The following is a 57,671-nucleotide window of genomic DNA, read 5'->3' on the forward strand; positions in this document are numbered from 1 at the left end:
GATGAACAGCTCGCTCACGTTTTGATGGACCGCGGTATCTTGTATGCACCAGACTATATCGTCAACGGTGGTGGATTGATCCAAGTCGCTGACGAACTGTACGGAGCAAATCATGAACGGGTTCTCCTGAAGACGCGTCACATCTATGACGCCGTGCTCGAAGTCTTCAAGGAGTCGCAAGCAGAAAACATCACGACGGTCGAAGCCGCGAACCGGATGTGTGAAAAACGGATGCAGATCCGGGCAAAACATAACAACATCTTCACGAATACGACAAAACCTAAATGGGATATCCGTAACCACTGAAGGAGGGACTGACATGGAGCAACATTTTCCGATTCAACGCATCATCGATGAAGAAGGTCGTATCATCGATGCCTCAAAAGAACACGATCTGACGAAAGAGCTTGCCCTCACCCTGTATGAACAGATGCACCGGATCCGGACGTTCGACCGGAAGGCGATCAACTTACAACGTCAAGGGCGCCTCGGCACTTATGCACCATTCGAAGGACAAGAGGCGGCGCAAGTCGGTAGTGCACTGGCGTTGTCCGAGCAGGACTGGTTATTCCCGACATACCGGGATCACGGTGCGACGTTAACGTTCGGTGCTGACATGGTGCGGACCCTCCTCTACTGGAACGGTCGTGTTGAAGGTTGCGTGCCGTCTGAGAAACACATCTTCCCTCCTGCCGTACCGATTGCGACACAAATCCCGCATGCCGTCGGTGCCGCGTGGGCGGAAAAACGAAAAGGTACGACGAACGTTGCGGTCGCCTACTTTGGTGACGGAGCGACGTCTGAAGGCGACTTCCACGAAGGAATGAACTTCGCGAGTGTCTTCCAAGCACCAGTCATTCTGTTCAACCAAAACAATCAATTCGCGATCTCTGTTCCGATCGAAAAACAGATGCATTCTGAAACGATCGCACAAAAAGCGATTGCCTACGGGATGCCAAGCGTCCGAATCGATGGGAACGATGCATTTGCCGTCTATTTCACGATGCAAGCAGCCGTTGCGCGTGCCCGTTCTGGCGGTGGACCAACATTGATTGAAGCCGTCACATGGCGATTTGGTGCGCATACGACAGCAGACGATCCAACGAAATACCGAGATCAAGCCCGCTCGCGTGACCGGGTCGATCCGCTCGATCGACTTGAACAGTTCTTAAAACACCAAGGCTACTTTGACGAAACCTGGATGCAACAGCTACAGGAACGGCACCAGGCAGAAGTCGAAGCGGCAGTAACTGCGATGGAGCAATTCAAGGCACCAGACGTCAATGACTTGTTCGACCATACGTACGCGACCTTACCGGTTGATGTCCAGCAACAAAAAGAAGCGTATCTGCTAGCAAGGGGGAAATGAGATGGCAACACCAATCAATCGTCAAACAGAGATGACACTCGTTCAAGCTGTCACGGATGCCCTGCGGACAAAATTGTCGGAGGATGAGACGACACTCGTCCTTGGAGAAGATGTCGGAAAAAACGGTGGTGTCTTCCGAGCGACGGACGGCTTACAGGAAGAGTTCGGGGAAGACCGGATCGTCGATACACCGCTCAGTGAAGCCGGCATCGTCGGTACGTCGATCGGTCTTGCCATCAATGGCTTTAAACCGATCGTCGAGATTCAATTTCTCGGATTCATCTACCCTGCCTATGAACAAATCATGACGCACGTCTCCCGGATCCGGATGCGGACGATGGGACGGTACAGTGTGCCGATGGTCATTCGTGCGCCTTATGGTGCCGGCATCCGGGCACCGGAAATCCATTCCGACAGCACGGAAGCACTCTTTACATCGATGCCTGGTCTCAAGGTCGTCTGTCCGGCGACGCCATACGATGCAAAAGGATTATTGATTGCTGCGATTGAAGATCCAGATCCCGTGTTATTCCTTGAGTCGATGCGCAGTTACCGCTCATTTAAGGAAGTCGTACCGAGCGAATCGTATACCGTTGAAATCGGAAAAGCGCGCTGCGTCAGCGAAGGGACGGACGTGACGTTGATCGCCTGGGGAGCAATGGTTCAAGTAGCCCAAAAGGCAGCAACGGCTGCACAGGAACGCGGGATTTCTTGCGAAGTCCTCGACTTACGGACGCTTTATCCGCTTGACCGGGAAGCGATTGCTGCTTCCGTTCAAAAGACGGGTCGTGCCGTCATCGTTCATGAAGCCGCAGCAATGGGTGGTCTCGGTAATGATCTCGTGACATTAATTAACGATACGGCGTTTCTTTATTTACGGGCACCGATTGCCCGCGTGACCGGTTTTGATGTTCCGGTTCCGCTGTTCGCCCTCGAAGACCATTACATTCCGACGCCAGAACGTGTCCTTGCGACGATTCAGCGTACGGTCGAGTTTTAAGGAGCTGAATGCCATGATCGAAGTTAAATTACATGATGTCGGTGAAGGAATGACAGAAGGTGAAATCGCCCATTACCTCGTTCAAGTCGGAGACCATGTCACGACGGATCAACCGGTCGTCGAAGTCGCGACCGATAAGATGGTCGCTGAACTACCGGCTCCCGTTTCCGGGATCGTCAAGGAAATCATCATTCCGGTCGGTCAGACGGTGCAAGTCGGTACGACGTTATTGCACATCGAAGCAAGTAACGCTTCCGACATGCCGGTCGCGGTAACACCTGAAGCGTCGCCCGCTCCTGAACCAGCATCGGTTGCTGTCACTGCCCCACCTGTTCAAGTTTCTCCAGCAAAACGGGTCCTCGCGACACCATATACACGAAAAATCGCTCGTGATCACGGGATTGATATCGAAGCTGTCACGGCTTCCGATCCATCGGGTCGCGTCTCAGAGGACGATGTGCTTCGCTTCGTCCAGGCTGCTACTGCTCCACAAGAATCAGCTACGCCGATCATTGAAGAGGTCACGTACCAAGAGACATCACCGGAAACGATTCCGTTTCGCGGCATTCGCAAGCAAATCGCGAAAAAGATGACCCAGTCACTTTACACGATTCCTCATGTCACTCATTTCGAGGAAGTCGACATGACGCGTTTGCTCGCACTACGTGCCGAATGGAAAGCAGCTGGACGAAACATCAACGTCAACGCCTTCTTCATCAAAGCGTTGATTGTTGCCTTAAAAGAGTATCCTGTCTTTCATGCCAAACTCGATGAAGCAAATGCCTGTATTCGATTAGAGCAGGATTTCCATTTTGGCATGGCAACGGAAACACCGGACGGGTTGATGGTTCCGGTCATCCGTCATGCCGATCAGCTTTCACTGACGGAACTGCATGAACAATTGGTCGCGCTGCAACAACGTGCTCAAAACGGTGCCTTGCGCGCAGCGGACTTAAAACCAAGCACTTTTACGATGAGTAATGTCGGTCCACTCGGTAGTACGGGAGCAACACCGATCATCAACTATCCGGAGACAGCACTGATTGCCTTCCATAAGACGAAAAAACGAGCCTGTGTCGATGAGAATGATCAAATCGTCGTTCGCTCGATGATGAATTTGTCGATGTCGTTCGATCATCGTGTCGCAGACGGGGCAACGGCTGTTGCCTTTACGAACCGATTCGTGTCACTGATTGAACATCCGACCACCCTACTTTTGGAGTTGATCTAACATGGTTGTTGGCGAACTTACACAAGAACGGGATCTCCTGATCATCGGTGGAGGTCCCGCAGGTTACACGGCAGCGATTCGCGCCGCACAAGGCGGTCGAAACGTTACATTGATTGAACAAGCTGAACTCGGTGGACTTTGTCTGAACCGAGGCTGTATCCCGTCCAAGGTCTATGCGCATGCGGCAGAAGAGATGTTACGCTTGCCGCATCTTGAAGACCTTGGATTCAACACTTCTGCTGTCCATAACTTCAGCAAACTGAATGCTTACCGGAATCGTGTCGTGCAGCAATTACGTCAAGGAGTGGTCGCTCTCTGTCAGGCGAATCAGATTGAGCATATCTCTGGTGCAGCCTCCTTCCTGTCAGAAGACCGGATCGGCGTCGAGTCGGGACATCAGTTCGATACGTACCGGTTCCAGGACGTCATCATTGCGACCGGCAGTCACAGCATCCAGCACGAGGAATCGTGCCGCTTGAATGCCGAACAGCTTTATCAACTCGAGCAACTACCAGAGAGCTTATTGATCATTGGATCTGACACGCTAGCACTCGAAGCGGCCGCCTGTTTCCATGCACTCGGGACAGAGGTGACGTTGTTCGCGGATCAATTGTCACTCGAACCAAGCCTTGAAAAGGAACTGAAGCGGACATTCAAAAAACAAAAAATCCGTCTCGTGTCGGATGTCGTGACACGTATCGAGGCTTCATCGGACGCGACCGTCACCGTCATGAAAAACGGAGAAGAAGTCGCCTATCAGGGTGCCTATCTGTTCCAGTCCCTTTCCCGGATCCCGAACAGTTTGACACTCGGTCTCGAACGGATTGGTGTGACGCTTGCAGAAGACGGGACGATTCCAGTTGACGCAACTGGACGAACGAATCAACCGCATATTTACGCAATCGGTGATGTCACACCGGGTCCACAGCTCGCCATCCGTGCGATTCATGAAGCGAAGCGAACGGCAGCTCACTTGTCTGGTCAAGACGTCGATCCAACGACACCGTATTATCCGACGGTTCTGCGGACCTTCCCACCGATTGCTTCGGTCGGGATGACGGAACAAGAAGCGGTCGAAGCCGGACATGCTGTTCAAAGCGGACAGTTCCCGCTGAATGCAAACGGAGCGACGACGATCGAAGGTGGGAGTGGATTCGTCAAGGTCATCGCTGACGAGCAAACATCACTGATCCTTGGTATTCACATGATCGGGGACGATGCCCATCGTCTCGTCGGACAATTCACCCAAGCGCTGGAACTGACAGCAAAACGGGAGGATCTCCTCTTCCCTGTCATGGCCCATCCGAGTCGAAGCGAAGCCTTGACGGAATCGATGGAAGCCTTATTTGGTCAATCGATCCATCTTCCACCACGTCAACAAGTCGGTTCGCGCGCGTAATCGAAAAGAGGTGCCTCTGCGTCAGAAGCACCTCTTTCTGATTCATCACTTCATTTCGTGTAGAAAGGAAAACATGTCATGGAACTGTACTTCACTCGTTTGCACTGGAATACGCATACGTTTCCGGTCGCCGCTACAGCAGATGGTCTCTGTTATGTCGGCGCTTGGGATGAACCGGAGGAGTTATTCGACGACTGGTCACGGAAACACTTCCCCCGAGCCGATCGGATTGCTTCTGATACCGCGCTTGCTCCGTATACGGAGCAGCTACTGGCTTATCTAAATCAGCAGTCGACGACACTGTCCTTTCCAATCGCACCAGTCGGTACCCCGTTTCAACTTGAAGTCTGGAATGCTTTACGCGCGGTACCGTACGGTCAAACCGCCACCTACTCCGATATCGCGGAACGTCTCTTCCGGCCGAACGCGACGCGCGCGATTGGCACGGCAATCGGGAAAAATCGATTACTGCTTGCGATCCCGTGTCACCGGATCATTGGCAAAAAAGGCGATCTGCTCGGGTATCATGGCGGTCTGAATATGAAGCGGACACTACTCGCGCTCGAGCAACGCCTCTGATTCTCGTCCCTCTTCGCTGAACGATAGAGCGAACAGAATCCCGAACGGATCGCGGACTTGCGCATACCAACCTCCAAAGTCTGCTACCGCAAGGGGTGTAACGATTTGACCGTCTGTCGTTAATCGCAGATACACTTGTTCGAGCTCTTCAAGCGACGTAAAAGTCAACAATAGATGGAGCGAAGAAGAGGTATTCGGTGCGGCACTCTCGTCCCAGAGCATCAATTCAAACGCACCATTGGATAAATGTGCGTGGTAGACGGTATCCCCTGCTTCATCCATTATGATACGACGACGTGTCATCCCAAATACGTTTTCGTAGTACACGATCGCCTGCTTGGCTTGTCCCGCAAAAACGAGACAAGGAGTAGCGGCATACTGCATGGAAAGCCCTCCTTTCATTATGGTTTAGTATCACCTTTCGCACTTTTCTGCTCGATTTCCTTCTATACACAAAAAGCCCCACTTTCCTGTCCAACCGGACATGGAAAGTGGGGCTTCTTCTTCGAATCCATTAAGACACTACACCAAAGCGATAAGCTGTTTTCCAGTGATAGGTCTCACCGGGTGACAACAAGATTGATGGAAAATCAGATTCATGGACTGCATTCGGATGGACTTGTGCTTCAAGGCATAAACCAAGTGATGGTCGAGCCGGAACACCATGAATCGTATAATCGGTCAGCAGTTGCGTTCCCGTATAGAGCACGACCGCCGGCTGATTCGTTGTCACGTCGACGAAACGACCGGACACCGGATCTTCAAGTCGAAGTGCGTCATCCCGCAACACGAAGGGATGATCATAGCCGTTTCCAACAGCAATCGTCTCAGGATGCTCCAGCGCAATCCCGTCACGAATCGACTGACCGTTCCGGAAATCGAACGGGGTTCCGGAGACGTCCCGTTGTTCCCCTGTCGGTAAGCCATCTGGCTGGACCGGTAGGTAGCAGTCGCTTGGTAACGTCAAGACATGATCTAACACATCCCGCTTCGCATTCCCAGATAAGTTGAAGTACGTATGATTCGTCAGATTGAGTGGTGTCGTCTGATCCGTCACGGCCGTCATCTCAAGCGTCAGTGTTGTTCCCTCTAATCGATAATATACGTCGAGTGTGACCGTTCCCGGATAACCTTCTTCTCCATCCGGACTGTTCAAGCGCAAATGAAACAACGTATCCGTTGCTTCGATGACATCAAACCATGCTTGATCGAATCCGTGAATCCCACCATGCAGATGATTCGCACCGTCGTTTGCGACAAGCGGATAGACCTGTCCCGCTACTTCGAAGCGTGCCTGTCCGATTCGACCAGCGACGCGTCCGACGATTGCCCCGAAGTAAGGCGAGTGCTGTTGATACTCTTCTACCGTCTCGAGACCGAGGACGACACTTTCCAAATGACCATCCCGATCGGTCGTCCGGATATCTTGGATGATGCCGCCGTAGTTCCAGAGTGTCACTTCGATGCCTTCCTGACGTAACGTATGTCGGATCAACTCTTTCTCAAGTAGTTGTGTCATCGTTGTTCCTCCACCGGTTGGCGCGTCACGAGTTGAACGAATCGCCCAAACGCCGCCTGACCTTCTTCCGTCTGTTTAAAGACACCACAATCTTCGAGACCACGTACGAATTTCGCAGCGACCGCTTGCTCGACGTACATCGTGACATCTTGACCGTCATACGCTTGTTTTAGTTCTTGCGCCCAGTCAGCATGAGCGACAGCTACTTCGTCGACTTCATCTGTAATGAACTGTTCGACCTGTTGCAACTCTTGAAGCAGGCGTGCCGGTAAGACTGCCAGTCCCATCACTTCGATCAAACCGATATTTTCTCGCTTGATGTGGTGAATATCGGCATGCGTATGGAAAATACCGTCCGGATGTTCTGCTGACGTCCGGTTGTTCCGTAAGACGAGATCGAGCTCGAATTGTCCATCACGTTGACGGGCGATCGGCGTCACTGTATTGTGTCGCGTCTCACCAGTATGTGAACGGATCTCTTGACTCTCATCCGTATACGTCAACCACGTCTCATAGACGGTCGTCGCAGCATCGAGTAGTGCCGACGCATCCTCACTCTTCAGACGCAACACACTCAGTGGCCAGTGTAAGGTTTCGCCAGTGACTGTCGGTTGATCTGAGAACGTAAAGGATGTTAAAGCGTTTGCCCGGTCCATCGCAAACGTATAGCGACCGCCCTGATAATGATCATGCGTCAGAATCGATCCGCCGACGATCGGCAGGTCCGCATTCGAACCAGCAAAGTAATGCGGGAACTGCTCGACGAAGGCGAGCAGACGTGCAAACGCATCCCGATTGATGACCATATCACGATGTTCCTGTGACAGGATGATGCTATGTTCGTTGTAATAGACGTACGGTGAGTATTGTAATGCCCACGGTTCTTCCAGCAGTGTCAGTGGAACGATTCGGTGGTTCGCACGGGCTGGGTGATTCGCACGCCCCGCGTAACCGACGTTTTCGACGCACAACAGACAGGTTGGATAGTTCGATGTCGTCGGTGCCTCCGTCCGAGCTGCTGCGATTTCACGTGGATCTTTTTCCGGCTTCGATAGGTTGATCGTGACATCGATCGTCCCGTAAGCCGTATCCGCTTGATAACGTTTATTCTTAGCGATCCGTTTCGTTTGGATGTAATTACTCGCTTGACTGAGCTGATAAAAGTAATCCGTCGCCGCTACCGGTGATTCAGCGTACAGACGACGGAACGTCGCTGTCACGTCAGACGGACGGACGACGAAGATATCCATCACATCTGCTGCGAACTGCTCTTTGTCTTCAAGACGCGCCGGCAACTGTCCACTTACGATCAACAATTCAATCATGTCATCCAAAATATCGGGAATTGGACGAGATGGTACGTCTGCCTGTTCTTCAAAATCGGCTTGACCGACCCGCGCTAGAATCCGGTTCCGGGCGTAGATCGCATCTTCCGGTTCAATCAAGCGTTCCTGGATTGCTTGCGCTACTAACTGTTGGATGAGTTCATTCATCGCCGTCACTCTCCTCATTCTGTCTCTCTTTAACGAACGCTCGTCCGGTACCCTTCTGGATTGTGCGCATGCCAATTCCAAGCATCACGGATGATTGTTTCGATGTCGGTGCGTTGTGGTGTCCAGCCGAGAACTTCCTTTGCTTTGACGGATCCGGCGATCAAGATACTCGGATCCCCTGCACGACGTTCAATGATGCGTTCCGGAATCGGATGTCCCGTTACGCGGCGGGCTGCTTCGATGATTTCTCTCACGGAAAACCCTTGGCTCGAACCGAGATTAAAGACTGTGCTGTCGTTGCCGTCCGCTAAATAATTGAGTGCGCGTACATGGGCATCGATCAAGTCTTCAACATGGATGTAATCACGAATGCACGTGCCATCCGGCGTTGGATAATCATCGCCATAGATCGAAATTTCTGCCCGTTGTCGGTTGGCGACTTCAAGGACGAGCGGAATCAAATGTGTTTCTGGTGTATGGTCTTCTCCGATCTCACCTGTTGCTCGTGCACCGGCGACATTGAAGTAACGTAACGCGACGTAACGTAAACCATACGCTTGTTCAGACCATCGCATCATCTTCTCCATCATCAACTTCGTCTCGCCATATGCATTCGTCGGACGCGTTTCCGCTGTCTCGAGAATCGGCATCTGTTCCTGTTCACCGTATGTCGCTGCCGTCGAAGAGAAGACGATCTGTTTGATGTCGTGCGCGATCATCGCTTCAAGCAACACTTGTGTCCCGTAAACGTTGTTATCAAAGTAACGTAATGGTTCCGTCATCGACTCGCCGACGAGTGAAAAAGCAGCGAAATGAACGACTTGTTCAATCGTCTCTTCCGTAAAGACGCGATCGAGAAAAGCACGATCGCGTATGTCTCCTTCATATAGACGCGCTTGCGGATGAACCGCTTCACGGTGTCCGGATTGCAGATGGTCGATGACGACGACATCCTTTCCGGCATCAATCAATTGATAGACGGCATGGGAGCCGATATAACCAGCTCCACCTACGACTAACGTTGCCATTTAGATGACCTCCCGTTCGATTTCACGTGCTCCGTCACCGACCGTCGCCGTATAGAACGTCGCCGGGTATCCGATCCGTGCTTCATAATGTTCGCCGACAGCTTGTTTGAAGGCGTCGACTGCCTCGTCTTCAACGATCGCAATCGCACAGCCACCAAAACCAGCACCTGTCATCCGTGCGCCGAGCACGCCCGGTTGTTCCCAAGCCGCTTCGACGAGTGTATCGAGTTCAATCCCTGTCACTTCATAATCTTCCCGTAACGAGACGTGTGACGCGTTCATCAACTGACCGAACGTCGTCAGTTCTCCCGCTTTAAGTGCTGCTAGTGCCTGAAGCGTTCGTTCATTCTCTGAAATCGCATGGCGTGCGCGACGCATCAAACGTTCGTCTTCCCATGCGACTTTTGCAAATTCTGAAGTCGTCCATTGTCCGAGTGCTTCCCGTGGCGTGAATTGATTGAGATAAGCGAGTGCTGCCTCACATTCCGCCCGGCGTTCATTGTATTTCGAATCCGCCAGTTCACGGCGTTTGTTCGTATTCATGATGATGATCGTATACCCCGTCAAATCGAGTGGGGCATACGTATAATCGAGCGTCTCACAATCGAGCAACAATCCCGCTCCCGCTTTTCCCATGCCGATCGCAAACTGATCCATGATACCACTGTTGACGCCAATATAACGGTTTTCGACTTGTTGACCGAACCGGACGAGATCAAGACGTGGAATCTCTAATCCGTATAATCGATCGAGCAAGACACCGATGACGAGTTCAAGCGAAGCCGATGATGAAAGACCAGCTCCATTCGGGATGTCACCTTGAATCAGGATGTCACATCCTGAGTCGATTCGATACCCTGCTTCCTGTAAGACTGTAATCATACCCTTCGCATAGTTCGCCCAACTGTGCGTCGCGTCATATGTGAGTTCGTCGAGCGCGACTTCGATGATGCCGTCTTGCTCGAAATTCAGTGAGTAAAAGCGGAAACGTTGATCGTCTCGTTTTCGTGCGATCGCATGCGTACCGAACGTCAACGCACATGGAAAGACGTGACCGCCATTGTAATCCGTATGTTCGCCGATTAAGTTGATCCGTCCTGGTGCAAAGAAGCGATGCGTCGACGGTGAGCCAAACCGCTGTTCAAATTGTTCTTCTAACGTCTGGTCTGTCATACGATCGTCTCCTTTGATTCGAGTAGTGAGAGCGCACGGTGGACTGGCTGAATCCGCAAGCAGCGGGCTTCATAGTCCGTCGTGTATGAGAATGTCAAGCCTTGTTGCATCAAATAAGCGCCGCTTAACGTCCGGTCCTCGACTTGATAACGCATTGCTGGGTCGAGTCCTTTTAGCTTGAAGTGATACTGATGTGTTCCGTATTGTCGAAGTGGCGCGATCGCAAGTAGGATCGTTTCTTCTTCTGATGTATACTGCATGACGCTTGGCGTCTGTTGTGTAAAAGCAGATAAGCGATACTGGATACCGTGTTGAATCGTCGGACGAATCGCTTGATATGTCTCGATCCAACCTTTTGCTTCCGCAAGTTCATTCGTTGACCATTCGCTTAAGTTACCACCAATGCCGAGTGTGCCTTGCATCGAGGAGACGAAGCGTGTTGCAAGCGGTACGTTGCGTCCATTTAACCAGTTCGGTCCGTCCGTCACCCAGCAACTCATCATTTTCGCATTATAGGCATACGAGAAGTCATGCTGAATTTGTAAGCGATCGAGTGGATCGGTGTTATCACTCGTCCAGACTTGTTCCGTCCGTGAGAGGATTCCAAGGTCGATCCGTCCGCCACCACCGGCACAGGCTTCGAAGTCGACCGTCGGATGCAAGCGACGTAATTCGTCAAAGATCCGGTACAATGCATCGACGTGACGTTTCCATAGTTCTTGCTGTCGATCCGTCTGGTCTTTTGGAACGCCTGGTTCCGAGAAGGCACGGTTCATATCCCATTTGATGTAATCGATCGCATGACGCGTCAGCAAATCATCCATCATCTCGAGAATGAATTGCTCGACTTCTGGTAATCCAAGGTTTAAGACGTATTGATTCCGAGATGTCGTCCGGACTGCATCGCGCGCATGGTAAATCCAGTCTGGATGCGACCGGTATAGATCAGAATCCGGATTGACCATCTCCGGTTCGACCCAAAGACCGAATTGTAACCCTTGTTGTTTCACATATGAGATCAAAGGCTCTAGACCGTTCGGGAATTTTTCCCGATTAACGTGCCAGTCCCCGAGTCCCGCTTGATCGGAATGGCGTTCACCGAACCAACCGTCATCGACGACGAACAGCTCACAACCGATTCCTGCTGCCAGATCAACGAGTTCACGTTGACCAGATTCCGTGACATCGAAATACGTCGCTTCCCATGAGTTATAAAGAACAGGACGATCGGTCGCACGTGGCATGATGACGTCACGCTGGAACGCGTGCGCATGGGCGCTCATATCCGCGAAACCGTCCGCATAGCCGATGTAGAACGTTGGTGTCGTCAACTGTTGTTGATGTGATAGTTTCCAACTGAAGTCAAACGGATTCATGCCGCCTGATAGTTGGACAAAACCGAACGCATCTTGTTCGACGTGAATCGCCCAGTTGCCGGAATAAGCAAAATGTCCGTAGACGACTTCACCGCTGTCTTCTGTCGCGTCCTGCTCGAGTGCGAACCAAGGATTCGCTTGGTGACTTGTCACTCCACGTCGACTTTCAATCGTCTGGCGCCCTGGTGTCACCGGTGTGATCTGTTTCTTGAACTCCCCTGTCCACATCCCAGCGAAGTGATGCAGTTTTAAATTCGGTTGATGCCATCGTCCCATCGCAAAGGACTGGGCTGCTGTCAAACGAACAGGTAATCGGCCTGTGTTTTCGACGACAATCGAACGACCGATGATGTCGTAATCGGCGAACACTTCGTACTGAACTCCGACTCGCATCTCCTGCAAGGGATCAAACAGCCAGAGCGTCAATTTCGTTTCTGTCTGCTCGGAGCGTTCAAACTGGAACTGGTGAATCCGCTGTCCGTCTTCTCGTTCCGATTTCAAAGTTGGCTCCGTGTACAACATCTCGCCAAATGGTACGAAATCGTACGTCGCGACGCCATCTGGTGATTCAAATGAACTGTGTGCGACGATCGGACTCGGTAAAGCTTCATAATCATCCCGGTATGGTAACTTGGAACCGAAATAGGTGTGAATCAGCTTACCGTTCGCACCGATCGTGACGACGTGAGCGACCCGTTTCCCTTCGATGACGAAACGACGTCCTGCTACTTCAAAGATTGCCATGGTTCTCTTCCTCCTTACGTCGTCAGAATCAGTGTCTCAAGTGGTGCGAGCTGGACCGTTCCACGATATGTCTCATCTTTTGTCAATGCTTTGTATGTTCCGTCTAACGTGACGTCCCGCGTTTCTTTCGTGTCATGGTTCATCAAGAAGAGGAAATCACGTTTTTCGCCGTGACGACGCACGATTTCGACTTGATCCGGCGCCTCGATCATCTCGATGCCGGCCTCAGTGAACGCTTGACGGTAAATCGTATCAATCATCGCGTCATCAATCGATGAGCCGATGTAGGTAATCATTCCTTTATAGGCATTGCGCGTCACAGCCGCTACACCCTCGTAGAACGTATCTTTATAGACAGCGAGCGTCTCTGCTGTCGTTGGTGTAATGAGATCACACCAGAGGCGGGCTGTTGAAGATTGTCCTGCCATCTCGCCGATGCCTGCCACCTGATGTTGCTGAACGGATTGGAGTGACTCGTATTCGTCGATCTCGATGCCCGCATACGGCGCGAACTTACCTGGTAACGTCGTCGGTACGACATGGTTCCGTGCATCCTTGACGCCTGTTCGGTACGTGAAGATGACGTGACCGCCTTGTTCCATGTACGCGATCAAGGCATCATCGAACGTTGGATTCGTTAAGAAATAGAGCGGAACGATGATCAGTTTATAACGAGAGAGATCATCACCCGGGAAGACGATGTCGGTTGCGACTTGTTGACGAACCGCTCCACCATAGAAGCGAACGAACTCCGTCCGGAAATCAAACGCATCACTGTGTGGCTGGTGTGTCCACGCCCAGACGTTTTCTTGATCAAAATAGACACCGACTTTCGCGTCGTAACGGCTCGCGTTGATCTCATCACCATACGTATTCAGTTCCGTCATGATCTGTTTGACTTCTTCGAATTTCCGTTTCGGTTTGCCATCATGATCGATGATGCCGTGACAGAACTCCTCTGTTCCGAAATGAGCAGCCCGGAAGCGGAAGTAGACGATTGCTTCTGCTCCCCGCGCGACCGCTTGGTACGTCCAGAGGCGAATGTGTCCTGGTCGTGGCAAGTAACCGATTTTGCTCCAGCCTTGTGCGCCACTCAACTGTTCCATGACCCAGAACCCTTTTCCTTGCTTCGAAGAGCGGCACAGATCGTGATCACTCGCCATCTTCTCGAACCGGTTCGGCTCCGGTAGTCCACCCCAGACCGGGTAGTTATCGAACGCCACGTAATCGAGGTCTTGCGCCATTTGTTGTTGATTGACCGCCATGTCACTGTAGACCAGATTGTGCGTGATGAAGACGTCCTCTGGAATGTAGCGACGTAAGACATCAACTTGTAATTTGTTATAGTACGTATAGCCGTCGGCACAGAAGCGATCGAAGTCGACGAGCAAGGATGGGTTGTGTTCCTGATAGACTTTACGCGGTACCGGGATTTGCTCCCACGCCGTGTACGTCTGACTCCAGAAGACGGTTCCCCACGCTTCGTTCAAGGCATCGAGCGTTCCGTAACGATTTTCTAACCAACGCTGAAAAGCAGCGCGGTCGACATCGCCGTAAGAACGATCCGACTTCTCATGCCCGTATTCATTATCCGTTTGCCACCCGACGACACGAGGATGTTGACCGTATCGTTTCGCCATCTCTTCCGTGATCTTGACGGATAGACGCTGGTACGTTTCGCTGTGGACCGTATAATGGCGACGGGCACCAAAGCTGATCGTCACACCGTTCTCATCGACCGGTAAGATTTCTGGATACTTCGTACATAACCAAGCCGGTGGTGTCGCAGTTGGTGTCCCGAGTACGATATCGAATCCTTCCGCACTCAAGCGTTCGATGACATCATCCCAAAAGCTGAAGTCATAGACGCCTTCTTCCGGCTCCATCATCGACCAAGCGAATTCCGCGAGACGAACGACGTTGACGCCAAGTTCCTTCATCAGTCGGAAGTCTTCCTCCCATAGTGCTCGTGGTGTTTGTTCTGGATAATAATCGACTCCTAAATACATTGTGCTCCCCCTTACGCAAAAACAATTATTTTACTGCACCCGCCGTCATTCCTTTTTGGAAGAAACGTTGGAAGAAGATATAGAAGATCATCGTCGGTAAACTGATTAAAACAAGTGACGCATAGATTTTTCCTGGGTCCCCACCGAGCGCATCCTTGAAGAAACTTGGTGCCATCGTCACTGTCTGATAGGCAGGATCCGTCATGAACGTAAGAACCATCAAGTATTCGTTCCATGAGTTAAGGAACGCATAGATTAAAGCTGTTGCGAGCGCTGGTTTTGCAAGTGGTAGCATGACTTTGAAGAACACTTCAAGAATCGTCGCCCCATCGATATACGCCGCTTCCATCAGTTCGTTTGGTAGTTCATCAAAGTATCCTTTGATGAGCATTAGACCGAATGGTAAGAAGAACGCAACTTCCGCTCCGATCAGTCCCCAGTGGTTGTTCAGTCCGTCAAACGAACGGAGCGTGAAGAACAATGGAACGATCATTGAAGCGACGGGTAACATCAGACCCGCTAAGACCATGTTGAACAACAGGCGTTTTCCAGCAAACTCAAGTTTCGAGAAGGCAAACGCCGCGAATGCCAGAATCGTGATCGAGATGATGATCATGAAGAAGGCAACGAAGAAACTGTTGAAGACGAACGTTGGGAAGTTCGGGTTTTGTAATGTCGCGATATAGTTGTCGAATCCATTGATTCGGAGACTCTCTTTGAACATGACGAAAATCGGGAATAACCAGACGATTGATGCCAGCACCAATACAAGGTTGATCATCCAGCGGCTTTTTTTAGATTCTACATCCATGGGTCGTTCCTCCTTAGTTATCCATTTTCTTTTGTACGCGCAATTGGAAGTACGTGATGAGCAAGGCAATCGTCAACAGGATGATGGCAACAGCACTCGAGTAACCGACTTCCTGTTGCAACATCGATTTCCGGAATAGATAAGTCGAAATGAACTCCGTCGACGATCCCGGTCCGCCGGCTGTCGTGATCCAGACTAAGTCAAACGTCTTCAGACCACCGATGACACCGAGGATCGAAAGTGTGAACGTCGTTCCTTTCAAGTTCGGGAAGACGATGCTCCACAGTGTCCGGAAGAATCCAGCTCCATCGATTTTTGCTGCTTCGAAGATTTCCTTCTCAATCGTCAACATCGCCATGTAGTACATGACCATTGAAGAACCTGTCCACTGGAAGATGTTGATCGCAATGACGGAATAAAGCGCGATATCCGGGTCACCGAGCCAGTTCTGTTCGAGGCTACCGAGACCAATTGCACGGAGGAACTCATTGATGTAACCAAACTGGAAATCATAGATTTGTGAGAATGCCGCACCGAGTACGACAGGGCTCAAGACGACCGGGAAGAAGAAGACCGACTTCATCGCCGTCCGCAATGGTCCCGGTGTATGCAGGAAGTACGCCAAGACAAGACCGATACCGGCTTGGATCGTGACTGTTAAAATCGTGAAGATGAACGTATTCTTCAGCGAGAGATAGAAGTCTGGATCTTGGAACATCTCAGCATAGTTGTCGAGTCCGACGAACGCTTTGTCAAACGAGATTCCGTCCCACGAGAAGAACGAGTTATAGGCGTTATAGAAGATCCCATAATAGATGAAGCTGACGACGAACAAGACGATCGGGGCAACGAAAGCCCATCCGACCATATTCCGCTTCATGTTCTTTTTCTTCTTTGGCGCAGGCGTACGTGTCGCTACCGGCTGGAGCGGTTCTGCTTTTGGTTTAATCGGCAATTCCTGTCGCTCTGTCTGCATATCGATTCCCCACTTTCCTCAAGTCCAAAAATCAGGAAGTGGCACGCAGGCGTACCACTTCACTGTCGAGTCTTATTTCGCTGATTGATCCGCTGCGTCTTGAACGCGTTGTAATGCTTCTTTCGGATCTTGTCCTGTCGCGATGTTTTGAAGTTCCTTACCGAGGATATCGTTTAATTTCGTATCCCGGATACCACGGCTAGCAACCGCTTTTGCTAATGTGTCGTTCAACATCTTGTACGACTCTTTTTCACCTTCCGATGTGAAGGCAGCATCTGAATCGACTTTGACGTCCTTGATGCCAGGTGCCATCTCGAACTCACCCATGTAGACTTCTTGTCCTTTTCCTTGACTCATGAAGGCGATGAACTCCGCTGCACCTTCTTGTTGTTTTGACTCTTTGTTGACACCAAGTGCCATGTCGATCGATGCGATGACGGGTTGCTCTGTTCCGCCTGCTAAGTTCGGGAGTGGAACGAATCCGAGCTCATCATCGATTTTCCATTTTTCTTTTTTCTCTTTCGTCGTCATCGAGTGCGCTTCCCATGAACCGATGACCCACATCGCTGCTTTTTTATCGAAGAACTGGTTCATCCCGTCATTGTATGTCGCTAGACCAAGTGCACCTTCTTGGAAGACTTTATCCTTGAAGAGGTCTTGCCAGATTTGGGCTGTTTTGACCATCTCGTCGTCTGTCCACTTCGCTTCACCCGAAAGAACTTTTTGGATATAACCTGGCGCCACTTGGTGACTGAGGACGTTGTAGACGTCGATATCGATCCACGCATCTTTTGCTCCGAGCATGAGTGGGATGACTTTATCGCCTGAGTCTTTGATCTTCTTGACTGCGCTGACTGTTTCTTTGTAGTTCTTCGGTGGTGTCACGCCGTATTTGTCGAGCATCGTCTTGTTGTACATCAAGTACGCTTGACCTGTGAAACCGATTGGGACCGCGTATTGTTTACCGTCGAGTGTCGTCTGTTCGATTCCAAGCTCGACGAACTTATCTTTCCAGCCTTTGCCGGCTGCTTTATCCATGTACGAATCAACCGGTACGACACGATCCTTGTACTGTTGAATCATCGGTTCTTTTAGACCGATGATGTCTGGACCCTTACCTGACAACATCGCGACTTGTAATTGTTTTTCATAGTCTTCACTGTAGCGTTTGAATTGAACGACGTATTTGTCTTGCGATTCGTTGAACGCATCAACGACTGCTTTCCCCGCTTCAGGTTGTGGCGCCCAGCCCCACCATGTGACGATCGTCTTACCGTCTTTCGTTTTCGTTTGTTGCTCATCTTCTCCACCACAAGCAGCAAGGAATGCGGATAATGTTAGGACTGATGCTGCAGCAACGAGTTTCGTTTTTTTGAATTTCATGTAAGAGCTCCCCTTTTATGTGTAAGTAGTCAAGCGTATCGTCTAGCGTGTTCCCCTTCGATTTGTGCTTGTTTGCACCATTCTTCGATCACCTTCGTCTGAATCGGCATTCCCTGTAGCTGAATCAATACGCGGGCAATCAATCGAAGACGGTACGCCAGCGTATCGACGTCCGGTCGGACGAAGAGGTATAACTCCCCACCGAGGGTCAAACAACCGGCAGAGCGCATGTGTTGCATGAGTGCGCGTAATTCAATGTATCCGCTCTCATTTTTTCGAATGTGTAGCTCGGATGAACGGATCGTCAGGACCCCTTGTACCGATGACATCCGGAATTGAAACACACCGTCACGTCGTGGTCGGACGAGCACGATATCCTGCTCGTCTGTCGGGACATCGCCTGGACCCTGTTCTGTCATCTGTTGCGTCGACCGATGAAAATAAAAACCGCGGATTGCTCCGTAACGCCCGAAAGCTTCACGGTACGAAACCCATGGATCGTGTGGTTCCATTGCGCGATGCCTCCCTTTCCTGCTTCAGCTTGATTAGCCCCTGCTAACCTGCATCCACCTCCACTTAGTTGACCATGAACTTAGTAAATTAAATTTATTATCTAACTTTACATCGACTATAGCACATCACTTTTTATTTTGTAAACGGTTTCATTAAATTATTTTTGAATAACAAAACCGATTCCATCTCCTGCTGGTTCGCAAGACATGAAATCGGCTTATTAAATCGTTTGAAATAAACTGTTTGTTGCAAGGGCCGCAGCACTGAGCGCTCCCTGTTTTTCACCCCACGGGACCATCTTGACATCGGTTTCACGTGAAGCAGCGGTCAACGCCGTGTGCTCGACCCGTTCCTTGATTTGATCAACGATCGTAGGTGCGAGCTCGAACATCGGTCCCCCAAGTAAGATCCGGCGCGGATTCAAAAGATGAATCGTATTCAAGACACCGATTCCGATATATTCCCCCGCCCGTTCATACGCACGAACCGCCTGCTCGTCTCCCTCGTTCAACCGCTTGCGCAAATCAGCAAGCGTCGAGACTTGTGGATCAACGACAGCATAATCCCGTAACAATGCTTTTTCGCCTGCTAACGCTTCAAGACATCCTCGGTTCCCACACGAGCAAATCGGACCATCGAGATCAAGGCGCATATGCCCGACCTCCCCCGTAATATGATGTTGTCCGTCGACAAGCTGTCCGTCGAGCACATAAGCACCCCCGATGCCTTCCCCAGCATAGAGATAGAAGAATTGTTCAACCCCGACGCCTTCACCGAACAACAACTCAAACGAAGCGAGTGCCCGGACATCATTTTCGATGAAAACAGGATAGTCAAAGCGTGCTTCGAGTTGTACCTTCAATTCAACGTCATGCAAATGGAATCGTGGAGCAAAAAGAATGACACCTGTCTCCGGATTGACCATCCCGTGGACGGAGATGCCGATACCGTGAATCGTTCCCCGTCCTTGTGTCTGTGCAATCAAGGTCTCGCATAAGCGACCGATGGCTTCAATCAGTTCTTCATTCGTCTCAAAGCGTCCCACGGCTTCGGACTCATGAATCGTATTCCCACTTAAATCTGCCACGACACCGATGAATTGATGGCTTGTTGCATCGATACCGATGACGTATTGCTCTGTTGCGACGAGTTCGAGCATGATCGGTTTTCGTCCCCCGTTCGATACCCCAAGCTCTCGCTCCGTCACGAGTTGTTCTGCAATCAATTCACTGACGATGTTTGATACCGTCGGCTTCGTCAAGTTCGTCCGTTGTGCTAACTCGACCCGCGAAATCGGTTGATGCATCCGGATCAGTCGCAAGACGAGTGCTCGATTATAGGAACGCATCCATTTAGAATTACGCGGTGTTTCTTTCGCCATGTCCCCCTCAACCCCTTTGGTCTGTCTCTTTACTATCTTCGCATATTTTGTAAGGGATTTCACGGTCTCACACAAAAACCGTTCATCTGCTGAACGGTTTTTGTGCACTTTCATGCTTCATCGTACGGTTGTTCCAAGATCAAGACACGTGAACCATCCGGATTCTCGGTCAGTTCGATTTCGACGATGGCCTGACCGACCAACAAGACGATCGGTTGAGACGGATCATTCTCGCGAAAGAAACCGATTTTTCCATGGTGTGCATCCATATAGTCCGCATATAAAAATGTGCCGTTGACATGTAACTCATCCTTCATGCGATTAAACGTCAGACGTGGTACACCGTACCAGGCTTCCCCATTCAAATAAAGCAACGGACGTTCGCCGACTGATTCATTCATCGCCCGTCGGACCTCGATCGCTCCCGTCGTATCGTAATACAATCGATCCTGACCACGTGTCGCGATGACGATCGGATGTTTCTGATACAAGACGACTTCTAAAATTTCATCTGCTTGTTCGACGAAATAACCAGTCTCATCCGACTGGGCAAAACTAATCGTATACAGCTGCATCCAGGACACAATATCCGTCACTTGAACCGGTTTATGAAAAAGCGCAGAAACAAGCAGCGTTTCTTGCGGAGTCACAATCAGATTGACGGAGATATCCGCTAAGCGGATCGTCCGGATTTGTGTCGAAGGATACGTATGGTCATAACTCGGAACAAGCATCGCTTCATAGTGATCGTCCTTTTCGACCAGTTCAATCGATGGCATGCGTCGATCAAAATCCGCAATTTGAATTCGTTTCATCCGACATCTCCTCTCACCTTCATCGAACAGCCTCACGCAAGTTATTACCCAATATCTGGTTTTTGTGCACTCCCCTGAATTCAAAAAACCGGAACGCATCCGTCCCGGTCATTGTAGATACAGATCATATAGTAGATAGAGAATGCCTCCGACGATGATTACAAATGAGAAGATGCCTGCTTTCCCAAAAAAGACGCGATCGACGGTTTCATCGCGTTCGAATCCTGGCTTCGTCATATAGTACCGCTCCCTTTAATAAGCTTGTAGTACTATATTTATTTCGATATCCACCATCCTATTCCTTGTTATGATCTGTCATTTCGTTCCATTTGCGAAATAAATCAATGTTTCGGTCTCATCTTCTGTCAACGACCGTCCTGTCTCTTCGGCATACAAAGTCCGCATATCCTTCAGTCGTCCTCCGGTCGCTTCCGTTACGTGAATGGCTCGACGCAATATCTGAACCTCTTTTTCAAATTCTGACTTCGGCATCGCTTCTCCATGCGACCAGATATAATAGTCGGCCTCTAGACGATCGAGCGCCGCTAATAAACGCGTCGTCCGCTTGACCGTATAATTTCGCTTCGGTGAAAAGATATCGGCATACATCGCGTCGCCTAAGAACACGACGCGTTCTTCCGGAATGTAGACGAGTAGACTTCCCGGGGAATGATCGTTTTCGACTTCAATCAACTGACAGTGTACCCCGCCCAAATCAAGCTCCAGTTGTCCTTCAAAGCTGATTGTCGGTAAAACGACTTCGATATCACGTGTCGCTCCGAACTCGAGCTTGATCGCGTCCGCACAAAACGGAATCTCGATGCCTTGATCCATTCGTTCTTGTAACGCTCCATCCGTCCAAGCGTAGGGTTGCATCTCCTTCATATGCGTAATCGTTTGCTTAGTCGCGATCGACGGCAGACTAAGATGTTTCATGCCAAAAATATGATCCCAGTGCCAGTGGGTCAATGCCAATAAGTCAGGTGATCCAAGATTGTATTTCTTCATTTCTTCTAAGAATAGTGCTGCATGAGCTGACGAGTTTCCCGCATCGATCATCAATTGATGCTTTTCTCCACGCACGACGGCGAGAATCGGGCGGTCCGTCTCGCTGACCGGTGTCTGATACCAAATCCGTGAAGTCAGTTGTTTGAAGTGTTGCATGCTCTACCTCCTTATCATCTGCCCTTAGTATACGTCATGACAAAACCGGGTTCATCTAGAAGACGAACCCGGTTTGGTTAGTTCTTATTTTTTAGCGTTTGGTCGAAACGGCCACCAGACCCCTTTACCAAACGATACTGTGATCGCTGGAATCAAGAGCGGTAAGACGATCAATCCATATAAGAGTAGACCTGTGATGACGATCGTCGCGATTTGAACGAGACTCAAAACACCAGACGGCATCATCGCTCCGAACGTTCCTGCAAGAATGATTGCTGCCGTGATGATGACAGACCCCATCTTTTTCATCGACAGGAACATCGCTTCCTTCGTATCAAGTCCCTTGATCGTCTCTTCCCGGAAACGATCGAGGAGGAAAATCGAGTAGTCGATACCGAGGGCAATCAACATAACGAATCCGAAGAACGGAACGGCCCAACTGATACCGTCATATCCGAGTCCGTTGACGAAGATCAGCTCTGCGATCGACATCGACGTATAATACGTCAGCAATAACGAACCGATCATGAACAACGGCATGATCAACGAACGGAACATGATTGCTAGAATCACGAAGAGACTGATCAGCATGACCGTCACTGTTCGTTTGAAATCGGCTTTCGACGTATCATTTAAATCACTGTTGACGCTTGAAATCCCACCGTATGCAACGGTGCTGTCTTCAAACGGTGTCCCTTTGATTGTCTTCGCTGTCGTATCTTTGATGGCAGCGACGGTTTGAATCGCTTCCGGCGAATACGGATCATCTTCGAGAATGACTTCGAACTTCAATCCCGTCTGTTGATCGATCGCGTAACGATCAATCGCTGGTTTAAAGGCTTTATCCGACAGCGTATCTTTTGGTACGAACACACCTGTCCCCCGAATCAATGTCGCTTGTCCCATCTCGGTCAGAAGGTCGGAAATGTCTTCAAGACCACTTTCGATTTTCGTTAATCCTGCGTTTGCCTGACCGACACCATCCGCGAGTTGCGTCAACCCACTTCCAAGTTGACCCGCTTGCGCACCTTGAGACGCGATACCACTTGCTGCTTGACTGATGCCAGCTTGAACTTGACTCAATTGACCAGACAAGGCATTTAATGTTCCAACAGTTTGCGGAATATTTTGAGTCGACTGTAGACCTTGACCGACAAGCGTCAACTGTTGGTTGATCTGCCCAAGTCCGTCTGCTGCTTGTTGCAACTGACTCGCACCTGCTGAAGCCGCATCTCCTGCCGGTAGCTGCCCTGTAATACCGTTGAGATTATCTTCTACAGTCGTCAGGCCAGACTGAACGTCCCCAAGACCTGCTGTTGCTTCTTTCATGCCATCAGCGACTTGTTTTAATTGACGATCGACATAAAAGTCATTGATGACTTCGCCTGTCGGACGAGAAATCGAACGAACCGATTTGACTCCGTCAATCTTCACCAGTTCACGACTGAGTTGTTCCGCATAAGGAACTGTTTTTTCAGTAATCAAATCATCATCACTCTTCAGGATGACGTTGACCGGGAGCGACTCACCTGCCCCAAATCCATCCGAGATCGCATTGAGTCCTTTGACCGTCTCATACTTCGCACCAATCTCGTCGACGGTATTGAACGAGAGGTCGTCATCATACGTAAAGAGTGTCGGAACCGTGACGATCGCAACGATGATCATCGCGAGCAATGGACGACGAATCGACAAGCCACCATAATGTGCCCACAGTTTACTGTCTTGGTGACTCGCTGCCTTCTTCGATGGCCAGAAGAGCTTTTCTTTTAATGTGGCCATGAAGAATGGAACGAGTGTGAACAAGACGAGCAAGAGCACGGCAATCCCAACCGCAACGGCGACCGACGATTTAAAGATCGGGAAGTCCGCAAAACCAATCGCCGAGAAACCGACGAGAACAGCGAGACCACTGATGAGTAACGTACGCCCTGCTGTCTTATACGTGTTGACGATTGCTGTCTCAACGTCGTGTCCTGCCGTCAACTCTTCCTTGTACCGGCTCAGGAGCAAGATACAATAGTCCGTCCCAATCCCGAACAGGATGGCGACGAGGAAGATTTGCGTATAGTTCGATACCGGGAAGCCGAACCAATCGACGAAAAAGGCGACAAGTGATTGGCTGATCAGGTACGTAAACCCAACCGCAACGAGTGGGACGAACGGTGTGACGACTGAACGGAAGACGAGCAGAAGCAGTCCGAAAATCAATCCGACGGTAATCAGTTCCGTCCGCTTCAGTCCCTCTTGCGAGCTCGTATTAACGTCATCGTTGATTAACGCTTCACCCGTTAGATAAATCGTTTGATCCTTTGGTAAAAGATCCGTCCGGATTTGTTTTGCCAGTTTGACGATCTCTTCTTGCGAACCGTCGACCGTGATCGGTACGAGGACCGTCTTTTTGTCTTTTGAGACGAGCTGTCCTTCCGTCTCTTTGTTTTCAAACGGATCGAGTACATCCGTGACCGGACGATCGAGTGCTTCTAAATCCTTAACGATTTGCCCGATTGATGTGCGATCGGCATCGCTGACTTTGTCTTTGAGTGGAATGACAAGCGAGATCGTTTCTTCACTTGCCCCCGCTTTTTCTAAAATGTCAGCTGCTCGTTGTGAATCGGCATCATTTGCAAGCTGAATCGCACCTGCTTCTTCTGCTTGTTTAGCCAAGTTTGGTGCCGTAAATAGTAACCCTACTGTGACGATGAGCAATAATGCAAGAATTGCCCAGCGCCATTTGACGATTTGTCGCATATCCGATTCTCCTCTTCCTTTAATTCTGTCTTTAGTCGTTCAACTGCAAAATCTCTTTGATTTTCTTAAAGGTTTCGATGAACTGGATGATTTCTTCTTCCTCGACCTTTCCTTCAATCAAATTCTCAAGATACGTATAGATTTCTTGCTCCGCTTCAGTTGCCACTAACCGACCTGATTCCGTCAACGAGATATACTTCGTCCGGTGGTCATCTTCTCGACGTTCGACGATGACGAGACCTTTTTCCGTCAACTTTTTCAACCGGTTCGAGATGGCACTTTTGTGAACACCCTGCACTGCCGCGAGACGCCCGGACGAAATCGGTCCATATTTTCCGACGAGCTTCAACACATGAAGTTGCTCCGGTGAATACATTTGCCAAACGGGTGCTTCGACCGACTTCAACACACGTTCGGTTCCGTGGATCATGACTTCTTCAAACAGGAGGACTGCTTCACGTAAATTGTCTTTCATTTTTAGTTTACCCCCTAAACTTATGAAGTTAGTTTAGCCCCTCAACTAGAAGGCTGTCAACTCTAAACTGTCACAACTTACCGATGCAGAACATGACCAATTTCTGTATGATAAAGGAAGAGAGGAGCTTGCTTATGTTGACTTTGTTTTGGATTGCGTTAGTCATCTGTCTCGTAGGTCTTATCTTTACGTTACGGATTGCCAAGCAACCAGCAGAAGAAAAGTATGACCATAAAACTTCGGCCAAAAACATGTCTTGGATGTATTTTATTTTTCTTCCGATCATTTTGATTTTATTAGGCATCTTCTATTATTTTTTAACATGACACGAAACAGCACACATCAATTGATGTGTGCTGTGTTTTATCACTTCAAGGTTTTAGGACGGACGATATAGATATCGCATTTCGCATAACGGGAGATGTTTTCAGAGACACTCCCGATCATGATGCGTTCCATCGCATTCATCCCGACCGCCCCGCAGACGATCAACCCAGCACCAACACGTGGTGCGATGACCTTCGGAATCAATGTTTTCGGAGAGCCATGTTCGATGACCAGTTCAATTGTCTCGACGCCTGCTTCTCGTGCCCGCTTCTCGTAACGATCGAGCAGTCCTTGTGCATATTCGGTGACGTTTTGATCAATGAAACGCTTATTGGCACGTACATTAGCAAATGTCTGAATATCAATGACATGAGCGATGACGAGTTTGGCATGATCGAGTTTAGCGAATTTCACTGCCTTTTCAAAGGCAAGATCTGCCGTCTTTGATCCATCGACTGCCACCAAAATCGTATGATACTGGCTCTCCATCAAGCATCATCCTTTCTGCACGACTCCCTTACAGCATCCGGTCATTTTCATTTTCGAGGGCACGGTTTTCGTGATCGAGTTTCCGTTCTGCCTCGATTCCTTCTGGCTCTGTCTCCAAAATACTTTTTGGTTCCGGCGCAGGACGTGCTGCTCCTGCTTCGTCTGCTAACAGGACATACTCACCTTGTTGGACACGTAAGACATGTTGACGAATATCCGACTCCGGTAATCCGAGTTCCGTGAAGGCCGTTTGAATTTCCTCAGCCGAAGCCGGTTTGCCTGTAAATCGCTCAAACAGCGTTCGTTTACCGGAGACGAGTTGCGCCGCTGATTGTCCGCGTAACATCGCCATATCGGTCTTATCTTGCAATACAACGTATAGATCCTCTTCTAGATAACCTGCAAAATGTAAGTCTTCAATCTTACGAATCAAATCCGTCTCATTTTGATAGACACCGATCCATTGTTTTTTTCCCATGACACACGTCTCCCCCTTTTATAACAGCTATATGGGATATACCCCAAATTCACCTAAAACATGACTAAGACGAAGAAGACTTCGGTGATTGCTGTCGAAAAAGACGTTGCCGTCTATAGAAGACGTAATAGCACAAGAGTAAAGCACATACGATCCCGGTTCCTGTTACGATTTGTTGCATAAGAACGAGGCGATCGTTAAAGAATAGTCCAATCAAATACCAGACAAACGCGAGACCAAACACCCAATCGGAATGAATGATGACAAACAAGAGTCCTCCGATCATCGCTACGACGAGTGCGAGCGTACTCCATTGCTGTTCGGAAAGACCAAATAGCGAAGTGAACTGAAAATCGGATAAAATCCGAAACGGTAAAATCAACAACATCGTACTCATCCAGGCGAGCAGGACTGAAATCGGAGAGCGCATCCAAGGCGATCGTCGCGGATGATGTTGAATTTTCATATAAACTAAGCACAGGCTGATGAATGAGATTGTTGTCCAGACAAGTTCCCATGGTGGTCCGGTTATACTACTGATGCCAAGCGTCACGAGTGATAACGCGAGCCATCCTCCGATATCTTCAATCAGTTCTCGATCTGCAGGAAAGGCACGAACCGGTCGAATACACCAAATTAACAACGTCGTGAACACGACACCTGTAATCGCATCAAAAAAAGGGGCTGGAACAAGAGGCAACGCAGGAAGGGTGACCGGATTTGACCAAACGACGCGCGCTAGCAATGCAAAGAGGAATGCTCCTATATTCATGAGGCGTAAAAATGTTAAATACTGCATGTCCCTCTTCACCTCCTCGTTCATTCTGTTATTCAATTCCCGCTGTAGGTGTCAGAAAAACAAAAATGTCGCTTTGTTCTGTTGTCAAATTCCGGTACGATGAAAAGAAAAGGAGGAACGCGAATGGACGCATTTTTATTGCCCTATCAATACAACTTCATTCGGAATCAAGTCGATCTGCTGCAACATCAATTCGCTGCCGTTCATGATCCGGATGTTCGTGATGCTGTCCGGTATAGTGCTGCTGAAAAGATATTCGATCTATTGCCCGTACTTACACCAGAACAGGAAGCGCTGTTGACGAACATTTGTGACGCTGAATCCGAACAAGATCTCCTCGCGTATTTAGCACATGTCGAACCGTTCGTCCAACCGTTTCCGAGCATTTCTGAATCACGAATCCGTCAGCTCTTCAAAAAAACGAAAAAGTTACATGTTCCGCCACTTCACTCCTTTGAATGGGCTCACACGACGTTTTTAAGCTGGAACGATACCGGGAATCGAAAAAAATACTTCGTCTATCCTTTGGACGGTGAATGGATCGGCGTCGAGGGAACCTATCTGCCATCAATCCAAAAAGGAATCTGTGCGATTTGCCACACGTATAGTGACATCACACTCGTAACCGCAACGACACGTCGTTTAGCTGAACAGCACCAGACGATTGGTCATCATATGTGTATCGACAGCGATGCATGTAATCAAGCTGTGACGAATCCAGAAGTCATTGAAACGTTCTTAGCACGCACGCAAAAAAAATGATAGGCATCAAAAAAACGGGGCTGACTCAAAAGTCAGTCTCGACAAAGATAGGGATGGCAGAATGATAATCTGCCATCCCTATCTCGTAACAAAAAGAATGACGCGTCACACGCCACTCCTACAGGAACAAGCGCATTTATGCGCTGTCAGAGACGAACAAGACCCGCTTTCCTGCTTCAACGAAGCATGAAAACTGGCTTGTGTCTCGCCTGAGGAAAGGGCGTGAAATGACGCATCATTCTTTTTTTGAGTCAGCCTCGTTTTAATGAGCTGACTTCATTTATATCTTTGTTACCGTCGAATCATGCATACAAAATTGATTCTTCCCACGACGTTTTGCCTCATACATCGCTAGGTCTGCTTGCTCAATCAAGTCCGATCGCGAGGCTGCATGCGCCGGATAAATCGCTCCCCCAATACTTGCCGTCACCGGAAGTGGGATGATGCCATGGTGAAACGGCTGTCGAAACAAGGAAACGAGATGTTCTCCACACTGCACGACTTCTGCTTCTTGTTCAACGTCAAATAATAAGACGACGAATTCATCTCCACCTTGCCTTGAAATGACCGTATTAGGCGGTAGTTTCTTTTGTAAGCGTGCCGTGACGTCGATGATGAGCTGATCTCCGACACGATGTCCGTACGTATCGTTAATCTCTTTGAAGTGATCGATGTCAATAAAGAACAACCCAACCTGCCCGTCAGTCGCTTCCGCCCGGTACAAGGCATCCTGAAACAGTCGGGCGAACAAATAGCGATTCGGTAATCCTGTTAAGGCATCGTGGTATGCCATGTGCCGCATCTCCTCCATGGCAGTTGCTAATGCTTCCGTTCGCTCTTCCACCTTCGCTTCGAGATTTTCGCGCAACCGTTGATTATCCACGACGATCCGAATTTGACGGGAAATCAACAACGGTATCGCAATCATCAAACCAATCGTCAAACCGTTCCAACTAATCGTTTGCCGTGCCATCGTCACGAAAAGAATCAATAAGAATAAGTACGGAGTGATTAAACGTAAGACATCGATCCATCTCCGTGTAACGTCAAGAGGAGCGAGAGATTCCTCAGCATCAAAGCGATACGCGGCAAGCCCGACAATCAGGACAGTCGCTAACCATAACGGATCGAGCCAACTCGAAGGAAATGGATAATCAAATCGTTCGAGTACCACGTATAATAGATCAGCGAGTAACTGAAAATGAAATGCGAGTAGAATCAATAATAACGAGCCGCCATTGCCACGCTTCATCAAACCAAAGAATAAGACAATCATTCCGCCGAGCAATAATAAATCACCGATCGGATAGCGAAGCCATAAAAGCGTTTCGATCGTCAACAAGGCATTTGCTTCTAAATAAGGTGTCACTAAGTAGTGCCACGAAAGAGATCCTGCAACGACTAAGATGATGAACTCATCGAACAAAAAGACCCGCAAATTGACTTCTTGTCGTCGATTACGCAGGAAATAACCGAAAGCAATGATATAGATCAAGATTTGAAGACTGAAGATCAAGTCAATCCAATCAAACGGTTCCGTTCGTGTACGTCCTTGGAGAAAGTATAGGAGCTGTCCACATTCGCCGATACCAAGCATCGCATTAGCAAATAATAATAGAAAAAATAAGCGGTAAGTAAAAGGGCGTCTTGCCTGGCGTCGCTGTGCCCGCCAAATCAAATAGAGGGAGATCGTTACACCACCGATCGTGAACAGACTGTTGACGACTTGTCCGATTGCCGTATCCGTGCCCACATACGTCACCCAGCCGATATGAAACAGTAACCAGCCTATAACGACTCCCAGCCATTTCTCATACATGACGATTCCCCCTTTCCTTTTTTAACCATAGTTCGTTTGTCCTATAGGTATATCGGTTCAGGATTGCTGTTTATTCACTCTTTTTTTATTTTATTGAAATCTTTTTTGACAAGATTACTCGTTTTAAACATAAGAAAAAACCGTGCTCGCACCTAGCGGATTGAACACGGTTTAGTTGGAATATATCCTAGTTCTTTAACTAGAACGTCGATTCTCTTCTGTCGACTCGATTGATTCACTTAAACTGAGCGGTAACACGATGATGAAGCGACTTCCTTTGCCGACTTCAGATTCCACATGAATTACACCTTCATGCTCTTTGACGATTTCCTTACAAATCGATAACCCAAGTCCAGTCCCACCGATTCGACGTGTATCGGAATTATCAACACGATAGAATTTATCAAACAAGTGGGCAAAGGCATGGTGTGGAATCCCAATTCCTTCATCCTTCACTTCAATGATAGCTTGATCGTCTTTCGTATCGATCCAGACGTCAACACGCCCACCATCCGGAGAGTACTTGATCGCATTGTTGATCAGATTACTCATCAATTGTTTGATTCGATCCTCATCTCCTAAAATGAATGGACGATCCGGGCTGAGCAATTGCAAATGAAGATCGTGCCGTTCACTTGAAGCATCGTACAGGGATATCACTTGTTCAGTCAGGCTAAATAAATCGAGATGTGCCATTTGGTATAACTGTCCACCTGACTGCATTCGCTGAACATCTAAGAAATCCGTGACGAGGTTTGATAAGCGTTCCGTCTCGTTATGGATCGTCGCCAGATACTTCTGCTGTTTTGAGTCATCGATTTTTCGATTTAGCATCAACTCTGTAAAACCGTAAATCGACGAGAGCGGTGTTCGTAACTCATGCGATACGGTTGAGACGAGTTCTGTTTTGAGACGATCGGCTTCTGTTTCCCGGGTAATATCCCGTAAAACGAGAATGATTCCCTTCCATCCTCCGACGACGTCAATGCGTTCTGCGTAGACTTCTAAATGAGCCGTGTTATTTCGAATATCAAATCGGACCTTTTCCGGTGAAATCTCACCGGAACGAATCAACTCTAGATACGTATTAAAAGCCTCGACATCATCCACCAACTGGCGCATCACATCGATGACATATTCACTCGACGGTAACGTCCGATCTACCGTGAATTCCGATTGAAGTTCTGGAATCAATTCAAACAATGGACGGTTGACATATAACTCTCCGTTTCCATCTTCAAGATAAATGATCGCTTCCCGGATGGAGTCCAATACTTGCTCTGTCTTTTCTTTTTCTTGACGCATCCCTTCATACGAGCGCGTTCGCAGGAGCGATAACGTCATCTGTTGCGCAAACTCGCGAATATCCGTTAACTGCTGTCCTTTATAGGCAGATTTATAACGAACCAGATAGATGGCTGCAATCAATTCATGCGTTTCCGGATCTTCAATCGGAATCGTCACTTCATGCGTGCTGAATGAATACGGATGGTCTTTTTGACGCGTGACTCGTTTTTCCGATTGGACGAATTCCATCTGACGAACCGATCGATTGATGACGGACATCTCATCTTTTAGAAGGACTTTCAAATAATCCATCGTCATCCCCTTCGTCGTCGCACCTATGAACGCTCCTTCTTCATAGAGTAACAGGGCACCGTACTCCGAAGAGGTGATATCGATCATCTTTTGAACGATTGCCGGATACGATTCGACGGTTTCGCGAACAGCAAGCGCCTCTGTCAGTTCGCTACGTAATCGGAGCTTTTCCTCATTCTTTTTCGTCGTTTGATACGCTTCTTCGAGTTCTTCTTGTTGCGCTTGCAATTCTTCTTGTTGCGCGAGCAACTCTTCACTTTGCGCCTGCAACTCTTCATTTTTTCCTTGCATCGCATCCGTATGGGCATTTGTCGTCACGACCATCCGATTAAAGGCTGCGCGCAACAATCCGATTTCGTCTGGTCGTTGCTCGGCAGCTTTATCAATCTTAATCGGTTCTTTCCGTGCAAGTTTTTGATTATCGTCGATTAAGCGTAGTAATTGTCGTGTCATCCGGCGAAGGAACGGGTGCACGAAGAGAAGGATGAAGGCGATGAGAACAACGATACTCGAGATCCAAATCCATTGTGACTTTGCCACTTCACTCCGCAGTTCCCCAACAGCCGTTTCTTGTTGTTGGCTGAGATTCGTGCGGTATTCATTAAGTGCGGCAGATGCTTTTTCAATATCTGGCGTAATATCAATCGAACCGTCCGCTGTCGGCTTCAACCGTCCTTGTTCAACAAGTCGTTTCGCAATCGGTAAGGAAAACAGACTATCTCCTTGTAAAAAGTCCTCATTGATCCGATTCGCCTTTTTTTCATTGACGTAAGACTGGGTCAACGGGAACAAGGCGTCATAGTATAACTCATATAAATTCGTCATTTGCGCTGCGAATTCTTCTTCTTCATCCGTTTTGGCGTTTCGCATGAACCAATCTGTCTCACTTTTGATATCTGTTCGGAGCGCTTGGATTTCATCAAACCGTTCCTGATTACCAAAAATGACGAATCCGCGTAAACCGAACTGAACCGTTTGCCAATTGTCCCACAAATCATTGGCTCGGCGATTTTGTTCACTGATCGTCTCGAGATTCTGTTTTGATGTTTCGATTCGTCCTTCCATGTAGTCATAGACAAAGAACGAAGTAATCGATACTACGATCAGTACCGCATAAAAAACAGTCAGCAGTTGCCGACCGATTCGTCGCCGAATCCAATTCACCATGAATGTATCCTCCTCATCATTCGTTGAATGATGCTTTTTCATTTGTTTCTATAGATTTAATATAATAGAAACGCTTTCGAAGCAACAGCTAGGATATCCAAAAAAAGACCTTTTCTCGGAATGTACCCGAAAAAAGGTCTTTCTACCCTCTTACTTTTTCGCTTTCTTCACTGTCACAGAAGTCACAGGGCTAACTTGACCACGTGTATTCTTAACGTAGACGGAAAGCTTTGCTTTTGCTTTTTGCTTCGGAATTTTGACAGAATAGTTACCTTTTGCAGAAACCGTTCCTTTTCCGATGACTTTTTTCTTCGCATCTTTTACATAAACATTCAATTTCTTTTCAGCTGTACCGGTTACTTTCGTTTGTCCGGCATAGACGGATTTCACTTTCGGTGCTGCTGGGGCTGGTAGGACTTTTACGATCGTCGGTTTACTTGTGCGTTTAGCAATATCCGTCACTGTGACGATCAAGCTTGAACCACCGACTTGTTTTGGTAATTTCGCACTGAAGTGACCTTTTGCATCCACTTTTGCTGTGGCGATTTTCTTTTGTTTCGCATCTTTGACAGTAATCGTACCGCCAGCGAGAGCTGTACCTGTCATTTTCGTCGCACCAGCAAGAACTGGTTTGACCTTCGGTGCTTTTGGCGCTTTTCCTGGAAGGACTTCTGTCCGTTCCGACGTGACGTCTAGTCCATTCGCATAGCGAACCGTCAAGACCGTCTTTTGATTTTGACGCGGAATCTTAACGCTGTATTTTCCTGCTTGAGCTGTTGTCGTAGCTAGCTTTTTGTTCGTTGTTGTTTCTTTACCATTCTTATCTTTCGTTACGAGTGCTGCCCATACTTCAACTTTCGTTCCTGTCTTGACTGTTCCAGAGACAAACAATTGGTTATCGTAGACGTCATTGACATTCCCGTTCAAGTTCAACTGAGAAATCGCACGTGGAATACTGACCTTTCCGTATCCAGAGACTGGGCTGACGTAAGCCGGGAATTCAGGTTCCATCTTCTCCCCGTCTTCATCTTCTTCGAAGTCGAACCAGTCGTTTGGATTTTCAAACGCAAGTGGCTCTGCACTCTTACGCAAAATCTGTTCGATTTGTGTTGGTGTCAGTTTCGGGTTCAGTGACTTCAAGATTCCCGCTACTGCTGCAACGTGTGGCGAAGCCATACTTGTTCCATCCATATATACTGTGTTACCGTCTGGAATCAAACTAGCGACTTTTGATCCTGGTGCCACGACATCAAGTCCGATACCGTAGTTCGAATAATCAGCAACCATTCCGAGTGGGTTCGTCGCCCCAACAGAAATCGCATATTCCGAGTTCGCTGGGTAACCGACCATCATGTCGTAGTCGTTTCCTGAAGCTGCAACGACCGTAACACCATGATCTGCTGCATATTTCATCATATAAGCCATCGTCCGGCTCTCACCGCCACCAAGACTCATGTTGATGACTTTGGCGCCATGATCGACTGCATATTTAATCCCGAGTGCGATCGCGTCTGTTTCTCCTTCGCCGTTTGCATTCAAGACTTTAACCGGCAGGATTTGTGCCGATTGATGAATCCCTTGGATACCATAATCGTTGTTCATCGTTGCTGCGATGACGCCTGCCACGTGTGTTCCGTGACCGTTGTCATCAATCGCATCCCCGTCTCCGTTGACGGAAACGTAGTTCTTTTCATTTGCGATGTCAACTTTTCCTTGTAAGTCCTTTAAGCGATAATCAACACCTGTATCGATGACTGCAATCTTCACAGGCGCTAACTTCTTCGTTCCAAAACGCTGTTGGAATGCTTCAAAACCGATTCCAACGTTATCGAATTGCTCGAAGACGGTCTTTTTATTGACGGCCCATTGATAATCGAAGTTGATATCATTCGTCGCCCGGTACGTCTGAACTTTTTCAACGTACTCGACCGCTGACGAACGGTTGAGTGATTGTTTTAATGCTGCCGCTGATTGTCCTTTGACCGTTGGATCTTCCGTTACGATGACGAAGTCTCCCGCATTACCAAGAGATAAACGTTCCACATCATTTGCTTGAACACCTGCAATCTTCATTGAACGGTTCATCTTACCTGGTTTTAATTTAACGATGTAACGTGTTGCTTCTTTTGATTGAATGTTCATACCCATTGACTTGAATGTCTCGCTTAACGAACTACCGCTTAATGTAGAGACATCCATTTTGTTGGCATATCCATCAATCTCTTCCGCAATCACGGCAGGAGATGCGTCACGTGATAATTTGTAGAGACGATCGACAGCTTGTTGATCGGCTTTCGTCAACGTGTACGATGTTCCACGTACGAGTGCCTCCATTGCCGGCTTCAATGTTTTTAAATCTTCATATGCTTGTTGACGCTTCTCTTTATTGAATAAAAGCGTTTTGACGACGTAAGGAGACGCTTTGTAGTAAAGCGATGTTAAAGCACGTCCTGCATCCGATTGGCTCAACACTTGCTTTTGGATCGAGTGCATGAGTGCAAGCATCGGCTTTTCTTCTTTTGTTTGTTTGAGTGCTTCTTCTGCCATACAGCTGATGTCATTGATCGGCTCATACTCGACAGGCAATTTGACATTGTTATACGTCAATTTAACATGAGCAGCTTTCGTCGTCTTACCTTCTTCGATGTTCGGGTAATATTCGACTTTGACATAATACGGTCCATCCCATGCATATGGAACAGCTAATTTCGTCAGATTTTTTTCATCTGACTCCGCTTCTGTCCGGTAACGATCAAACGTATCGTCTTCCGCAGCCATCGCTTCACTCGGATACGCCGTTACTTGAACAGGTTGATCCGTATCGATCGATAGTTCGAAGTGTGAAGCGGTCTTTTCTACACCCGCTTCATGGTTGACGCGGTACCAATATGTATTTTTTTCTTCCGTTCCTGTTTCAAGCGTCGTCTCTTGTCCTACTTTCAAGAGCGTTGCTTTAGCAAGGGCCGTTTCTGCCTTTGCTGTCGTAGGTCCTACTCCAAGCGTCAAAATCAGACAGCTCAGCATGACCCAAATCATCAGTTTCTTCACAGATGTTCCTCCTTCAAGATCGATGTACTTTATCTTGATTATAAACAGGATATGGATAAAATGGATATTTATTTTATGGATGTATCTTACAATTTTGAAAGGAAAGGCATCCGATGCATATGAGCACCGGATGCCTTTTAATGATTATTTAAAATCTGCTACATATTCACCGTATCCTTCTTGTTTCAAGTCCTCTTTCGGAATAAAACGTAAAGCGGCTGAGTTCATACAATACCGAAGCCCTGTTGGCTCTGGACCATCCGAGAAGACATGTCCGAGATGGGCATTTCCATGACGACTCCGGACTTCCATCCGTTTCATGCCGATTGAAAAGTCACTTTTCTCAATGATATTACCTGGCTCGAGTGGTTTCGTGAAACTCGGCCATCCTGTCTTCGAATCATATTTATCGTTTGATGAAAACAATGGTTCGCCAGAAATCAGATCGACATAGATACCGTCTGCTTTCAAATCGTGATACGGATTATCAAACGCCGGCTCCGTCCCATCTTCTTGTGTCACCTTGTACTGGATGTCGGTTAATTTCTTTTTGATTTCTGCGTCTGATAATTTTGGATAGGTTGGAAGATCAAGTTTGGGTTGATCGTTCCAGTAACGGTTGATGAACTCGTCGCGTCCAGAAGCTGCTCGGTAAAACTTATATTTCTTTTCACTCTTCAAATAGTAGTCTTGATGATACGCTTCCGCTTCATAAAAAGGACCTGCCGCAATCAACGGTGTGACGATGTTATCATCGAAGACTTGTTGTTTCTCTAAATCTTGTTTCGATTGCGCTGCGATTTCTTTTTGTTTCTCATTCGTATAGAAAATCGCCGTCGTATAAGACTCACCACGGTCGACGAATTGACCATCTGCATCCGTCGGATCAATCTGGCGCCAGTAGACATCCAACAATTGCTTGTACGAGATGACGTTCGGATCAAATGTGATCAATACAGCTTCCCGATGACCTGTCGTCTCCGCTGACACTTGATTATACGTCGGATTTTCAACATCACCGCCTGTATAACCAGAAATGACGGACTTGACTCCTTTTAACTCTTCGAACGGGGGTTCCATACACCAGAAGCATCCGCCAGCTAAAATCGCTGTTTCTTCCGGTTGATAACTTAATTCCTTACTGCCGCTTGATTTTGCCTGCTGTTGCTGGAACACGAAGTATCCCCCGACCATGATGACGATGAGACCGATGACTGATACAATCGTCCACATTCGTTTCTTCATCTCCCTTCGCCTCCTTTATTTAGCTTACGTCGCATGACGTCTATTGGATGTTCTTTTATTTAACTGTACCGCGCTCATGCCGTCTTGTCGTAGCATGTGCTCAAACGGAGCACATTGGATCTTTCGGATTAAAGAAGTTCAATCAGGGAATATACTATACATCAAAAACACCAGGAGGGGTATTTATGTTTGATTACACTGTAACGTCACATCACGATTTGGATCACGTCATGTCTCAACTGAAGCAAGCTCTCTCAGAGGCATCGTTCGGTGTCTTATGGGAGTTTGATTTAGCAAACAAATTCGAAGAAAAAGAGCTCTCTTTTAATGAAAGTTATCATATTTTAGAGGTATGCCAACCAAAAGAGGCGCACCGCGTCGTTTCTCATGACTTACGGGCCGGTTACTTTCTTCCGTGTAAAATCGTCGTCTATACCGAGAAAGGACAAACGAAAGTCGGAATGCCAAAACCAACTGCCTTGATGGACTTAGCAGACGAGGCAGCACTTCAAACTGTCGCAAAAGAAGTCGAACATACGTTACGACACGTAATTGATCAGTCCGTACAATAAAAAAGGGACTGACTCAAAAGTCGGTCTCTACAAAGATAAGGGTGGCAGAATGATGCTCTGCCACCCTTATCTCATAACAAAAAGAATGACGCGTTTCACGCCACTCCTACAGGAACAAGCGCATTCATGCGCTGTCAGAGACGAACAAGACCCGCTTTCCTGCTTGAATGAAGCAGGAAAACTGGCTTGTGTCTCGCCTGAGGAAAGGGTGTGAAAAGACGCGTCATTCTTTTTTGAGTCAGCCTCTCTTTTGTTCACAGGATGTCGATCCAAATCTTCACAGCTGTCGCTAAAATCAGGACAGCAAGAATGACTTGGAGAATCTTCGTGTTCATCTTCTTCCCGGCGATTGCGCCAAGTGGTGCTGCAATTAAACTAGCAACGACCATGATTGCCGCAGGACCCCAGTCGACTTGCCCGGTCGTGATTTTACCGACCGTTGCGCCGATCGACGAAATGAACGTGATCGCTAATGACGAAGCAATCGTCATCCGAGTCGGGATTTTCAAGAGGACGAGCATGATCGGGACGAGTAAAAAGGCACCTGCCGCACCGACGATTCCGGCTCCGACACCTACGATGAATGCCGATACCGTCGCAATGGTTTTGTTGAACTGGACCTGATCAAGTGGAATGTCGTCGATTCCCTTTTTCGGAACGAACATCATGACCGCTGCCGTTAACGCAAGAACACCATAGACGATGTTGATCGTGTCTTCAGCCAGGATATTTGAACCATACGCACCGATGAAGCTACCAATTAAAATCGATCCCCCCATGTAGACGATCAATGATTTATTCAAATAACCGCCTTTTCGGTAAGCCCAGACGCCACCAATCGTTGCAAAAAAGACTTGAATCGCACTGATTCCTGCAACCTCATGGGCAGAAAATGCTGCAAAGCCGAGTAGCGGCGGGATATACAATAACATCGGATATTTAATGATTGAACCGCCAATTCCTAACATTCCTGAAATGTAGGATCCGACAAATCCGATTAAGAAAATCGTCACGATAAAACCGAATTCCATCGTTTATCACTCCTTAAAAAAGAGAGCCGTAAATCAGCTCTCTTTTCGAAATTAACCTTTTTGAATCCAGAATTTTAGGACACTTGCTTCTTCTTCGTGTTTGACGAGTTCATGACCACCTGATGTCGCCCACGCTTGAAGATCATTTTTTGCCCCTTTATCCGTTGCATGGACTTCAAGGATTTGACCTGATTCGAGTCCAGCGATGGCTTTTTTTGTTTTTACGATTGGCATCGGACAAGCAAGTCCTTTTGCGTCGAGTACGAGTTCTGATTTCATGTTGTATTCCTCCTGAATGATTTGATATTCGTTATGCGTCGGTTTAGCGTACCGCACAGCGGTTCGGTCCGACTTCCATTTCCCGTTGTGTTTCAAGATCGGGTGTCTGTTTCCCCATGTTTGTTTCACGGATATCTTGATATGCGTTCGGTTGTGGCGGCAGGTTCTCTGTGACCATCTTCCGGAATGTTGCTTCATCGTCGATGTTGAGACCATGATTGTTCGCAAGCAAGATGCTTAATTTTTCCGCTACACTACCATCCGTGTTCAATTCTTCAATGATCATGAAATGTGCCGGTAAGACGATGAGTTCTGGTGAAAGATCACGATACGTGTTGTAGAGCGAATCGCGTAAGTCACCGACCCAGTCTTCCGCGAGACCGGCTAAATCCGGACGACCAATCGAGTCGATGAACAAGATATCACCCGTCAATAAATAACGCTGATCGACGATGAATGAAGTCGATCCAATCGTATGTCCTGGGGAATAAAGAGCGCGTACTTCAATCGCTGTATCCCCTACTTGAACCGTACTACCGTCTTCAAGTGGTGCATAATCGAATGTGACATCCGTCGCATCTTTTGGCGGCAACCAGTATGTCGCGCCTGTTTTTTCGGCGATGTCGCGTCCTCCAGAAATATGATCCGCGTGAAGATGTGTATCAAACACATGCTTAATCGTGACGTTGCGTGATGCGGCATAATCCAAATACACATCCGTCATTCGTGTCGCGTCGATGAGTACGGCCTCTCCTTCTGAGATGACCATATACGAGAGACACCCTTTACCGATTCGAACGAACTGAACGACTTCGCCTTGATCAGTTCCTGTTTCGTTCAGCGTTCCGAGTGAAATCGGTTCTAGATGTTCACTCCATGCTTTCATACCGCCTGACAGATACGATACGTCTCGTCCTGCTTCTTCTAGCATGTCGGCGACGAAAATCGATGAACCTTCTTTTGCGCAAACGACGAGAACATCCTGATCCGTCGGAAGCTGATCGAGAATCTCCTCGACACCATCCAACAATTCAAAATACGGAATGTTGAGGTACTTGAAGTTCTCTCCTTCGATTTTCCAATCTTGAAACGCATCCTCATTCCGGACATCTAAGATGAACAGAGACTCACGTCCAATGATTTTTTTTGTAACTTGTGCGGCTGTCATTGCTTGTGCCATATCTACTCGTTCCTCCTCTACTTTACGCTGTTGTATTATTTCTCTGAAACGAGTGTCGTCGTCTCAGACGCCCATTCCTGCATACCCGGTACGACATTGTGCACCGTATACCCCTTGTCACTGAGCTGTCGGCATGCCAAGTCACTTCGGCTACCTGTCCGGCAGATGACATAAATCGTCTGATTTGAATCCAGTTCTGCATGGCGTGTCTCCAGTTCGCCTAACGGAATATTGATGGCTCCCGGTACATGGGCGAAGGCATATTCTGCTTGTTCACGAACATCAAGCACCGTGATCGAGTCGTCTTGGCGTGCTGCTTCGACTGTTGCGTTATCGACGGTTTGAGCGAATGCTGCTGGTTCCGTGACATCACCTGTTGATTTCCGAACGTAATGACGGAGTACTTCGCCTTCTTCAATCGTGCCTAAATAATGATTGCCGGTGCTGTTTGCCCAGGCACGGAGATCTGCAGTTGATCCTTTATCCGTCGCCTGGACTTCGATGACTTGTCCCGGTTCTAACGTCTTGATCGTTTTTTTCGTCCGAACGATCGGCATCGGACAAGCGAGACCTTTGGCGTCCAATACGATATCTGATTTAATCATAGTCATACAATTCGCTCCTTTACGGTGTGGGGTATTATTTTGTTTCGCCTTCGTACGACATCATGCCGCCATCCATGTTCGTCACGTCATATCCTTGTCCTTCGAGATATGTCGTTGCGCGACCACTGCGCGCACCAGAACGGCATACCATGACATACTCTTTTTTCTTGTCGAGTTCGTTCATCTTGAATTCAATCAATCCGAGTGGAATATGGATCGCTCCCGGAATCATTCCTTCTTTGACTTCATCAACTTCCCGGACATCAATGACGTTTAGTTGTTCACCACGTTCGATTTTTTCCTGTACTTCTGTTGCTGTCATGCGTTTCATGTTCAATTCCTCCTCTTGATTCGATTTAGCGCCATGCATTCATTCCGCCACGGACTTCCGTGACATTTGAATAACCGGCTTTTTTTAGTACTTTGACGGCTTGTTTGCTTCGCATCCCGCTTTGACAGATGACGAGCACTTCTTTGTCTTTCGGGATTTGATTCAGTTGACTGTTTAGCGTTTGTAACGGAATGTTCTTAAATCCTTTGATGTGATTGCCTTTGAATTCTGCCGGTGTCCGAACATCGAGATAAAATCGTTTGCGGTCGTTTAGTAACGGCTTCAGTTCCGTGGTCGACACTTGCTTGACGCCTTTTGTTGGGGCGAACATCTTATAAGCAAGATAGCCGACGACGAGCAACAAGATAATCGATAGTACATCCATGCGTCATTCCTCCTTCAGATCATTAGATGAATAGATTGACGTTTCCGTCCTCCGCATCGGCGAGGTAAGCGGCAACACCTGCATACTCAATCCCGTCGTGTAATTCTTCCTGTTTCAAACCGAGTAAATCCATCGTCATCGTACAGGCGACGAGTTTGACATCCTGTTCTTTCGCTAATTCGATTAAGTCTGGAAGCGGCATCGCATTGTGCTTCTTCATGACGTTTTTAATCATTTTTTGACCTGCACCACCGAAGTTCATTTTCGAGAGTGGCATCTTATCGGCACCGCGCGGCATGAACTTACCGAACATCTTCTCAAGAAATGTTTTATCCGGCTGGATCGGTTCATCCTTACGCATCGCATTCAAACCCCAGAAGGTATGGAAAATCGTGACTTCGTGATCGTATGCGGCTGCACCGTTGGCAATGATATAAGCTGCCATGACTTTATCGTACTCTCCACTAAATAAAACGATGGTTGTTTTTTTCGTATCTGACATGAACGTAATTCCTCCAAGTTTTTACCCTAAGGGGTATATTAATTCGTAAAAAATTTTATCTGCTTTTCATTAAGAGTTGAACAGCCTCTGCAACGGCTTGTTCATGATTTTCCGTCGCATCATCCTGACGGACACAGTCGATCAAGTTTTCACTGACGACGAGACCGATGACGCGATCGATTGCACTACGTGTAGCGCTCAGTTGTGTGACGACATCCTTACAAGACGCCTCTTGTTTCATCATTCGAACGATTCCGTGGATTTGTCCTTCAATCCGATTCATCCGATGAATGATGCGATCTTCATAACCGTTTTCCATATGAAGTCCATCTCCTTTTTTAAATGTGACATACGTCATACCTCGTTGGTACATTTCATACAATAATACCTACAGGGGTATAAGTCAACCGATAAAGTTCATTTTTTTATTTAGAGAATCTCAAAACTCTATAAAATCGTTTTTCAAAGCAAAGCGTACAAGCTCGTGTTTATGTTTCAATTGCAACTTCATCATGACTCGTGCTTTATGATTCTCAACCGTTTTCGGGCTGATGACAAGTTTATCGGCAATCTCAATATTCGTGTACCCTAGTACTGTCAATCGAACGATTTCTACTTCCCTTCGTGATAAGTGTCTTTTTTGTTTAGACCCTTCTAAAAGATGTTGTAATTCTTCCTCAGGCATAGAGGTTTGATAATAGATCTTTCCAGCAAATACCCGTTTAATCGCACTACTCAATTCAGAAATATCGCTATTTTTCGAGAGATACCCTGGTATGTGATATTCAATAGCTTTTTGAATATAGACCTCTTCGTCATGCATCGTCAGCAATATGATCTTAGAATGTGGTACTTCTTCATGAATCGCCCTACTAGTGACGAACCCGTCTAATCCACCAGGCATCGTCACGTCCAGTAAAATGACATCCGGTTGATACTTGATCGCAAGACGGATGGCTTCCCCACCTTCTTCAGCTTCCGCTACGACTTGAAGACTCTCATCTTTTTCTAACAATAATCGTAAACCATTTCGAATTAAGACATGATCATCGACAATGAGCAATCGAATGGATTCCATCACTCTAACGCTCCCTTCTTTAACCATCGAATCTGAATTTCGGTCCCCTTGTTAGGATGGCTTGTCATACTTGCATCTGCATGAATCGTTGAAGCTCGCTCTTGGATATGTTGCAAGCCCAGCCCATCCTGATGATGTGTGATGTCAAAGCCCCGTCCATCATCATGAATAATAAGCTCCACTTCTTCACGAGTATCATTGAGTTTTACTTTGATCTGTTTCGGATCTGCATGCTTCAAACTATTCGTAATGGCTTCTTGCACAATTCGATACAGATTGATTTCTACTATTGAATCATAACGGGAGGTGACAACATTTGTTTGGAAGGAAAAATGCACTCCCGGTTTTTGCTTTTGAAATCCAGTCACTAGACTTTCAAGAGCTACGATTAATCCAAATTGATCAAGTTCGAGTGGTCGAAGTTGTTTTGAATATAACCTTAGATCGGACATGACTTTTTTCATTTCAGCGGATACCTCATCTAAATAACGCGCCGTCTTTTGATCAAATGCATATGCCTTCAAAGAATCCAATGCAATGGATAATCCGAATAAAGATTGACCGACACCATCATGCAATTCCATTGCCAGACGCTTGTGTTCTTCTTCCCTGGCCGCAATCAATTGTTGTACCATTCTTTGACGCAGTTCATGTTCTTGTTGCTTTTTACGCTCGGAGAAATCACGTAAAACAAGTAGATAATATGTTTCACCAAGTATTGCATTTTGAAGAATTTTGGCTGTACTCATCTCAACGTCAACAAGCTCTCCTGAATAGGTCGGCATCTCGGATGAAAAGTAAGGAGATCGTTCATGTGTAACGAGATAGCATCGCTCTTGATCAGGTTCAATGTTTCTTTTCTGACAGAATGAGCAATAAGGAACTAGACCACCCAAACGCCATCCCGTCAAATTCTCAGCAGATGGATTTAATGCAACAATCCTCCGCTTCTGATCCATGACGATGATGCCATCTTGAATTGCCTGAAAAATTTCTTGTCCAAACTGCTCAATTTCCATCAGAAAACACGCTCCTTATTAAAAACGACCATGTCTTACTAGACACAGTCGTATAATTAGTCTCATTTTACGATTGGACGACTGGTTTGTCAGCCGTTTTCCAAGCTTGATATCCACCTTTTAAGTTGTAGACATTCTCGAATCCAGCTCGCTTCATCAGGCTTGTTGCGATCGATGAGCGGGCACCTGATTGACATTGCATGACAATCGGTTTGTCTCTTGGAATCTTTTGCATTTCTTTTTCAAGATTTCCGAGCATCAAATGATGAGCACCTTCGATATGACCAGCTTCCCATTCCGATTGATTTCGAACATCGATTAAATAGACCGCTTCTTCGTCCAATTTTTCTTGTAACTCAGCCGTATCGATTTCTGGATAATGTTCAGGAAACGACAGATCATCCACGTCGACATATCCGACGACTCGATCAATTCCAATGGATTGAAGTGCTGTTCGGACAGCTTCAACTTGATCAGTCGAAGCAATCAATAGAATATCTTCATCGTATGGCAATAACCATCCTGCCCAATTCGTAAAAGCTTTATTAAACGGAATATTCAACGTACCTTTAGCATACCCCTTACGGTACAAGTTTGCAGGACGTACATCAAGAATGACGTATTTTTCTTGAAGTTCTGTTCGATGTGGCAAAGGAGGTGTTTCTCCCATGACAGCAGGTCCTACTTTGTTGACATGTTTCATCATTGCGAAGTAACGCGGTGGTTCCGGCTGCCCGGATAACAATTCCTCTACGAATCTACTTTCATCCTTGATCATAAGTGCCCAGTTATTTTGTTTCTCGTACCCGACAGTAGACATAGGAACAGCACCCAATGACTTTCCACATGCACTGCCTGCTCCATGTCCTGGCCAAACTTGAAGATAATCCGGCAGATTTCGGAAACGTTCTAATGAATGAAACATCTGTGTCGCACCGTTTGTAGCCGTTCCTTCAATTCCCGCTGCTTTTTCTAACAAATCAGGACGCCCCACGTCACCTACAAAAACAAAGTCACCTGTAAAAATCCCCATCGGTACTTCTGAACCTCCACCTTCATCTGTAAGAATGAAGCTGATATGTTCTGGTGTATGACCCGGCGTATGCACTACATCAAATCGAACATTCCCAATGTAGAATCGATCTCCGTCTTTGAGTAGTACTGCTTTCTTTTTTGTTTCGTACTGATAGGACCAGTCTGTTCCACCTTCGTTTGATAGGTACAATTGAACATCTTGTTGTCCCAATTCCCGTGCCCCTGAAACGAAATCAGCATGAATATGTGTTTCAGTTGCTGCTGTAATCTTTAGTCCTTCTGCTTTAGCAATTTCATGATACTGGTCAACATCTCTTGCCGGATCAATCACGATGGCTTCACCTGTTTTTTGGCAACCCACTATATAAGAAAATTGAGCTAAATTCGAATCAAAACATGAACGGAAAAACATGATTCCTCATCCCCTTTTCTTTCGATTCAACATGATCGTCTCTAACAAACTTTCAACATACAAGAACATGTCTTTCCAGATCGGGTGGGTTAACAAACGCCAAATCCGTCGTAACGACAACTTTTGCTTTTTATTTTTCTTAGCTTCATACAATCGATTGGTATCAGAAAGAACCGGAATACGCGGTCGGGTATTTAATAGATCGTGCATCGTTCTTTCATCTTCGAGAACTGCCTTCACGAATAATAGACCAGACACGCTTTGTTTTGCGACAGGAGCTACTTCGGGAAGTAAGCGTGCAATCTCTAGTAACGCATCGATATGTGCTTTCGTTAAACCCGTCTGACGTATTTTTTGCTCTGCTTCTTTCATATAAGGAAGAATTGTCGTTTTATCCTGTAAGACATGTTCTGCAAAACTCACACTTTTTTCTAATTGCTCAAGTCGTTCTACAAGCAAAGGTAAATCTCGTAATAACTGTGCGAGTGCTTCTTGTTGTTCCGGTTCTTGCAGTAATGCTTCAACTGGATTCGGTGGTTTCATGTCAGTACCCATGCTCTTCCTCCTCACATCAGACCTTTTAGCATCCCATCCCAATAAAGGACAGGTAGGAAATGTTTTTTAACTAAAAACATAGATAAGCGCTCTTCTGATTGATCGATCGGGAAACTTTCAGCTGGTTCTTTTTCATAGTCGAACTCTGCCATGACAAGACTGTTATATCCGGTTACAAGCGGACACGATGTGTAACCATCATATTCTGCTTTAGTATGGTTTTGATGTTCCATGAAGCGGATTAAGTTTTCGACTACGACAGGTGCCTGTTTTCGGATAGCAGCCCCTGTTTTAGATGTCGGCAGATTAGAACAATCACCCAACGCGAAAATATTTTCGTAACGATCATGCTGAAGTGTTTTTGAATCAATATCTACCCATCCTGAGGCGTCCGTGACCGGACTATCTTTTAAGAAATCCATCGGCCCCATCGGTGGTGTGACATGGATTAAGTCGAAGTGATGTGTAAATCGTTCTTTTGTTTCTAGATTTTCAAAAGTAGCAACGTGGTTCGGTCCATCAATGCTAACGAGTTCAGTTTTGAAATGTGTTTGAATCTGTTTCCGTTTTACGACCTCGTTCAGTGTCTTTTCATAACGCGGTACTGCAAACATATTAGGCAATGCCGTCATAAAATGAACGGACGACTTGTTTCGTATATTGTGTTGAGCAAAATATTCCTCTGCTAGATACATGATTTTTTGAGGTGCACCTCCACATTTAATTGGGGTACTTGGCATTGTAAATAGTGCTTCGCCGCCTTTGAAGTGAGAAATGGCATCCCAGGTAGAAGAAACCGTTTCATACGAATAGTTACTACACACACCATTCTTTCCGATTGTTTCAACTAGTCCGGGAACATCTTTCCAATTCAATTGAATACCTGCCGCGATGATAAGATAGTCATAATGAACAGTCGTTCCTTGAGTAGTTAGTAGTTCATTCTTTTCAGGTGCAAAAGTTTGTACCGATTCTTGCAACCACTCTGCGCCTTCAGGAATCAAGGAAGACATGGGACGCGCTGTCGTCTCTTTTCGAACATCACCAGCACCGACCAAAGTCCATAAAGGTTGATAATAATGCTCCTCTGCAGGATCAATCAATAAAATATGCCCTTTTAATGCCGGACGCTTACGTAATAGTTGTGCGACCGCAGTAATACCTCCCGATCCCGCTCCGACGACTGCAATTCGTGCTGTTCGATTATCCACTCTCATATCCCCCTTCAAATATGTTCCAGTACACTTCCATCTTAATGAAAACGGTATCAAGGAGATATAGGGGAATTCCCCTAAGTTCCTGTGATACCGCTCACAGTATTTTCTTTATTCTTCATCATCCCTTAACATTAAGCCGACATGCTAGTTCAAGAAAGAGGTGCATAGTATGTCGAATATTACGATTTGGATTGCTTTTTTTGGTGGAATGGCGTCCTTTTTTTCACCCTGTATCTTCCCGCTCCTACCGGCGTATATCAGTCATCTAACCGGAGGACAAATTAAAAATTCAGCCGTTGTCGTCAATCGCAAGCTTCTATTTATCCGATCACTTGGATTCATTGTTGGTTTCAGTCTGATTTTTATTGCATTCGGTGCATCAGCTAGCTTCGTAGGTCAACTGTTGACTGATTACCGTCTTTGGCTCATGCAATTGTCAGGTCTTCTCATCATTCTTTTCGGATTACATACGGCGGGATGGCTAGAGATAAAGTGGTTAATGTATGAGAAACGATTGCATGTCGAAAAACCCTCGAATGGATTTTTTAGTTCTACCGTGATTGGTATGGCATTCGCCAGTGGCTGGTCACCGTGTGTCGGTCTGTCTTTATCAACAATCCTATTGTTAGCGGGTAACAGCGACACATTCTCTCAAGGAATTGGAATGCTGGTTGCTTATTCAATAGGAATGGCTGTTCCCTTTCTCGTGTTGTCTTTTGTCATCTCGTATTCATTGGCATTCTTACGCTTGATCAACCGACAACTCGGAAAAATTGCTTTATTTAACGGTATGCTAATGGTCGCATTAGGGTTTCTTGTTCTGAGTGGTCAACTGCAAAAAATCAGCGCCTGGCTTGCACGTTATTCTCTATTTTGATAGTTGAAAAGGTGAAATTTAATATGATAAATCAAGAGCTAATCGGTAAATCTGTGTTAATCGTCGAAGATGATGCAAAAATTAGAGAATTGCTGAAAATTTATCTTCTGCAAGAAGGATACGAAGTACTAGAAGCAGCTGATGGACTAGAAGGAAAGAGAATGATTGAAGATTACGATCCATGTATCGTTCTTCTTGATTTGATGTTACCTAAGCTGAACGGAGAAGAACTCTGTTACTGGATTCGAGAAGAATTCAAGAGTTTGATGCCGATCATTATGATTACAGCAAAAGTCTCTGAAAAGAGTAAATTGGAGGGATTTGCTCTAGGAGCAGATGATTATATCGTGAAACCGTTCAGTCCTGCGGAAGTCATGAGTCGCATCGCAGCTGTTTTGAGACGAACGGCTAGTCGTTGCGGAAAATTAAGTTTCACGGGTTTTCTGTTGAAGCCATTAAAAGGACAAGCGTTTATCAATGGACAAGAGTTGAAACTGACGTCCTTCGAATTTAAATTACTGCATATTTTGATGCAACATCCGAATCAAATTCTGACACGTACCCAATTACTCGATCATATTTACGCTACACAGGAAAAAGAAGTCAACGATCGAACGATTGATGTTCATATTCGTCACTTACGTCATAAAATCCGTGAACAAACCGATTATTCATACATTCTAACGGTCAGAGGAATGGGGTATAAATTTGTCAGTTCATAAACCATCGACGTACTCTTTATTTTCCCGTATCTTCACGCTGCAGGCAGCTTTTACACTATCACTGATTATGATTACCGGTTTTTCATTAACGCAATACGCCTGCTATTCAGTGAATGAGCGGCAACTTTCAGGATCGGTCCTTACTTCAACGCTTTACTCATATTTTTTAATAATAGGTGTACTGCTTGCTTCTGTCAGTTTCGTGTTTCACTATCTTTCCATTCGCCGTTTGTTAAAACCAATCCGACAACTGTCGCAAGCGACGCATCAATTTGAAGAAACACGTCATGTAGGTATGCTTCCTTACTCTACTAGTCCGGACATAGAACATTTGATTCAGACATTTGATCAAATGAGTCGCACGATTAAACATTCTGAAATGACGAAGGACTTATTTCTACGTGATTTGTCTCATGATTTACGTACTCCATTGACGACTTTAAGCGGGTATTTGGAAGCACTTCAGCACAATACCATAAGTGGCTCATCAACTCTTTATGCCTCTTTAGGGGAGGAGACCCAACGAATGATTCGATTATTGAATCAGCTCGATACGTTACAAAAAACTGAACTTCCGGTTTCTGCATCCTCGAGCGAATCATTTTCTTTACAAGAAACGTTCGAAGAGATATTTGCCGCCTATTCCCCTTCATTTCGTACTATTTTCAAGTCCATCACAATCGAGATAGAAGATCTTCTACTGAATCATCGAAGAGAAGATTTCATCCAGATGATAACTAATCTGTTTCAAAATATCGTAGATTATAACACTGGTACGACTTTATTAATTCAAGGCACCTCAATGCCTCAAGGGTACCAATTATCGTTTACGCACCAAGGTCAGTTCATAGCACAACATGAAAAAGAACTGATCTTCGAACAATTCTACCGTTGCGATGCCTCTAGATCCTCACCCTCACGTAGTGGCTTAGGTCTCTCGATCGTGCGAAAAATTTTATATGCACAAAATGGAACAATCACGTTGAATACAGACGGGTACGTTCACTGCTTTTCTATACAATTTGATTTAACTTCATCAACGCTTAACAAAGGATGAACAGACTATCACTAGAAAGGAGTGTATCTATATGCATTTTAGTATCAACGAACATCACGTCGCCCACTCATCTCCACATGGTCTATTAACAATTTCGTCTGACCCAGAGCAAGGATATCGTCCTGTCGAACTTTTTGTTTCTTCCTTGGCAGGCTGTAGCGGCACGTTACTTAAAAACTTGTTGCACAAAAAACGAATTACCTATTCTTCACTTTCTCTTGAGGTCCATATCACCCGTGATGAAACAAGAGCCAATCGAATTACATCTTTGGACTTCGAGTCATATGTAGATGGCAGTATGACTGAAAAACAGCGCCTGTCGCTTGCGACTCTAGTCATTGAAAATTGCGGAATGATTCAATCCGTCATCGACACGATTGCAATCACGTTCACGATCCACTCAACACATGAGAGATGAATATTTACACATCGAACGTTTCGCGATTTCGTATGTTTGGTTCGCAGCAATACTCGCCTTTTTGTTACTGCTCGGATCAATCTGGCTATTGCTTCGAATGCGCCCACCAGAATGGATTTTGAACAGCTTCATCCTTTACGTAGTGATTTGGAAGTTCAGTTATGCGCTTTTCCATCTTTCTTATGTCATCGATATGCCTGCTTCTCTTTTTTTCTTTCATGGAGGGTACCGCGGACAATTTCTTGCCCTTTTTGGTTTACTGATGTACTGGAATAAGGTCGTCTCAAACTCTTTCAAACGCCATCTGCCTTACTTTGTCGTGCTTTACCTCATACAGTTTGAAATGTTGTTAGCGGCCATCTATCAAAACCTTTCGCTTTTGTTAGTCAATCTCTTGTTTTTAATTATCTTGTTATTCGTGCATCATCAAGCTTCTACTATTGCATTCGAGTGGATACTCGTGTTGTTTTTACTTTATTTAATCGCGACTCATCTTGTTGAACCGTTCGATGAAAAGCAGATCCTATTTCAACTCGTTTTTATAAGTACAGCGTATTTTCCGATCCGCTTTCGAAAAGGAGGAACGCATCCTGATGCCTCGCCATAAAAAAATAGCCGTTTTCTTCATATTATTACTGGCTACCGGCTTGATCGGTATGAATGTATATGAAAATCAACAGAAGAAAAAACAGGAGGCCCAAGAACAACGTCAAACGACGACTCTTGAAAAAACGGCCATCGACAGTACTGAAGAAGACAAAGAACGTGCTAGCGATTTCACACTGAAAACGACATCTGGAGAAACGATTCGTTTGTCTGATTATCGTGGAAAAAAAGTTATTTTAAACTTCTGGGCAACCTGGTGTCCTCCATGTAAGGCTGAAATGCCACATATGCAGGCTTTTCACGAAAAACACAAGAATGATGTCGAAATCATCGCTGTTAATCTGACATCACTTGATAATGGAAATGATGCTCTCAAAAAATTCATAGAAGATTATCGTTTGACTTTTACAATACCTCTCGATCAGGAAGGGACAATCGGAAACCGTTACAAAGCTTATACGATTCCGACAAGTTACGTGATTGATGAAGAAGGATATATCCAGCATAAAGTCATTGGTCCTATGAATGAAGAAATGATGGAAAACATGATAACATCCAATGGTTGATGATGTTTTCCATGTTTGAGCCTGTACAGCCTCTCCACAAAGGATGTACAGGCTTTTGTAGTACTTAAAAAAAATCCCTATAGATAGAGCGTATTCAAGAATTGAATCGTCTCTCCCTATAGGGATTGTCTGTTTATGCAAATGATTGAAAGGCTATACCGTTACTTTTTATGAACAGAATCGACCGGATAAGATAAATCATCCGGTGGATCGCCATGGGGATAATCCTTCTCTTTTCCTTTCATGACTGGTCTACCGACTGAATTGATATATGCTGCGACGTCGACGGCTTGCTGTTTCGTTAATCCACCGGTTTCCACGCCCCCCATTGGCTCCTTCGGCATATAATGCTGAATGAATCCTGCAGTTGTTCGCAAACGATTCATGCCTGCACCGTCGTTATACGAATTCTTTCCATAGACGGCAAGACCGTGTGAACTTGCTTGTGTCGACCCATGACAAGCCATACACGAATTGGAATAAATGTCTTTCCCGTTCTCGATATTGGGTTTTGGAAGATCGCCTTGAATGGCTACTTCCGTCCATGGACGATCTTTTATATCATCTGCTGTATCTTTTGATAAAAAGTTCAAATACGAGATGATTGCTTTCATTTCCTTACCGTTTGGATCAAGCTTCTTCCCATTCATACTTCGAGTAAAGCAACCGTTGACTCGTTCTTCGATTGAGACTACTTTCCCGGCACGTTTATTGTACTGCGGATATTCTTTCGTCACCCCAACAAGATCAAGTGATCCACCTGTCGCTCCCGTAGCATGACAACTTGCACAAGACATCGTACTTCCTACATTATCAGGAAGTAAACTGCTCGTATGATTAATGTAGTCGCGTCCTTTTTTTATCTGGTCTGCATTTTTTTCACTAGAAAGCGTATTTAAACTAGGTCCATGTGCCGCAACGATGATGTCTTGATCCGTAGGTGAAAATAGTTTCACCCATACTAGAATCCCAACGATGAATAAAAAAATGCCCCCGAGTATCCATTTTTCTTTCCTCATCCTTGTTTCCCCCTTTTCATACCAAACGATATTTCTTCCACACTATACCAAATGAAGTGAATTCCATATCATAGTTTTTGGTAATCATCAGGATTAACAATCGTAATACATAACTTTAAAACGATGAAAATTAGAGAACAACATCCATCCACTTTAAAGCAAGACGCGAAGGATGATCTTTAGGGATAACGAATTGAAAAGTCCGTTCCTCAATGGTTTCAGTATGAATGTCATATATCTCTGATGTGCGGAACGGTTCCAATAAACGCTCTGATAATGCTGAGATTCCTGTTCCATTCAAAATCAATTGCTGAATCAAATGATTGGAATGTACGGTGATCGTTTTATGAGGAACGATATTGTTTTTTCTCATCCATTCCGTTAATGCCTGTCTAGCCGCCGAGCCCTCTTCTCTTAGGATCCATGTCGCTTTTTCCATGGATAACTTTTTAAGTCCGATGACATACAAACGATCTTTAGCAAACGGAATACATGTAATCCTTGATGCAAGCGGTGCACCTTCAATAAGACCAATATCAATTTCATGATGGAGAAGTGCTTGCTCTACTTGATCGTGATTCATGATACGTGCATCGATTGAGACTTCCGGATAACTCTTCAAAAAACGATGAATCATTTCTTCTAGCACAATTTCATAAATCGTATGTGTCGCTGCAATTCGCAATGTTCCACGTACAAATCCCTTCAGCTCGTCTAACTCTTGCGTCATCTGTTCTACTTGAAACAACATTTCTTTCGCATGTTGATAAACGATCCATCCAGCGTCAGAAATTTCAAGCGATGTCGTAAAAGCATGACGTAATACGAGTGGTTGCCCAACGTATTCTTCCAAACGTTTTAAGTGAACACTTACGGTTGGTTGAGAAATAAAAAGGATCTCAGCCGTTTTCGTAAAGTGTTTTGTTTCGACCAATGTCACAAAAGTTTGTAATTCATGGAGTTTCAAAACGCATTCCTTCTTTCAATTACGTTTTTTAATCAATATCATTATTATAATTTATTTTTGTAATGAACTGATACTTTATATAATGAAACTATGAATGAAAAGTAGAAAGAAGGTTTCGTTATGGAATACATTTTATTTACATTACTCGGAGCAACCATCGGCATACTCTCCGGCTTTTTCGGAATCGGCGGCGGCATCATACTGACCCCACTGTTATTGATTCTCGGCTATGAAGCCAGCACCGCGATCGTCCTCAGTCTGTTGCTGACACTCGGATCGACTGTGACCGGCACGCTTTCACATCTTCGATTAAAAACATTCCGTTTTCGTGATGCCGGGATTATTGGTCTGTCCGGTATCATCGGTTCGGCGTTGATCACGCCGGTCGTCTTTTGGCTCGAACGCCATGCTGGTGCTGATGTCGTCTTATCGAGTCTCTACATCGTTTTACTGATTGGTTTTTCGATTCAGTTTCTTCGTCCCCGTTCAAAGGAACGTCCGTCTTTTCCCGTTCATGATGCTTCGATCGTAAAGCTCGCCGTCATCGGACTTGCTGCCGGAATCCTCTCGTCATTGATGGGTGTCAGCGGTGGATTCTTGTTGACACCGCTCTTGCTCGGATGGGTTCGTTTTCCGCTTAAACAAGCAATCGGAACGAGTATCGCCTCTGCGACATTGATCGTTCTTGGAGGCGTGACGAGTTATGTGGCTTCCGGAACCAGCGCTCCGTTATCACTCGGGATTGCTTTAATCATCGGTGCGTTCATCGGCTCACCACTCGGCGCGTCACTTTTGCATCGCTTCAATGAACCGTTCGTTCAAAAGACGTTAGGAATCTTTTATGGTGTCGTCGCCTTAAGCGTCATCGTCAAAGTGTTCGGACTTCCCTATCTGTCACTCGTCTTACTCGCTTTGTTCACACTCAGCCTGTTAAGCGTCTTCGGTTACCGGATTCTTAAAACGGTCTAAATGAAAAAGCAGCTGACGATGTGTCAGCTGCTTTTATGCGTGCTCAATGATTAACGCACGCTTTCTTCTTTGATTTTTTGCGGTTTCATGATTTTTGCTTCTTTTTTCTGACGCATGCGTTCTGCGTTCATCAAGCCCCCTAACATCAGGACGACAGCGGACAAATAGAACCATGTCATCAAGACGATGATTCCGGCAAGCTGACCGTAAAGACGATCGTAACTCCCGAACTCAGCATAGTAAGAGAAGAATTCCGAAACGACTTGCCAAGCGATCGTCGCAAAAATGGCTCCAGGGAGTACTTGACGAACCGTCAGTCGGACACTCGGTAAAATCCGATACAATAAGATGAAAAAGACAAGTAAGAACAACGTCCCGAGTCCCCAGCGGAATAAGAACCAGATCCACGAATAGTTCGTCACGAAATCAGCGACGATAGCAAAGTGATTGATGAAGCGCCGTGTTAACTTTTCTGAAATCGGAACGATCAATGAAATCGGTAAGATGATCATCATCCCGATCGTAAAGGCGAAGTCTTGCAACAGTCCGCGCCAGAATGGCGCTTTTCGTGTCACTTCGAGCGCATCGTTCAGCGAGCGGACAAGTGACTGGACCGACATCGAAGCGAGCCAAAAGGCGGCAAGGAAACTGATCGAGGCAAGTTTAAAGCCGCCTTGATCAAAGATTCCAACGACGTTCCGCTGAATCAAATCGTACGTTTCTGCCGGAGCAAACGGTCGAATTAAATCCAGCACGTTATCGGACGTAAACGGTAAGAACGAGACGATCCCAACTACGAATAATAAGAACGGGAATAAGGACAACATCAGATAATAGGCGAGCTGAGCCGATTTATCAAAAAAGGCTTCACCAAAAAAACGGGCAAATACAGGTTTGATTAAAGACATACAAATTTCCTCACTTTCAACTAATTCTCTACACTATCCCCCATTTCATACCTCCTTTAAACTTTTGGAAGTCTTTTGAACTTATAACAACCTTATACATCATTCAAGTTTGGCGCTTCGGTTCTGCGCAGGGTACACTAGGAACAGAGATTGTATCGTGCTTGTTTTTTAGAAAGGATTTCGATTCGTGTACTCACTCATTCAAACCGAAGCAGAACGCTTCTTTACTTCTTATATAGAGCAATACCCCGAAATGGCCGGACGCCAGCAAGAAGTCATCCGTTCGATTGAAACGACAGGAACGTACGAACAGACGGCTTCCGAGCTCGCGTTCGGCGCCAAGCTCGCTTGGCGAAACAGTAACCGCTGTGTCGGACGTCTCTTTTGGGAACAACTCCATGTCTTTGACGCGCGGGATGCGTTGACCATTGAAGCGATCCGCGACGCTTTATTTGAGCATATCCGGTTCGCGACGAATGAGGGACGAATCCGCTCGACGATTACGATTTTCCATCCGACACGTGTCCGGCTGCATAATCATCAACTGATCCGCTACGCTGGTTATGAGACCGCAACAGGAATCATCGGTGATCCGGCTTCGATCCAATTGACACGACAATGTGAAGCACTGGGCTGGACTGGAGCGCGTACACCCTTTGATATCTTGCCTCTGCTGATCGAACTCGACGGACAAGTCAGCCTGCATCCGATTCCAGATGAGCTCGTGCTTGAAGTCAGCATCACACATCCTGCCTATGATCTGTTCGGTGGTCGCGAAGTCCGCTGGTATGCTGTACCGATGATTGCCGACATGCAGCTTGAAATCGGTGGCATCGTCTATCCGTGTGCCCCGTTCAACGGGTGGTACATGGGAACAGAAATCGGTGCCCGTAACCTCGCTGATACGGATCGTTATGATCTGTTACCGCTCGTCGCGACACAACTCGGTCTGAATACTTCGCGTGAACGTTCGCTTTGGAAAGACCGAGCGCTCGTCGAACTGAACGTTGCCGTACTCGAATCGTTCGAACGTGCCGGTGTTACGATCGTCGATCACCATACGGCTGCCAAACAGTTCGCTCGTTTTGAAAAAAATGAAGCCGCGTGTGGTCGTGATGTCACCGGGGAATGGTCCTGGCTCGTGCCACCGATGAGTGGGGCAACGACGCATATGTTCCATAAGGATTACGACCCGGAAATCAAACGACCGAACTTCTTTCCAAAATCAACACAGACGGCACCTGTGACCGGCTGTCCGTTTCACCAAGGAGCATTGAAATGAATTATGTCGAACAGTTACGTCAAAAAATCGGTCATGACCCGGTCATTCTCGTCGGTTCCGTCGTCCTCGTCGTACAAAATGAACACATTTTGCTCGAACAACGGAACGAAGCACAAGCCCGCTTTGGTTTACCAGGAGGATTGATGGAATGGGCGGAATCACCGGAAGAGACCGCGCGTCGAGAGCTTAAAGAAGAGACTGGCTTAGAGGTAAAACGATTAACGTTACTCGATGTCTACTCCGGTTCGCAATACGTGACGACGTTAGCGAACGGAGACGTCTTTCAAAGCGTCACCCTCGCCTATATCGGTGAACATCCGATTGGAATGTTAAAACAAAGTGATGAGAGTATCAAGCTCCAGTTCGTACCGCTTGATAACTTACCTGATCATTTGGTCGGTTCTCACGCTCGAATGATTGAAGACTACAAAAACCGCCGCTAAATGAATAGCAGCGGTTTTTGTTTATAGCGACTGACGCATGATGTATTGTTTCAAATCCCGCTGAGTCCACCCTTCAGAACGTAACGCCTCCCAGATCTGCACATCTGTTGATTGATAATGGTAGGTCGTGCCCGGTAAACGACGCACGACTTCTGTTGCATGTCGTGCTTTTTGTTCTGCTGGACCGACGACTGACAAGAGAGATGATCCGGCTACTGCCACTACGCTTGCTTCTAATTGATAATAATCCGTTTGTAATTGCTGCATGACATGAGGATCTTGCTGCCAGATGTACTCCCCTTGTCCATGGTATTGTTTCAAGAACTCTACTTCTTCGATCGTCGGCAGAGCGGCTTCTTGGCGTTCATCTGTTAAGTGAAAATATCCGATTTCTCCAACGATCGTGTAATGAAGCGATTCATACAAGCGAATCGCTGGGTCGTTCCCTTGAATGACTTCAAGCATCAGACCATCCATTCCGATTTCTTTGGCATGGCTCAGTTGTGCTTGATACAAGGCTTTCGCGATCCCAAGACGACGATACTGTGGTGAAATCCCCAGTCCCCCACACCGCATGATGCGTTGACCCTCAATCTCCTTCCAACCGTTCAGCCAGAGACCGACCGGTACTTCTCCATGATAGGCAACGAATGAATGCTCCAGTTGGTTCCCGTCTCGTTCGATGATGCGCTCTTGGAATTCTGCTTCCGATAA

General features: G+C 46.7%; 59 protein-coding genes (2 of these 59 running past the window's edge). 18 read left to right on the plus strand and 41 right to left on the minus strand.

Annotated elements, in window-relative coordinates:
- The 6 genes from ITJ88_RS11545 to ITJ88_RS11570 form a co-directional block, all read left to right on the plus strand.
- Nucleotides 1-306 carry the 3' portion of a Glu/Leu/Phe/Val family dehydrogenase gene (locus tag ITJ88_RS11545; RefSeq protein WP_195865746.1) on the plus strand. It extends 837 nt beyond the left edge of the window, so only the last 306 of its 1,143 coding nucleotides appear in the window; its start codon lies beyond the left edge, outside the window; its stop codon occupies nt 304-306.
- Between the two features lie 13 nt (nt 307-319).
- A complete protein-coding gene (gene pdhA, locus ITJ88_RS11550) occupies nt 320-1,369 on the plus strand; it encodes a pyruvate dehydrogenase (acetyl-transferring) E1 component subunit alpha (RefSeq protein ID WP_195865747.1) in 1,050 nt (349 codons plus the stop codon).
- A gap of 1 nt (nt 1,370) precedes the next feature.
- Entirely contained in the window at nt 1,371-2,369 is a 999-nt protein-coding gene (locus ITJ88_RS11555) for an alpha-ketoacid dehydrogenase subunit beta (RefSeq protein ID WP_195865748.1), read from the plus strand.
- 13 nt (nt 2,370-2,382) lie between these two features.
- Entirely contained in the window at nt 2,383-3,600 is a 1,218-nt protein-coding gene (locus tag ITJ88_RS11560) for a dihydrolipoamide acetyltransferase family protein (RefSeq protein ID WP_195865749.1), read from the plus strand.
- 1 nt (nt 3,601) lies between these two features.
- Nucleotides 3,602-4,999, plus strand: a complete 1,398-nt coding sequence (locus tag ITJ88_RS11565; RefSeq protein WP_195865750.1) for a dihydrolipoyl dehydrogenase family protein — start codon at nt 3,602-3,604, stop codon at nt 4,997-4,999.
- A gap of 78 nt (nt 5,000-5,077) precedes the next feature.
- Complete coding sequence (locus ITJ88_RS11570) at nt 5,078-5,578, plus strand: methylated-DNA--[protein]-cysteine S-methyltransferase (RefSeq protein ID WP_195865751.1); 501 nt, start codon at nt 5,078-5,080, stop codon at nt 5,576-5,578.
- Here ITJ88_RS11570 and ITJ88_RS11575 read toward each other — a convergent pair.
- From ITJ88_RS11575 to ITJ88_RS11650, 17 genes are all read right to left on the minus strand, one after another.
- The gene (locus ITJ88_RS11575) at nt 5,552-5,962 is read right to left on the minus strand and encodes a VOC family protein (RefSeq protein WP_195865752.1); all 411 of its coding nucleotides are present in this window, start codon (nt 5,960-5,962) and stop codon (nt 5,552-5,554) included. The genes ITJ88_RS11570 and ITJ88_RS11575 overlap by 27 nt on opposite strands.
- 130 nt (nt 5,963-6,092) lie before the next feature.
- Nucleotides 6,093-7,097, minus strand: a complete 1,005-nt coding sequence (locus tag ITJ88_RS11580; RefSeq protein WP_195865753.1) for an aldose epimerase family protein — start codon at nt 7,095-7,097, stop codon at nt 6,093-6,095.
- Nucleotides 7,094-8,590, minus strand: coding sequence for a UDP-glucose--hexose-1-phosphate uridylyltransferase (locus ITJ88_RS11585; protein WP_195865754.1), 1,497 nt, complete (start codon nt 8,588-8,590; stop codon nt 7,094-7,096). The genes ITJ88_RS11580 and ITJ88_RS11585 overlap by 4 nt, the downstream gene beginning before the upstream one ends.
- Nucleotides 8,591-8,619: 29 nt before the next feature.
- Nucleotides 8,620-9,618 carry a UDP-glucose 4-epimerase GalE gene (gene galE / locus ITJ88_RS11590; RefSeq protein WP_195865755.1) on the minus strand — a complete coding sequence of 333 codons (999 nt, stop codon included), beginning with the start codon at nt 9,616-9,618 and terminating at the stop codon, nt 8,620-8,622.
- Nucleotides 9,619-10,791: a galactokinase gene (locus ITJ88_RS11595; protein WP_195865756.1), complete on the minus strand. Its 1,173-nt coding sequence runs from the start codon at nt 10,789-10,791 to the stop codon at nt 9,619-9,621.
- A complete protein-coding gene (locus ITJ88_RS11600) occupies nt 10,788-12,911 on the minus strand; it encodes an alpha-galactosidase (RefSeq protein ID WP_195865757.1) in 2,124 nt (707 codons plus the stop codon). The genes ITJ88_RS11595 and ITJ88_RS11600 overlap by 4 nt, the downstream gene beginning before the upstream one ends.
- Before the next feature lie 14 nt (nt 12,912-12,925).
- Nucleotides 12,926-14,920 carry a beta-galactosidase gene (locus ITJ88_RS11605; RefSeq protein ID WP_195865758.1) on the minus strand — a complete coding sequence of 665 codons (1,995 nt, stop codon included), beginning with the start codon at nt 14,918-14,920 and terminating at the stop codon, nt 12,926-12,928.
- A 25-nt stretch (nt 14,921-14,945) separates the two neighbouring features.
- Entirely contained in the window at nt 14,946-15,731 is a 786-nt protein-coding gene (locus ITJ88_RS11610) for a carbohydrate ABC transporter permease (protein ID WP_023466970.1), read from the minus strand.
- A gap of 13 nt (nt 15,732-15,744) precedes the next feature.
- Nucleotides 15,745-16,707 (minus strand): carbohydrate ABC transporter permease, encoded by a 963-nt coding sequence (locus ITJ88_RS11615; RefSeq protein WP_023466969.1) that lies wholly within the window; start codon nt 16,705-16,707, stop codon nt 15,745-15,747.
- Between the two features lie 72 nt (nt 16,708-16,779).
- Nucleotides 16,780-18,090, minus strand: coding sequence for an ABC transporter substrate-binding protein (locus ITJ88_RS11620; RefSeq protein WP_050678942.1), 1,311 nt, complete (start codon nt 18,088-18,090; stop codon nt 16,780-16,782).
- 29 nt (nt 18,091-18,119) lie between these two features.
- Complete coding sequence (locus tag ITJ88_RS11625) at nt 18,120-18,602, minus strand: hypothetical protein (protein WP_055970124.1); 483 nt, start codon at nt 18,600-18,602, stop codon at nt 18,120-18,122.
- Between the two features lie 221 nt (nt 18,603-18,823).
- Nucleotides 18,824-19,984, minus strand: coding sequence for an ROK family transcriptional regulator (locus tag ITJ88_RS11630; RefSeq protein WP_087681911.1), 1,161 nt, complete (start codon nt 19,982-19,984; stop codon nt 18,824-18,826).
- A gap of 110 nt (nt 19,985-20,094) precedes the next feature.
- Nucleotides 20,095-20,799 (minus strand): hypothetical protein, encoded by a 705-nt coding sequence (locus tag ITJ88_RS11635; protein WP_023466965.1) that lies wholly within the window; start codon nt 20,797-20,799, stop codon nt 20,095-20,097.
- Nucleotides 20,800-20,907: 108 nt separating this feature from the next.
- A complete protein-coding gene (locus ITJ88_RS16400) occupies nt 20,908-21,036 on the minus strand; it encodes a hypothetical protein (protein ID WP_255524885.1) in 129 nt (42 codons plus the stop codon).
- A gap of 78 nt (nt 21,037-21,114) precedes the next feature.
- A complete protein-coding gene (locus ITJ88_RS11640) occupies nt 21,115-21,963 on the minus strand; it encodes an MBL fold metallo-hydrolase (protein ID WP_195865759.1) in 849 nt (282 codons plus the stop codon).
- Nucleotides 21,964-22,047: 84 nt separating this feature from the next.
- Nucleotides 22,048-24,714, minus strand: coding sequence for an MMPL family transporter (locus ITJ88_RS11645; protein ID WP_195865760.1), 2,667 nt, complete (start codon nt 24,712-24,714; stop codon nt 22,048-22,050).
- 31 nt (nt 24,715-24,745) lie between these two features.
- Nucleotides 24,746-25,189: a MarR family transcriptional regulator gene (locus ITJ88_RS11650; RefSeq protein ID WP_029343331.1), complete on the minus strand. Its 444-nt coding sequence runs from the start codon at nt 25,187-25,189 to the stop codon at nt 24,746-24,748.
- 134 nt (nt 25,190-25,323) lie between these two features.
- Between ITJ88_RS11650 and ITJ88_RS11655 the strand changes: the two genes are divergently transcribed.
- On the plus strand, nt 25,324-25,515 hold the full coding sequence (locus ITJ88_RS11655) for a hypothetical protein (RefSeq protein WP_195865761.1): 192 nt from the start codon (nt 25,324-25,326) through the stop codon (nt 25,513-25,515).
- Between the two features lie 40 nt (nt 25,516-25,555).
- Here the strand turns inward: ITJ88_RS11655 and ITJ88_RS11660 are convergent, their stop codons facing one another.
- The 3 genes from ITJ88_RS11660 to ITJ88_RS11670 form a co-directional block, all read right to left on the minus strand.
- On the minus strand, nt 25,556-26,005 hold the full coding sequence (locus ITJ88_RS11660; protein ID WP_195865762.1) for a universal stress protein: 450 nt from the start codon (nt 26,003-26,005) through the stop codon (nt 25,556-25,558).
- Nucleotides 26,006-26,033: 28 nt separating this feature from the next.
- Nucleotides 26,034-26,483, minus strand: a complete 450-nt coding sequence (locus ITJ88_RS11665) for a general stress protein (protein ID WP_050678937.1) — start codon at nt 26,481-26,483, stop codon at nt 26,034-26,036.
- A gap of 64 nt (nt 26,484-26,547) precedes the next feature.
- Entirely contained in the window at nt 26,548-27,282 is a 735-nt protein-coding gene (locus tag ITJ88_RS11670; RefSeq protein ID WP_195865763.1) for a hypothetical protein, read from the minus strand.
- A 123-nt stretch (nt 27,283-27,405) separates the two neighbouring features.
- On the opposite strand from ITJ88_RS11670, the gene ITJ88_RS11675 reads away from it, so the two are divergent.
- Entirely contained in the window at nt 27,406-28,044 is a 639-nt protein-coding gene (locus tag ITJ88_RS11675; protein ID WP_195865764.1) for a FusB/FusC family EF-G-binding protein, read from the plus strand.
- Between the two features lie 280 nt (nt 28,045-28,324).
- Here ITJ88_RS11675 and ITJ88_RS11680 read toward each other — a convergent pair whose 3' ends face one another.
- From ITJ88_RS11680 to msrB, 4 genes are all read right to left on the minus strand, one after another.
- Nucleotides 28,325-29,863 (minus strand): GGDEF domain-containing protein, encoded by a 1,539-nt coding sequence (locus tag ITJ88_RS11680; RefSeq protein ID WP_195865765.1) that lies wholly within the window; start codon nt 29,861-29,863, stop codon nt 28,325-28,327.
- 195 nt (nt 29,864-30,058) lie between these two features.
- Nucleotides 30,059-32,629 (minus strand): HAMP domain-containing sensor histidine kinase, encoded by a 2,571-nt coding sequence (locus ITJ88_RS11685; protein WP_195865766.1) that lies wholly within the window; start codon nt 32,627-32,629, stop codon nt 30,059-30,061.
- Nucleotides 32,630-32,779: 150 nt separating this feature from the next.
- Nucleotides 32,780-35,677 (minus strand): S8 family peptidase, encoded by a 2,898-nt coding sequence (locus tag ITJ88_RS11690; protein WP_195865767.1) that lies wholly within the window; start codon nt 35,675-35,677, stop codon nt 32,780-32,782.
- A 144-nt stretch (nt 35,678-35,821) separates the two neighbouring features.
- Entirely contained in the window at nt 35,822-36,922 is a 1,101-nt protein-coding gene (gene msrB, locus ITJ88_RS11695; protein WP_195865768.1) for a peptide-methionine (R)-S-oxide reductase MsrB, read from the minus strand.
- 185 nt (nt 36,923-37,107) lie between these two features.
- Between msrB and ITJ88_RS11700 the strand changes: the two genes are divergently transcribed.
- Nucleotides 37,108-37,494 (plus strand): DUF302 domain-containing protein, encoded by a 387-nt coding sequence (locus ITJ88_RS11700; protein WP_195865769.1) that lies wholly within the window; start codon nt 37,108-37,110, stop codon nt 37,492-37,494.
- Nucleotides 37,495-37,748: 254 nt separating this feature from the next.
- Here the strand turns inward: ITJ88_RS11700 and ITJ88_RS11705 are convergent, their stop codons facing one another.
- From ITJ88_RS11705 to ITJ88_RS11765, 13 genes are all read right to left on the minus strand, one after another.
- Complete coding sequence (locus tag ITJ88_RS11705; protein WP_195865770.1) at nt 37,749-38,525, minus strand: sulfite exporter TauE/SafE family protein; 777 nt, start codon at nt 38,523-38,525, stop codon at nt 37,749-37,751.
- Nucleotides 38,526-38,576: 51 nt separating this feature from the next.
- Nucleotides 38,577-38,804: a sulfurtransferase TusA family protein gene (locus tag ITJ88_RS11710; protein WP_029343316.1), complete on the minus strand. Its 228-nt coding sequence runs from the start codon at nt 38,802-38,804 to the stop codon at nt 38,577-38,579.
- Nucleotides 38,805-38,847: 43 nt separating this feature from the next.
- Complete coding sequence (locus ITJ88_RS11715) at nt 38,848-39,984, minus strand: MBL fold metallo-hydrolase (protein WP_064300580.1); 1,137 nt, start codon at nt 39,982-39,984, stop codon at nt 38,848-38,850.
- Nucleotides 39,985-40,019: 35 nt separating this feature from the next.
- Nucleotides 40,020-40,589 (minus strand): sulfurtransferase TusA family protein, encoded by a 570-nt coding sequence (locus ITJ88_RS11720; RefSeq protein ID WP_195865832.1) that lies wholly within the window; start codon nt 40,587-40,589, stop codon nt 40,020-40,022.
- Between the two features lie 34 nt (nt 40,590-40,623).
- Complete coding sequence (locus tag ITJ88_RS11725) at nt 40,624-40,920, minus strand: rhodanese-like domain-containing protein (protein ID WP_023466941.1); 297 nt, start codon at nt 40,918-40,920, stop codon at nt 40,624-40,626.
- 25 nt (nt 40,921-40,945) lie between these two features.
- Nucleotides 40,946-41,305: a rhodanese-like domain-containing protein gene (locus tag ITJ88_RS11730; RefSeq protein ID WP_047391640.1), complete on the minus strand. Its 360-nt coding sequence runs from the start codon at nt 41,303-41,305 to the stop codon at nt 40,946-40,948.
- A gap of 22 nt (nt 41,306-41,327) precedes the next feature.
- Entirely contained in the window at nt 41,328-41,807 is a 480-nt protein-coding gene (locus ITJ88_RS11735) for a DsrE/DsrF/DrsH-like family protein (RefSeq protein WP_195865771.1), read from the minus strand.
- Between the two features lie 55 nt (nt 41,808-41,862).
- A complete protein-coding gene (locus ITJ88_RS11740) occupies nt 41,863-42,126 on the minus strand; it encodes a metal-sensitive transcriptional regulator (RefSeq protein WP_195865772.1) in 264 nt (87 codons plus the stop codon).
- 120 nt (nt 42,127-42,246) lie between these two features.
- The gene (locus ITJ88_RS11745; RefSeq protein WP_230088835.1) at nt 42,247-42,885 is read right to left on the minus strand and encodes a response regulator transcription factor; all 639 of its coding nucleotides are present in this window, start codon (nt 42,883-42,885) and stop codon (nt 42,247-42,249) included.
- Nucleotides 42,885-43,904, minus strand: a complete 1,020-nt coding sequence (locus ITJ88_RS11750; RefSeq protein ID WP_195865773.1) for a sensor histidine kinase — start codon at nt 43,902-43,904, stop codon at nt 42,885-42,887. The genes ITJ88_RS11745 and ITJ88_RS11750 overlap by 1 nt, the downstream gene beginning before the upstream one ends.
- 67 nt (nt 43,905-43,971) lie before the next feature.
- Nucleotides 43,972-45,351: an MBL fold metallo-hydrolase gene (locus tag ITJ88_RS11755; RefSeq protein ID WP_195865774.1), complete on the minus strand. Its 1,380-nt coding sequence runs from the start codon at nt 45,349-45,351 to the stop codon at nt 43,972-43,974.
- Between the two features lie 6 nt (nt 45,352-45,357).
- Entirely contained in the window at nt 45,358-45,906 is a 549-nt protein-coding gene (locus tag ITJ88_RS11760; protein WP_195865775.1) for a hypothetical protein, read from the minus strand.
- 11 nt (nt 45,907-45,917) lie between these two features.
- A complete protein-coding gene (locus ITJ88_RS11765) occupies nt 45,918-47,117 on the minus strand; it encodes an NAD(P)/FAD-dependent oxidoreductase (RefSeq protein ID WP_336449401.1) in 1,200 nt (399 codons plus the stop codon).
- A gap of 175 nt (nt 47,118-47,292) precedes the next feature.
- Between ITJ88_RS11765 and ITJ88_RS11770 the strand changes: the two genes are divergently transcribed.
- Genes ITJ88_RS11770 through ITJ88_RS11795 form a run of 6 tightly spaced genes read left to right on the plus strand, consistent with a single transcriptional unit; the run spans nt 47,293 to nt 51,369 of the window.
- Nucleotides 47,293-48,000: a cytochrome c biogenesis CcdA family protein gene (locus tag ITJ88_RS11770; RefSeq protein WP_195865777.1), complete on the plus strand. Its 708-nt coding sequence runs from the start codon at nt 47,293-47,295 to the stop codon at nt 47,998-48,000.
- 23 nt (nt 48,001-48,023) lie between these two features.
- A complete protein-coding gene (locus tag ITJ88_RS11775; protein ID WP_195865778.1) occupies nt 48,024-48,722 on the plus strand; it encodes a response regulator transcription factor in 699 nt (232 codons plus the stop codon).
- Entirely contained in the window at nt 48,709-49,779 is a 1,071-nt protein-coding gene (locus ITJ88_RS11780; protein WP_195865779.1) for a HAMP domain-containing sensor histidine kinase, read from the plus strand. The genes ITJ88_RS11775 and ITJ88_RS11780 overlap by 14 nt, the downstream gene beginning before the upstream one ends.
- 31 nt (nt 49,780-49,810) lie before the next feature.
- Entirely contained in the window at nt 49,811-50,197 is a 387-nt protein-coding gene (locus ITJ88_RS11785; protein ID WP_195865780.1) for an OsmC family protein, read from the plus strand.
- A complete protein-coding gene (locus ITJ88_RS11790) occupies nt 50,187-50,804 on the plus strand; it encodes a hypothetical protein (protein WP_195865781.1) in 618 nt (205 codons plus the stop codon). The genes ITJ88_RS11785 and ITJ88_RS11790 overlap by 11 nt, the downstream gene beginning before the upstream one ends.
- Complete coding sequence (locus ITJ88_RS11795) at nt 50,791-51,369, plus strand: peroxiredoxin family protein (protein ID WP_195865782.1); 579 nt, start codon at nt 50,791-50,793, stop codon at nt 51,367-51,369. Before ITJ88_RS11790 ends, ITJ88_RS11795 begins: the two co-directional genes overlap by 14 nt.
- A 161-nt stretch (nt 51,370-51,530) precedes the next feature.
- Here the strand turns inward: ITJ88_RS11795 and ITJ88_RS11800 are convergent, their stop codons facing one another.
- Nucleotides 51,531-52,388: a c-type cytochrome gene (locus tag ITJ88_RS11800; RefSeq protein ID WP_195865783.1), complete on the minus strand. Its 858-nt coding sequence runs from the start codon at nt 52,386-52,388 to the stop codon at nt 51,531-51,533.
- 130 nt (nt 52,389-52,518) lie between these two features.
- A complete protein-coding gene (locus ITJ88_RS11805; protein ID WP_195865784.1) occupies nt 52,519-53,355 on the minus strand; it encodes a LysR family transcriptional regulator in 837 nt (278 codons plus the stop codon).
- Between the two features lie 120 nt (nt 53,356-53,475).
- On the opposite strand from ITJ88_RS11805, the gene ITJ88_RS11810 reads away from it, so the two are divergent.
- Nucleotides 53,476-54,324 carry a sulfite exporter TauE/SafE family protein gene (locus ITJ88_RS11810; RefSeq protein ID WP_195865785.1) on the plus strand — a complete coding sequence of 283 codons (849 nt, stop codon included), beginning with the start codon at nt 53,476-53,478 and terminating at the stop codon, nt 54,322-54,324.
- Nucleotides 54,325-54,374: 50 nt separating this feature from the next.
- Here ITJ88_RS11810 and ITJ88_RS11815 read toward each other — a convergent pair whose 3' ends face one another.
- The gene (locus ITJ88_RS11815) at nt 54,375-55,232 is read right to left on the minus strand and encodes a YihY/virulence factor BrkB family protein (RefSeq protein WP_023466934.1); all 858 of its coding nucleotides are present in this window, start codon (nt 55,230-55,232) and stop codon (nt 54,375-54,377) included.
- A gap of 187 nt (nt 55,233-55,419) precedes the next feature.
- Between ITJ88_RS11815 and ITJ88_RS11820 the strand changes: the two genes are divergently transcribed.
- Nucleotides 55,420-56,514: a nitric oxide synthase oxygenase gene (locus ITJ88_RS11820; RefSeq protein ID WP_195865786.1), complete on the plus strand. Its 1,095-nt coding sequence runs from the start codon at nt 55,420-55,422 to the stop codon at nt 56,512-56,514.
- Nucleotides 56,511-56,957, plus strand: coding sequence for an NUDIX hydrolase (locus tag ITJ88_RS11825; protein WP_195865787.1), 447 nt, complete (start codon nt 56,511-56,513; stop codon nt 56,955-56,957). Before ITJ88_RS11820 ends, ITJ88_RS11825 begins: the two co-directional genes overlap by 4 nt.
- 21 nt (nt 56,958-56,978) lie before the next feature.
- Here ITJ88_RS11825 and ITJ88_RS11830 read toward each other — a convergent pair whose 3' ends face one another.
- On the minus strand, nt 56,979-57,671 hold the 3' portion of the coding sequence (locus ITJ88_RS11830) for a GNAT family N-acetyltransferase (RefSeq protein WP_195865788.1). Its footprint extends 87 nt past the window's final position; only the last 693 of its 780 coding nucleotides appear in the window; the start codon falls outside the window, past its right edge; it ends in the stop codon at nt 56,979-56,981.

The sequence above is a fragment of the Exiguobacterium abrahamii genome (assembly GCF_015645365.1).
Taxonomy (GTDB): Bacteria; Bacillota; Bacilli; order Exiguobacteriales; family Exiguobacteriaceae; genus Exiguobacterium_A; species Exiguobacterium_A abrahamii.

Bases quoted from the DNA above. Each gene is read 5' to 3' on its own strand.
- ITJ88_RS11670 (WP_195865763.1), bottom strand. From the start codon at position 27,282: ATGCAGTATTTAACATTTTTACGCCTCATGAATATAGGAGCATTCCTC.
- ITJ88_RS11565 (WP_195865750.1), top strand. From the start codon at position 3,602: ATGGTTGTTGGCGAACTTACACAAGAACGGGATCTCCTGATCATCGGT.
- ITJ88_RS11715 (WP_064300580.1), bottom strand. From the start codon at position 39,984: ATGGCACAAGCAATGACAGCCGCACAAGTTACAAAAAAAATCATTGGA.
- ITJ88_RS11610 (WP_023466970.1), bottom strand. From the start codon at position 15,731: ATGGATGTAGAATCTAAAAAAAGCCGCTGGATGATCAACCTTGTATTG.
- ITJ88_RS11770 (WP_195865777.1), top strand. From the start codon at position 47,293: ATGTCGAATATTACGATTTGGATTGCTTTTTTTGGTGGAATGGCGTCC.
- ITJ88_RS11680 (WP_195865765.1), bottom strand. From the start codon at position 29,863: ATGTATGAGAAATGGCTGGGAGTCGTTATAGGCTGGTTACTGTTTCAT.
- ITJ88_RS11665 (WP_050678937.1), bottom strand. From the start codon at position 26,483: ATGGGAAAAAAACAATGGATCGGTGTCTATCAAAATGAGACGGATTTG.
- ITJ88_RS11750 (WP_195865773.1), bottom strand. From the start codon at position 43,904: ATGGAAATTGAGCAGTTTGGACAAGAAATTTTTCAGGCAATTCAAGAT.
- ITJ88_RS11635 (WP_023466965.1), bottom strand. From the start codon at position 20,799: ATGAAACGAATTCAAATTGCGGATTTTGATCGACGCATGCCATCGATT.
- ITJ88_RS11625 (WP_055970124.1), bottom strand. From the start codon at position 18,602: ATGGAACCACACGATCCATGGGTTTCGTACCGTGAAGCTTTCGGGCGT.
- ITJ88_RS11570 (WP_195865751.1), top strand. From the start codon at position 5,078: ATGGAACTGTACTTCACTCGTTTGCACTGGAATACGCATACGTTTCCG.
- ITJ88_RS11740 (WP_195865772.1), bottom strand. From the start codon at position 42,126: ATGGAAAACGGTTATGAAGATCGCATCATTCATCGGATGAATCGGATT.
- ITJ88_RS11560 (WP_195865749.1), top strand. From the start codon at position 2,383: ATGATCGAAGTTAAATTACATGATGTCGGTGAAGGAATGACAGAAGGT.
- ITJ88_RS11735 (WP_195865771.1), bottom strand. From the start codon at position 41,807: ATGTCAGATACGAAAAAAACAACCATCGTTTTATTTAGTGGAGAGTAC.
- ITJ88_RS11815 (WP_023466934.1), bottom strand. From the start codon at position 55,232: ATGTCTTTAATCAAACCTGTATTTGCCCGTTTTTTTGGTGAAGCCTTT.
- ITJ88_RS11660 (WP_195865762.1), bottom strand. From the start codon at position 26,005: ATGGAGAGCCAGTATCATACGATTTTGGTGGCAGTCGATGGATCAAAG.
- ITJ88_RS11645 (WP_195865760.1), bottom strand. From the start codon at position 24,714: ATGCGACAAATCGTCAAATGGCGCTGGGCAATTCTTGCATTATTGCTC.
- ITJ88_RS11580 (WP_195865753.1), bottom strand. From the start codon at position 7,097: ATGACACAACTACTTGAGAAAGAGTTGATCCGACATACGTTACGTCAG.
- ITJ88_RS11705 (WP_195865770.1), bottom strand. From the start codon at position 38,525: ATGGAATTCGGTTTTATCGTGACGATTTTCTTAATCGGATTTGTCGGA.
- ITJ88_RS11795 (WP_195865782.1), top strand. From the start codon at position 50,791: ATGCCTCGCCATAAAAAAATAGCCGTTTTCTTCATATTATTACTGGCT.
- galE (WP_195865755.1), bottom strand. From the start codon at position 9,618: ATGGCAACGTTAGTCGTAGGTGGAGCTGGTTATATCGGCTCCCATGCC.
- ITJ88_RS11585 (WP_195865754.1), bottom strand. From the start codon at position 8,590: ATGAATGAACTCATCCAACAGTTAGTAGCGCAAGCAATCCAGGAACGC.
- ITJ88_RS11605 (WP_195865758.1), bottom strand. From the start codon at position 14,920: ATGTATTTAGGAGTCGATTATTATCCAGAACAAACACCACGAGCACTA.
- ITJ88_RS11755 (WP_195865774.1), bottom strand. From the start codon at position 45,351: ATGTTTTTCCGTTCATGTTTTGATTCGAATTTAGCTCAATTTTCTTAT.
- ITJ88_RS11790 (WP_195865781.1), top strand. From the start codon at position 50,187: ATGAGAGATGAATATTTACACATCGAACGTTTCGCGATTTCGTATGTT.
- ITJ88_RS11700 (WP_195865769.1), top strand. From the start codon at position 37,108: ATGTTTGATTACACTGTAACGTCACATCACGATTTGGATCACGTCATG.
- msrB (WP_195865768.1), bottom strand. From the start codon at position 36,922: ATGAAGAAACGAATGTGGACGATTGTATCAGTCATCGGTCTCATCGTC.
- ITJ88_RS11555 (WP_195865748.1), top strand. From the start codon at position 1,371: ATGGCAACACCAATCAATCGTCAAACAGAGATGACACTCGTTCAAGCT.
- pdhA (WP_195865747.1), top strand. From the start codon at position 320: ATGGAGCAACATTTTCCGATTCAACGCATCATCGATGAAGAAGGTCGT.
- ITJ88_RS11615 (WP_023466969.1), bottom strand. From the start codon at position 16,707: ATGCAGACAGAGCGACAGGAATTGCCGATTAAACCAAAAGCAGAACCG.
- ITJ88_RS11730 (WP_047391640.1), bottom strand. From the start codon at position 41,305: ATGGATGTACTATCGATTATCTTGTTGCTCGTCGTCGGCTATCTTGCT.
- ITJ88_RS11595 (WP_195865756.1), bottom strand. From the start codon at position 10,791: ATGACAGACCAGACGTTAGAAGAACAATTTGAACAGCGGTTTGGCTCA.
- ITJ88_RS11710 (WP_029343316.1), bottom strand. From the start codon at position 38,804: ATGAAATCAGAACTCGTACTCGACGCAAAAGGACTTGCTTGTCCGATG.
- ITJ88_RS11685 (WP_195865766.1), bottom strand. From the start codon at position 32,629: ATGGTGAATTGGATTCGGCGACGAATCGGTCGGCAACTGCTGACTGTT.
- ITJ88_RS11630 (WP_087681911.1), bottom strand. From the start codon at position 19,984: ATGGCGAAAGAAACACCGCGTAATTCTAAATGGATGCGTTCCTATAAT.
- ITJ88_RS11785 (WP_195865780.1), top strand. From the start codon at position 49,811: ATGCATTTTAGTATCAACGAACATCACGTCGCCCACTCATCTCCACAT.
- ITJ88_RS11775 (WP_195865778.1), top strand. From the start codon at position 48,024: ATGATAAATCAAGAGCTAATCGGTAAATCTGTGTTAATCGTCGAAGAT.
- ITJ88_RS11760 (WP_195865775.1), bottom strand. From the start codon at position 45,906: ATGGGTACTGACATGAAACCACCGAATCCAGTTGAAGCATTACTGCAA.
- ITJ88_RS11575 (WP_195865752.1), bottom strand. From the start codon at position 5,962: ATGCAGTATGCCGCTACTCCTTGTCTCGTTTTTGCGGGACAAGCCAAG.
- ITJ88_RS11825 (WP_195865787.1), top strand. From the start codon at position 56,511: ATGAATTATGTCGAACAGTTACGTCAAAAAATCGGTCATGACCCGGTC.
- ITJ88_RS11725 (WP_023466941.1), bottom strand. From the start codon at position 40,920: ATGAAACGCATGACAGCAACAGAAGTACAGGAAAAAATCGAACGTGGT.
- ITJ88_RS11640 (WP_195865759.1), bottom strand. From the start codon at position 21,963: ATGCAACACTTCAAACAACTGACTTCACGGATTTGGTATCAGACACCG.
- ITJ88_RS11810 (WP_195865785.1), top strand. From the start codon at position 53,476: ATGGAATACATTTTATTTACATTACTCGGAGCAACCATCGGCATACTC.
- ITJ88_RS16400 (WP_255524885.1), bottom strand. From the start codon at position 21,036: ATGACGAAGCCAGGATTCGAACGCGATGAAACCGTCGATCGCGTCTTT.
- ITJ88_RS11620 (WP_050678942.1), bottom strand. From the start codon at position 18,090: ATGAAATTCAAAAAAACGAAACTCGTTGCTGCAGCATCAGTCCTAACA.
- ITJ88_RS11720 (WP_195865832.1), bottom strand. From the start codon at position 40,589: ATGATTAAATCAGATATCGTATTGGACGCCAAAGGTCTCGCTTGTCCG.
- ITJ88_RS11800 (WP_195865783.1), bottom strand. From the start codon at position 52,388: ATGAGGAAAGAAAAATGGATACTCGGGGGCATTTTTTTATTCATCGTT.
- ITJ88_RS11745 (WP_230088835.1), bottom strand. From the start codon at position 42,885: ATGGAATCCATTCGATTGCTCATTGTCGATGATCATGTCTTAATTCGA.
- ITJ88_RS11600 (WP_195865757.1), bottom strand. From the start codon at position 12,911: ATGGCAATCTTTGAAGTAGCAGGACGTCGTTTCGTCATCGAAGGGAAA.
- ITJ88_RS11650 (WP_029343331.1), bottom strand. From the start codon at position 25,189: ATGAAAGACAATTTACGTGAAGCAGTCCTCCTGTTTGAAGAAGTCATG.
- ITJ88_RS11655 (WP_195865761.1), top strand. From the start codon at position 25,324: ATGTTGACTTTGTTTTGGATTGCGTTAGTCATCTGTCTCGTAGGTCTT.
- ITJ88_RS11675 (WP_195865764.1), top strand. From the start codon at position 27,406: ATGGACGCATTTTTATTGCCCTATCAATACAACTTCATTCGGAATCAA.